44 protein-coding genes, 1 tRNA gene and 2 pseudogenes (1 of these 47 only partly in view) are annotated in these 57671 nt (G+C 37.3%); 10 read left to right on the forward strand and 37 right to left on the reverse strand.

All coding sequences use genetic code 11. The features are described from left to right. Nucleotides 1-226: 226 nt before the first annotated feature. A pseudogene (locus ALLST_RS11820) lies at nucleotides 227-1260 on the forward strand (IS110 family RNA-guided transposase); the annotation flags it as partial. A gap of 924 nt (nucleotides 1261-2184) precedes the next feature. Beyond that, a pseudogene (locus ALLST_RS10810) lies at nucleotides 2185-3410 on the forward strand (IS110 family RNA-guided transposase). Between the two features lie 224 nt (nucleotides 3411-3634). On the opposite strand, the gene ALLST_RS11060 reads toward ALLST_RS10810, so the two are convergent. Continuing rightward, nucleotides 3635-5155: a GH25 family lysozyme gene (locus tag ALLST_RS11060; protein WP_019893089.1), complete on the reverse strand. Its 1521-nt coding sequence runs from the start codon at nucleotides 5153-5155 to the stop codon at nucleotides 3635-3637. Between the two features lie 480 nt (nucleotides 5156-5635). Here ALLST_RS11060 and ALLST_RS0105500 point away from each other — a divergent pair, with 480 nt between their 5' ends. Next, a complete protein-coding gene (locus tag ALLST_RS0105500; protein WP_019893091.1) occupies nucleotides 5636-6847 on the forward strand; it encodes an HAD hydrolase family protein in 1212 nt (403 codons plus the stop codon). Further along, nucleotides 6810-7712 carry a hypothetical protein gene (locus ALLST_RS0105505; RefSeq protein WP_019893092.1) on the forward strand — a complete coding sequence of 301 codons (903 nt, stop codon included), beginning with the start codon at nucleotides 6810-6812 and terminating at the stop codon, nucleotides 7710-7712. The genes ALLST_RS0105500 and ALLST_RS0105505 overlap by 38 nt, the downstream gene beginning before the upstream one ends. An 85-nt stretch (nucleotides 7713-7797) precedes the next feature. On the opposite strand, the gene ltrA is transcribed toward ALLST_RS0105505, so the two are convergent. From ltrA to ALLST_RS0105555, 9 genes are all read right to left on the reverse strand, one after another. After that, nucleotides 7798-9102, reverse strand: a complete 1305-nt coding sequence (gene ltrA, locus ALLST_RS0105510; protein WP_019893093.1) for a group II intron reverse transcriptase/maturase — start codon at nucleotides 9100-9102, stop codon at nucleotides 7798-7800. A 681-nt stretch (nucleotides 9103-9783) separates the two neighbouring features. After that, the gene (locus tag ALLST_RS0105520) at nucleotides 9784-10206 is read right to left on the reverse strand and encodes a DUF2871 domain-containing protein (RefSeq protein ID WP_019893095.1); all 423 of its coding nucleotides are present in this window, start codon (nucleotides 10204-10206) and stop codon (nucleotides 9784-9786) included. Between the two features lie 552 nt (nucleotides 10207-10758). Then, nucleotides 10759-12213: a M81 family metallopeptidase gene (locus ALLST_RS0105525; RefSeq protein ID WP_019893096.1), complete on the reverse strand. Its 1455-nt coding sequence runs from the start codon at nucleotides 12211-12213 to the stop codon at nucleotides 10759-10761. A 127-nt stretch (nucleotides 12214-12340) separates the two neighbouring features. Then, complete coding sequence (locus ALLST_RS0105530; RefSeq protein WP_019893097.1) at nucleotides 12341-12658, reverse strand: PTS sugar transporter subunit IIB; 318 nt, start codon at nucleotides 12656-12658, stop codon at nucleotides 12341-12343. Between the two features lie 156 nt (nucleotides 12659-12814). Continuing rightward, entirely contained in the window at nucleotides 12815-13450 is a 636-nt protein-coding gene (locus ALLST_RS0105535; protein WP_019893098.1) for a DNA-3-methyladenine glycosylase family protein, read from the reverse strand. Nucleotides 13451-13584: 134 nt separating this feature from the next. Beyond that, nucleotides 13585-14181: a ribosome biogenesis GTP-binding protein YihA/YsxC gene (gene yihA / locus ALLST_RS0105540; protein ID WP_019893100.1), complete on the reverse strand. Its 597-nt coding sequence runs from the start codon at nucleotides 14179-14181 to the stop codon at nucleotides 13585-13587. Then, nucleotides 14178-16589: an endopeptidase La gene (gene lon / locus ALLST_RS0105545; protein WP_019893101.1), complete on the reverse strand. Its 2412-nt coding sequence runs from the start codon at nucleotides 16587-16589 to the stop codon at nucleotides 14178-14180. Before lon ends, yihA begins: the two co-directional genes overlap by 4 nt. A 129-nt stretch (nucleotides 16590-16718) precedes the next feature. Further along, nucleotides 16719-17960: a trigger factor gene (locus tag ALLST_RS0105550; RefSeq protein ID WP_019893102.1), complete on the reverse strand. Its 1242-nt coding sequence runs from the start codon at nucleotides 17958-17960 to the stop codon at nucleotides 16719-16721. A gap of 2 nt (nucleotides 17961-17962) precedes the next feature. Further along, nucleotides 17963-18685, reverse strand: coding sequence for a hypothetical protein (locus ALLST_RS0105555; RefSeq protein WP_019893103.1), 723 nt, complete (start codon nucleotides 18683-18685; stop codon nucleotides 17963-17965). Nucleotides 18686-18929: 244 nt separating this feature from the next. On the opposite strand from ALLST_RS0105555, the gene tig reads away from it, so the two are divergent. Beyond that, complete coding sequence (gene tig, locus ALLST_RS10225) at nucleotides 18930-20150, forward strand: trigger factor (protein WP_019893104.1); 1221 nt, start codon at nucleotides 18930-18932, stop codon at nucleotides 20148-20150. Between the two features lie 197 nt (nucleotides 20151-20347). Here the strand turns inward: tig and ALLST_RS0105565 are convergent, their stop codons facing one another. Then, nucleotides 20348-21136 carry an InlB B-repeat-containing protein gene (locus ALLST_RS0105565; RefSeq protein ID WP_019893105.1) on the reverse strand — a complete coding sequence of 263 codons (789 nt, stop codon included), beginning with the start codon at nucleotides 21134-21136 and terminating at the stop codon, nucleotides 20348-20350. Nucleotides 21137-21230: 94 nt separating this feature from the next. On the opposite strand from ALLST_RS0105565, the gene ALLST_RS0105570 reads away from it, so the two are divergent. Beyond that, nucleotides 21231-21307, forward strand: a tRNA-Arg gene (locus ALLST_RS0105570). Between the two features lie 42 nt (nucleotides 21308-21349). On the opposite strand, the gene ALLST_RS0105575 is transcribed toward ALLST_RS0105570, so the two are convergent. From ALLST_RS0105575 to ALLST_RS0105620, 9 genes are all read right to left on the reverse strand, one after another. Continuing rightward, the gene (locus ALLST_RS0105575; RefSeq protein ID WP_019893106.1) at nucleotides 21350-21772 is read right to left on the reverse strand and encodes a GNAT family N-acetyltransferase; all 423 of its coding nucleotides are present in this window, start codon (nucleotides 21770-21772) and stop codon (nucleotides 21350-21352) included. A gap of 134 nt (nucleotides 21773-21906) precedes the next feature. Further along, a complete protein-coding gene (locus tag ALLST_RS10230) occupies nucleotides 21907-22428 on the reverse strand; it encodes a metallophosphoesterase family protein (RefSeq protein ID WP_019893107.1) in 522 nt (173 codons plus the stop codon). Continuing rightward, complete coding sequence (locus tag ALLST_RS0105590; protein ID WP_019893109.1) at nucleotides 22418-23437, reverse strand: M15 family metallopeptidase; 1020 nt, start codon at nucleotides 23435-23437, stop codon at nucleotides 22418-22420. The genes ALLST_RS10230 and ALLST_RS0105590 overlap by 11 nt, the downstream gene beginning before the upstream one ends. A 296-nt stretch (nucleotides 23438-23733) precedes the next feature. Beyond that, on the reverse strand, nucleotides 23734-24399 hold the full coding sequence (locus ALLST_RS0105595) for a hypothetical protein (RefSeq protein ID WP_019893111.1): 666 nt from the start codon (nucleotides 24397-24399) through the stop codon (nucleotides 23734-23736). Between the two features lie 241 nt (nucleotides 24400-24640). After that, nucleotides 24641-25204 (reverse strand): TetR/AcrR family transcriptional regulator, encoded by a 564-nt coding sequence (locus tag ALLST_RS10235; protein WP_019893112.1) that lies wholly within the window; start codon nucleotides 25202-25204, stop codon nucleotides 24641-24643. A 129-nt stretch (nucleotides 25205-25333) separates the two neighbouring features. Further along, nucleotides 25334-25564: a hypothetical protein gene (locus ALLST_RS0105605; RefSeq protein ID WP_019893114.1), complete on the reverse strand. Its 231-nt coding sequence runs from the start codon at nucleotides 25562-25564 to the stop codon at nucleotides 25334-25336. A 28-nt stretch (nucleotides 25565-25592) separates the two neighbouring features. After that, nucleotides 25593-27425, reverse strand: a complete 1833-nt coding sequence (gene uvrC / locus ALLST_RS0105610; protein ID WP_019893115.1) for an excinuclease ABC subunit UvrC — start codon at nucleotides 27423-27425, stop codon at nucleotides 25593-25595. A gap of 127 nt (nucleotides 27426-27552) precedes the next feature. Then, nucleotides 27553-29868 carry an endonuclease MutS2 gene (locus ALLST_RS0105615; protein ID WP_019893117.1) on the reverse strand — a complete coding sequence of 772 codons (2316 nt, stop codon included), beginning with the start codon at nucleotides 29866-29868 and terminating at the stop codon, nucleotides 27553-27555. 246 nt (nucleotides 29869-30114) lie between these two features. After that, a complete protein-coding gene (locus tag ALLST_RS0105620; RefSeq protein ID WP_156816570.1) occupies nucleotides 30115-30603 on the reverse strand; it encodes a hypothetical protein in 489 nt (162 codons plus the stop codon). Between the two features lie 405 nt (nucleotides 30604-31008). Between ALLST_RS0105620 and rnhC the strand changes: the two genes are divergently transcribed. After that, nucleotides 31009-31971 (forward strand): ribonuclease HIII, encoded by a 963-nt coding sequence (gene rnhC / locus ALLST_RS0105625; protein ID WP_019893119.1) that lies wholly within the window; start codon nucleotides 31009-31011, stop codon nucleotides 31969-31971. Between the two features lie 86 nt (nucleotides 31972-32057). On the opposite strand, the gene ALLST_RS0105630 is transcribed toward rnhC, so the two are convergent. The 13 genes from ALLST_RS0105630 to parE all read right to left on the reverse strand — a co-directional run bounded on the left by ALLST_RS0105630 (nucleotide 32058) and on the right by parE (nucleotide 47851). Continuing rightward, nucleotides 32058-32579: a deoxycytidylate deaminase gene (locus ALLST_RS0105630; RefSeq protein WP_019893120.1), complete on the reverse strand. Its 522-nt coding sequence runs from the start codon at nucleotides 32577-32579 to the stop codon at nucleotides 32058-32060. A 4-nt stretch (nucleotides 32580-32583) separates the two neighbouring features. Further along, on the reverse strand, nucleotides 32584-33561 hold the full coding sequence (locus ALLST_RS0105635; protein WP_019893121.1) for an RluA family pseudouridine synthase: 978 nt from the start codon (nucleotides 33559-33561) through the stop codon (nucleotides 32584-32586). A gap of 2 nt (nucleotides 33562-33563) precedes the next feature. After that, entirely contained in the window at nucleotides 33564-34082 is a 519-nt protein-coding gene (gene lspA / locus ALLST_RS0105640) for a signal peptidase II (protein ID WP_019893122.1), read from the reverse strand. 251 nt (nucleotides 34083-34333) lie between these two features. After that, nucleotides 34334-34702 (reverse strand): DUF1667 domain-containing protein, encoded by a 369-nt coding sequence (locus ALLST_RS0105645; RefSeq protein WP_019893123.1) that lies wholly within the window; start codon nucleotides 34700-34702, stop codon nucleotides 34334-34336. Further along, the gene (locus tag ALLST_RS0105650) at nucleotides 34703-35962 is read right to left on the reverse strand and encodes an NAD(P)/FAD-dependent oxidoreductase (RefSeq protein ID WP_019893125.1); all 1260 of its coding nucleotides are present in this window, start codon (nucleotides 35960-35962) and stop codon (nucleotides 34703-34705) included. It lies immediately after the preceding gene. Next, nucleotides 35949-37388 (reverse strand): NAD(P)/FAD-dependent oxidoreductase, encoded by a 1440-nt coding sequence (locus ALLST_RS0105655; RefSeq protein WP_019893126.1) that lies wholly within the window; start codon nucleotides 37386-37388, stop codon nucleotides 35949-35951. Before ALLST_RS0105655 ends, ALLST_RS0105650 begins: the two co-directional genes overlap by 14 nt. A 22-nt stretch (nucleotides 37389-37410) precedes the next feature. After that, nucleotides 37411-38910, reverse strand: a complete 1500-nt coding sequence (gene glpK, locus ALLST_RS0105660; protein WP_019893127.1) for a glycerol kinase GlpK — start codon at nucleotides 38908-38910, stop codon at nucleotides 37411-37413. A 256-nt stretch (nucleotides 38911-39166) separates the two neighbouring features. Further along, nucleotides 39167-40222, reverse strand: coding sequence for a PTS sugar transporter subunit IIC (locus ALLST_RS0105665; protein ID WP_019893128.1), 1056 nt, complete (start codon nucleotides 40220-40222; stop codon nucleotides 39167-39169). Nucleotides 40223-40540: 318 nt separating this feature from the next. Then, nucleotides 40541-41683, reverse strand: a complete 1143-nt coding sequence (fucO, locus tag ALLST_RS0105670) for a lactaldehyde reductase (protein ID WP_019893129.1) — start codon at nucleotides 41681-41683, stop codon at nucleotides 40541-40543. A gap of 351 nt (nucleotides 41684-42034) precedes the next feature. Next, nucleotides 42035-42826, reverse strand: a complete 792-nt coding sequence (locus tag ALLST_RS10240; RefSeq protein WP_019893130.1) for a biosynthetic peptidoglycan transglycosylase — start codon at nucleotides 42824-42826, stop codon at nucleotides 42035-42037. Nucleotides 42827-43073: 247 nt separating this feature from the next. Continuing rightward, nucleotides 43074-43301, reverse strand: coding sequence for a YneF family protein (locus ALLST_RS0105685; protein WP_019893132.1), 228 nt, complete (start codon nucleotides 43299-43301; stop codon nucleotides 43074-43076). Nucleotides 43302-43413: 112 nt separating this feature from the next. Next, nucleotides 43414-45930, reverse strand: a complete 2517-nt coding sequence (gene parC, locus ALLST_RS0105690) for a DNA topoisomerase IV subunit A (protein WP_019893133.1) — start codon at nucleotides 45928-45930, stop codon at nucleotides 43414-43416. Further along, a complete protein-coding gene (gene parE, locus ALLST_RS0105695) occupies nucleotides 45923-47851 on the reverse strand; it encodes a DNA topoisomerase IV subunit B (protein ID WP_019893135.1) in 1929 nt (642 codons plus the stop codon). The genes parC and parE overlap by 8 nt, the downstream gene beginning before the upstream one ends. A gap of 519 nt (nucleotides 47852-48370) precedes the next feature. Between parE and ALLST_RS0105700 the strand changes: the two genes are divergently transcribed. Continuing rightward, entirely contained in the window at nucleotides 48371-48922 is a 552-nt protein-coding gene (locus tag ALLST_RS0105700; protein WP_026472804.1) for an NADPH-dependent FMN reductase, read from the forward strand. A gap of 87 nt (nucleotides 48923-49009) precedes the next feature. Beyond that, on the forward strand, nucleotides 49010-49477 hold the full coding sequence (locus tag ALLST_RS0105705) for a competence protein ComK (protein ID WP_169336054.1): 468 nt from the start codon (nucleotides 49010-49012) through the stop codon (nucleotides 49475-49477). Here the strand turns inward: ALLST_RS0105705 and ALLST_RS0105710 are convergent. The 3 genes from ALLST_RS0105710 to ALLST_RS11290 form a co-directional block, all read right to left on the reverse strand. Beyond that, nucleotides 49453-49860: a RidA family protein gene (locus ALLST_RS0105710; protein WP_019893139.1), complete on the reverse strand. Its 408-nt coding sequence runs from the start codon at nucleotides 49858-49860 to the stop codon at nucleotides 49453-49455. The genes ALLST_RS0105705 and ALLST_RS0105710 overlap by 25 nt on opposite strands. Before the next feature lies 1 nt (nucleotide 49861). Continuing rightward, a complete protein-coding gene (locus tag ALLST_RS11065; RefSeq protein ID WP_019893141.1) occupies nucleotides 49862-52675 on the reverse strand; it encodes a DNA translocase FtsK in 2814 nt (937 codons plus the stop codon). 464 nt (nucleotides 52676-53139) lie between these two features. Continuing rightward, nucleotides 53140-54396: a CAP domain-containing protein gene (locus tag ALLST_RS11290; RefSeq protein WP_019893142.1), complete on the reverse strand. Its 1257-nt coding sequence runs from the start codon at nucleotides 54394-54396 to the stop codon at nucleotides 53140-53142. Nucleotides 54397-55197: 801 nt separating this feature from the next. On the opposite strand from ALLST_RS11290, the gene ALLST_RS0105725 reads away from it, so the two are divergent. Beyond that, a complete protein-coding gene (locus tag ALLST_RS0105725; protein WP_019892604.1) occupies nucleotides 55198-56577 on the forward strand; it encodes an ISL3 family transposase in 1380 nt (459 codons plus the stop codon). 182 nt (nucleotides 56578-56759) lie between these two features. On the opposite strand, the gene ALLST_RS0105730 is transcribed toward ALLST_RS0105725, so the two are convergent. Then, nucleotides 56760-57671: the 3' portion of a ribonuclease J gene (locus ALLST_RS0105730; RefSeq protein ID WP_019893143.1), read on the reverse strand. The gene runs 774 nt beyond the window's last position; only the last 912 of its 1686 coding nucleotides appear in the window; its start codon lies off the right edge, out of view; it ends in the stop codon at nucleotides 56760-56762.

The following is a 57671-nucleotide window of genomic DNA, read 5'->3' on the forward strand; positions in this document are numbered from 1 at the left end:
ACCGAGTGAATTTGATCACTCGGTCTTTTTTCTCTTGCTATACTGAAATTAGCGGAAGAGATCGTTGCTTTTTTGAGATTTGATCTCGCAAAAAAATTGATAGAAGATCTTCTGTATGCACCACTGACTGTTTCGAAATAGAACGAATAATTCGCCCTGCTCGAGAACGTAGAAAAAAATATTAATTCGCAGAAGATCGGCCGCTTTTCTATTTTTGGAGGTAATTATGGAAAGACTATATGCGGTTTGTTGTGGTATCGATGTTCACAAAAAGATTTTGGTGCTTGTTTGAGAACGAAACAATCTACTGAAATTCGTTCTTTTGGTGCATCAACTCAAGATCTTCTTGATCTTGTGGATTGGTTAACAGCCAATCAATGCGAAGCTGTAGCGATGGAAAGTACAGCTTCATATTGGAAGCCTGTTTTTTTAATATTCTTGAAGGCTATGATTTAAACCCAATGGTTGTCAATGCTCAACACATGAAACAAGTTCCTGGACGAAAAACAGATGTAAAAGATGCTGAATGGATTTCTGATCTGTTAATGAATGGACTTCTTAAACCGAGTTTTATTCCAAATAGACGTCAAAGAGAACTTCGCGAACTATGTAGATACAGAAAATCATTGATCGTTGATTTAGGTGCTGAAAAGAATCGACTTCAGAAAATGTTAGAAGGAGCGAATATCAAACTATCTGGGACAATATCCGATATTAATGGTAAGAGTGGAAAAGCTCTTCTTGACTATATTTGTTCTGGCGAAATTTTTGACGACGAAGCTTATGAACGACTTCTTGCAGAAAAGTTGATTTCCAAACGATTAAAAGCACCTAAAAAACAATTGATCAAAGATATGCAAGGTTGTATCAGCCCAATTCAGGCACAAGAATGATCAAAGTGATTCGAACTCATATTTAGAGAACTTGTAACAAGCGCACAGAAAAAGAACGTAATCGACATTTCAAATCATCTAAACGAAGAAGAAGAAAACGCAGTTGATTAATCAAAGACATCCCTGTGTTTTCAGATACGAGTGCACAAACGATCGTTTCATCATTGGACAGATAAGTCGCGCTTTCCAAACAAGCGGAGCTTTGTGTTCATGGGGTGGACTATTGTCCTGGAATATCATGAAAACGCGCGAAAAAAAAGAAATGGAAGAACAAACAAGGGAAATAAACTCTTAGGAAGGCCTTTTAGTGGTTTGTGTCCTCAGTGAAATGTTGATAAAAGATTCTTACTTTGGAGAAATGTTACGGAATGCCTTGCATTAGAGAAAAAGAACTGAATGTTGCAGTTGCACAGCGAATATTTAATCATTTAGCAAAGACATGAAATAGTGAGAGATTTGAGATTTACGCATATTTAAAAGAAAAATACAACAAAAACTGTTAGTATCAACTTTAAAGAGCTTGAAAATTTGAACCAATTGAACAACATTCCTCGCAAGGCTTTCAAATTTTATCTATTTTATTTTTTCAACATCGGGAAGTTTTTGTGCGCTTTTTTCTAAAACGTTCGATTTGGTTACAGAAAAAAAAGAGATAAAACTGCTTTTCACTGGTGAATAACATTGGATTGGTGACACCATTTTACACATTTCCATTCAATAAAAAAGCTTTCCGTTTTTCTGCGCCTTTATTTGTAGAAATTTGGAAAGCTTATCTGCGAAAATGTTATGAGTTCTTGCGCAATGGAGACAGTTCTTCAAGAACAAAACATAATTCTAAGGTGAAATAGAACCTTCACCGATTTCTCATACAGAAATAGGGCATTTGAGCGATTATATGCTGCATATCGATCAGTTTGGAATCTTTATCACAGCTATCAAAGATCAAGTGATTGTTCTTTTATCTTCTTAATAAATTCAAAGTCTATCGTTGTCCTACATGTAAAGTTCAAATCATATTTGAAAATGAGTTACACACCAAAAAAAATAACCAATAGGGGCTCACCCTCTGATGTCCGAGTTAATTCTAGCAGTCGGCATTTTTTCCTCGCCTATACTGAAATTAGGCAAGATCGTTCTTTTTGAGATTTGATCTCAAAAAAATTGATAGAAGATCCTACTGATCCGCAAGACTATTGTGCCCAGACGCGCAATAATTGGCCCTGTTCTCGAGAACGTAAGAAAAAAATATATAATTCGCAGAAGCGGCGCTTTTCTATTTTTGGAGGTAATTATGGAAAGACTATATGCGGTTTGTTGTGGTATCGATGTTCACAAAAAGATGCTTGTTTGAGAACCAAACAGCTCGAAATTCTTTTGGTGCATCAACTCAAGATCTTCTTGATCTTGTGGATTGGTTAACAGCCAATCAATGCGAAGCTGTAGCGATGGAAAGTACAGCTTCATATTGGAAGCCTGTTTTTATATTCTTGAAGGCTATGATTTAAACCCAATGGTTGATTATACTAATCAAACACTCCTGAGAAAAACAGATGTAAAAGATGCTGGGTGTTTCTGATCTGTTAATGAATGGACTTCTTAAACCGAGTTTTTATTCCAAATAGACGTCAAAGAGAACTTCGCGAACTATGTAGATACAGAAAATCATTGATCGTTGATTTAGGTGCTGAAAAGAATCGACTTCAGAAAATGTTAGAAGGAGCGAATATCAAACTATCTGGGACAATATCCGATATTAATGGTAAGAGTGGAAAAGCTCTTCTTGACTATATTGTTTCTGGCGAAATTTTTGACGACGAAGCTTATGAACGACTTCTTGCAGAAAAGTTGATTTCCAAACGATTAAAAGCACCTAAAAAACAATTGATCAAAGATATGCAAGGTTGTATCAGCCCAATTCAGGCAAAGATGATCAAAGTGATTCGAACTCATATTTCAGAACTTGAAGCGCACATCAAAGAACTGAATGACGACATTTCAAATCATCTAAACGAAGAAGAAGAAAACGCAGTTGAATTAATCAAAGACATCCCTGGTATTTCAGATACGAGTGCACAAACGATCGTTTCAATCATTGGAACAGATATGTCGCGCTTTCCAACAAGCGGAGCTTTGTGTTCATGGGGTGGACTATGTCCTGGAAATCATGAAAGCGCTGGGAAACGAAAGAATGGAAGAACAAACAAGGGAAATAAACTCTTAAGAAGTACTTTAGTTGTCTGTGCTCACTCAGCTGTGTTGAAAAAAGATTCTTACTTTGGAGAAATGTATAAACGGATTGCCTCACATAGAGGAAGGAAAAGAGCTATTGTTGCAGTTGCACACGCAATATTACAAATCATTTGGCAACTACTCAAAAAGAATGAGAGATATGAAGATTTAGGCTCAGATTACTTTGAAAAGAAAAATCACAAAAATAAGTTAGTATCAACTTTAAAGAGGCTTGAAAATTTTGGAATAACTCTCATGCCAGAACAACTGGCACAAGTAGCCTTCTAGAATTTTACTATTTTATTTTTTCAAAAACGTCAGGGATTTTGTGCGCTTTTTTCTAAAACGTTCGATTTGGTTACAGAAAAAAAAGAGATAAAACTGCTTTTCACTGGTGAATAACATTGGATTGGTGACACCATTTTACACATTTCCATTCAATAAAAAAGCTTTCCGTTTTTCTGCGCCTTTATTTGTAGAAATTTGGAAAGCTTTATTTCTAATTCTTTACTTTATTTATTTTCATATTTCTTATTTTCAATATCGGCTTTTACGACATTTCCGATCACTTCAGCGGCATCGACAAGAAATTGTTGTGCTTCACTGACGAGAGAAGATTCGTTTGCTCTTGCATCATATGCATACCAGGCAATTCCCTCTTCAATCCAGCCCATATTCACTAATGCTTTTACCTCATCGCGTTGGAGCGTGTAGTGGTGCGTTCCTGTTTGCGCATTTGGATTATATAAGCGATAGACTGGATATTGGCTTTTATTAGAAGCACTTTTCCAACCAATCCCTTCATAAACCCAACCTAATCGAACTAAAGTATCTCGTTCAACTGTATCGGATGTGTAATGGTGATCTCCACTATTCGGGTTAAATAAACGATAAACGTTTCTCCCTTCTTTTGGGGCTTGCCATCCTTTTCCTTCTTCGATCCAGCCATTCACAACACAATTGTCGCGTTCTTGGGAACTAGAAGTATAGAAGTGTTCTCCAGAATGTGGATTATATAAACGATACATATCCATCATTTCCCGATAAGGATCGATTTGTGCTAAAGCTTGCCAGTCATTGGCATTGCCATAGAATTTGTTTAAATCTAGATTGCCATTATAGCCTTCTAATTGTCCTCGGCTTGTATATTGGTGCATATAGTAATTCTCGAATGCACCTGTTCCATAACAGTCTGTATTGGTATCTTCTGTTTTCCGATATCCTTCTTGTGGTTTATTTTCTAAATACTGAGCAACCCACAAGTGATATCCTTTTTCGGCAACTTTACTCCAATCCAAAGTGCGAGCATAGTGAATACTTGTATACACAAGTGGTTTTACACCGGATAGCGTGTAATACGTTTCTAAAAAGCGTAATGCCCATCCTGTTCCACCTTTAGAAGAATCTTCGCCATCATAATGAAGTAATTGTGATTCTTCAAAGTCTAGAATAGGAACTCCTTTTTCAATATAATCTTTTGTTTGTTCATAAAAGAAGGTTGCTTCTGCTTCTGGAGAAGGGTTATCTTTCATGTCATTACCAAAGTGATAAAATCCCAACAAGCGTCCTTGACTGAGCGTTTTATTGGCAAATTGTCTAAACATTGGGTCTATATAGCTAGCTCCACCTGTTGCTTTAACAATCACAAAGTCGGCATCTATACGGTCAAGATCAATTGAACTTTGCCAGTTGGAAATATCAATTCCATCTAATGTTGTGGTTGATGGACGGGGATTGTGGTTTGTTCCTAATTCAAAATTTTCGTTAATATACAAACTGTCCTCAAATGTTTCTACTCCTTGTTCATAACCAAAATTGTTTACATCATGATTTGACATAGAAGAAGGTTGCGGATTCGTTTGATCTGTTTCAAAATTTCCAAATTGTTCATCCGCGAGTTCTGACGTTGTTTGACCTTCAACAACTTCATCAAAATCGTCCGCCAATACAGATAAACCCATATTTGAGACCATTAAACTCGTACTTAAGGTAAGCCCGAAGATTCGCGCGATTACTCGTTTTTTGTTTTTCATCTCGTCATTCCCTTCTCAATATAGATACATTCACAAGCAGTAAGAATAGATTCTCACCACAAGTGATTGGGGGTTTTTCTTTACTCAATATTGTCCTGGCGATCATCATGTGTTTGGTGATCGCATCGTTTCCCTACGGACAATACGATGTATTTTAGCATAATCAAAAAGATTGGAATACAAATTTTAAAAATCTAACAAAACTATTCAGATTAGAATCAACATTTTTAGATTAAAATAGAAAAGGTTAAAACCATCCTTTTCTTTGCCTTTTTATCAAAGAAGATCGATCTCAATTTAAACGACCTCTATCGAATTTCATCCATACCTTTGCAATTTTGAAATTCATGGACAAGAATCATATTTTTTTGACAAGATCGATCGTCAATTCCCCGTTTTGTCAATTGACTTGATAAGATGAACACATTGAGAAAATAAACGATCAATTAGAATCGTCGATATAGATTGAAAGGATTATTCATGAAAGAAATCAACACACTTGTCCTCTCTTTAGAATATGCATTAACGAATCAATCTTTAGATATTCCTACTGCAACACTTTCCATTTTGCAGGACTTGAAAAAACAAGGCTTAGTCTTAGGTCTTACTTCCGCAAAACCAGTCTCTTTTTTACAACGTTATCTTCGGATCAAACGCTTAGACAACCTCTTTTCCTTTTTGATTGGATCAAATGGGGCCGAGTATTACAACATGAAAACTCATCAGAAATTCGTGGATCAAAATTTAACGATGAATGATTTAGTTTCGGTGTATAACTTATGTCGAAAGCTCCAACTCACATGGGGTGTCATTGATCAAAACGAACTTTATCTTTCTAAATTTGATCCATTTGGTTTTCTTTACGCCCTCCGCCACCGTCTTAAAGCCCACTATAAAGGTTTTAATGACCTACCGAAAAACGCTAAGATTTCCCAAATCCTGATTTTCGGCAATCATGGATTATTGACCCGCTTTGAAAGTAACTTTATTCAAGCCCAAAAAGAGCATGGCATAGCTTATCCTTCTTATGATTTAAATCAATTTATCCAACAGAACACCAATGAAGATAGTTTATGTTTAGAAGAGTCTGAAATGGATGATTTCGAAGATGATAGTATTGATCTAGATGATCACTCATTTCACGTTTTCAATACCTTTTTTGAATCCCCTTCGATAAATGATGAGCAACTCATGCCTTTAGAAATGGAAGATCAAGAACATCGTGAAGAACCGGCTATCAATGAAAATGCCAGCCAACAATCGATCATTCGACAATTTATCCAGTCACATGGAAATTCTTCGACATCGCGCAATGAACTGCAAGCTTTGTTACATCGCAATTATGCCTATAAATGTGAACAACTTCCTTTGCGCATCATTCACAATTCAGATCATATTTTATCGATTTTGCCGCCTTCTTCTAGCGTTTATCTGCGTCTACAAACGGCACTAGAACAATTTAAACTCGATAGTGATAAAGTTCTATATTATGGAGCAACCGATAAAGATAGTTTAGCAATGCTGTATACTTATGGTATCGCAATTAAAGGAACGCCTCGTTATGTGAGTGATTGTTGTCATATGATCACTAAATATAATGGAGCTCAAAATGGAATTGGATATAACTTAAACGCATTAAGAGTGGAGAATAATTTTGAATTTTGTAAGCCGAAGCGAAAAAAAGCGCAATGAAGACGCGCTGATCATCGCTCATACACCTAAACAACCCATTTCAAAACAAATCGTAAACGCCCAAGACGTATTCACGATTCGAGTGGACGAGCATCCTAATCTTTGGATCGTCGCTGATGGTGCAAGTGGTCTTACGCAAGCAGATCATATGCACGTTGCAAGTGATGCTGCATGGTTTTCTCATTTTTTATGTCATTATTTAGCTGATCATAACGACCAGACCAAAACATTATCAACATTACTTTCGGAAGCGTGCCTTTGCGCAAAATCACAATTTGAAGATTGCCCAGAACTTGAACAACCTTCTTGTGCAATAGCAATCCTTCGAAAAAACGAATCACATCAATGCTTTGATTATTTATTACTCGGCGATTGTGTTCTCTTTATTCAAATCAAAGATGCACAAACATCAATGCCTTCTTATTTAAAAATCACAGATGATCGTATCGCTGATTTCGATCAGCTTGCAATTGATGAAATGATGCGCCTAGCCAAGCAAAAAAATGAATCTCCGGTTATCCAACGACCTTTTGTACAATCGATTTTGATTCAAAATCGTAGTCAGAAAAACAAACCGAATGGATATGCGATAGCTGATCTTTCCAACGATTGGCTCCATCAAGAAATTACGGGCTCGATCATGATGGATCAACTCCAACATGCCGCTTTATATTCTGATGGATTTGATCAACTCCAAAGTTTTCTTGCCTTAGACAATCAGCAATTTGGTGAATATCTATTTAGCCATCATGCTCAAGATCTTGTTGATCAGCTTTTTCAATTTCAAGAAGAAGATTCTCATTGTTCTCGTTTACCACGCTTAAAAAAGCGAGATGATACTTCTCTCATTTTAACAATAGAGTAGAGGGAGACTATCTGTGAGTCTCGCCCCTCTCATTGCACCGTACGTACGGTTCTCGTATACGGCGCTACAGCTTTACAGTTTTATTTCATGCGTTATAAAATGATAAATAGAGATTAAGGGGATCGATCAATCCTGGTCGATCTCCTTTTCTCATTGCCAAAATATTTGGTGAGATCAGAAAGTTCACTGTTCGCATTCCTGCTGTCCTATATAGGCCTAGCCTGGAGTTGGCTGTTTGTCTGATCAATTCAGATTCTAAAGGCCATTTAGATATGCGATTCAATTTCATCAGGTTATCGAAAATTGTTCGTGGTCTTTTCCACTGTTTCAATATGACAACTCGGATTTTATGCCTGAGCCACTCACCGAACTTAGTCAGGAACTTTTTCATCGAACCAATGCTAAAATAGTTAATCCAACCTCTGACGATTTGGTTTACTTTTGTAAATACGTCTTTTAATGGTGATGCGACCGCTCTTTTTCTACAAAGAACTTCTTTGATTTTGTCATAGAGTCTTTGTTTACGGTCATTTGTCGGTTTTGCCTTCCATCCATCTTTACCCTTCCAAAAGGTAAAACCTAGAAAGGTACTTTCTGGTGGTCGACATACATGGGTTTTAGTTGCACTGACAGTGAGAAATAGTTTCCTTTCTAACCAACTGGAAACTGATTTCATGATTCTATTCGCAGCTATTTCACTTTTGACGAAGATTACGACGTCATCGGCATATCTGCAGAATCTAAGTCCTCTACTCTCTAATTCTTTGTCGAATAGATCTAGATAGATGTTGGCTAGTACTGGCGAAATGCACCCACCTTGCGGTGTGCCGAGATCACTTTTTACGATCTTGCCCTCCTCAAGCACGCCTGCTTTGAGGAAGGATCGGATCAGATGGAGAACTTCTTTTTCATTGATGAGATTTCGGATCAGTGAAATGAGTTTATCGTGATTCACTTTGTCAAAGAATTTCTCGATATCTAAATCGATGACCCAGTCGTAACCTTCGTTCAGGTAATTCAATGCCTGCATGATGGCATCATGTGCACTTCTGCCTTTACGAAAACCAAAACTACTATCACTAAACGACGGGTCAAAGATGAGATCGAGCACCTGAGCAACTGCCTGTTGAATGGCTCTGTCCATGACAGTTGGAATACCTAACGGGCGTTTCTTTCCATTAGGTTTAGGGATATAGACCCGTCTGACCGGTTGGGGCTTATATTTCATATTCAGTATAGCCTCAGTAATTTCTTCCTGATGCTTATCCCAGTAGGATTCAAGATCACCCACTGTGACTCCATCTATTCCTGCTGACCCTTTATTCCGTTGGACAGCTCGGATAGCTTGATTCATGTTTTCTGATTGAAGTATTGATTCAATTAAACGCATGATGCGTCTCCTTTCTTTTCACAAACAAATTCAGATCATCCTCGTCCAGAGTGTCCCAGAAGATTACGTTTCTTCTGTATTGGATTTTTCCAGATTTACAGATTACTGGTTTGTTATTTCAAAGCGGAACGCTCTGTAAAACCATTAGGGCCTTCAGTCGATGACTTACTATGCCCTCAGCTGACTTCTCGCGACAAACCTTATTTCGACCGAACCCGTTCTCTTTGGGCCACCGATTGCTGATTTTAAAGCTTCTCGGAATATCGTCCGCGAGATCTCTCGGGGTAAGACACACATCTTTCACTGCACAACCTCCTGATTTACCGTCTTGGCGTTACGTTTGTCTTTTGGGCTTTGGTTTGTATTGCAACCTTACCCGCCATTTGGCCTTGTATCAGGTTTCTGTTCGTAGGCTCGACAGCTTTGCTACACCGCTTCCTTCACCCCAGCCTCACGGCTTTCGGCTTGCGGTTCGCTACACTTGGCGACAAATACCTGTGATCGGACTTTCACCGACAAGATGTGCGCCATGCCCGACACACAATTAAAAAAAACAGATACGACTTTAGTATCTGTTTTTTTCTCATATCGATTTGAAAATGACTATTGTAAAAAGATTTTTGGGCTTGCAACATCTGTCGTTTAAATCTGTGTCTTGCCGCATAATCTTCTGTTTAGACTCTAGATTTCGTTATTTTCTGCCGATTTAAAGAGGGCTTGGAATAAGAAAACAATCCCAATTGTTAAAATGATGTGACCCAATCCTGCAAATCCCGAGATCATGCTGCTGACAGTACTGCTAATTGGAAGAGCAAATAGTTGAGTAACGCCTCGAACAGTCATAAATCCCAAAGTTAAGATTAGACCAATATTGTAAGTCCATTCGAATTTTTTAAAAGATTTTTGTTCTTCAATATGGAAGTTCTTCATAAATAATGGAAGCAGAACAAATACTGCTGTTCCGAGTACTAAAGCATGTGTATGTACTAACCACATGACAGTTTGTCCTGTAAAGTTCGTAAATTTTGTCACTTCTCGGGCAAATACTCCGGCAATGAGTCCGAAGACAAGATAAGCCACTGCAATTTTATATGATTTTTTCATAATATCTTCCCCTTTGTCTAAAATGAAACATTACACTTTCAAGTTTTGAAGTATAGCAGATGATTTTCTAAATCCTCAAAAAGCATTTTGCCTTTTTTGAAAGTGTCTTTAGAACTCACTTGTATAAGTAGGGATCTGTGTTACAAAATTATGAACCCTTTTCTGTTTGAAATTGTTCATTTTGTTTATAGGATCTTTCCACATAGGTGAAATACACAAGCTTTTTCCAGAACGGTCTGTCATCTGTTTTGAATCGTTCTAACTTCATGGTTCAAAGTTGATCGAATACTCAGTTTTTTTGCCTCAAAAATCTATCATTTCATCTTTTGCGGCAATCGGCTCGTTTACTGGATCTCCATTGTAGTATATGGCATATCATTTTGCTTGAGGAATGCACTTAAAGTTTCTTTATTTTTAAGATTTTTCCCTTCAAAATATGCAGTTCAATCGATTTTCTCAACTATAAAGTTGAATTCCTTTTAACTCAGTGATCAATTCATCTTAATTAGATTAAAAAAAGCTGTAACTGAATTAGCTACAGCTCTTATAAAACTAGTGAATATAATATAATTCATCAAATTCATCAATTGGCCACATTGGACGCGCAATCTTTTTGAAAGGAATCCGTTCGCTTCTCTGAATCGTTGGTCCATCGGATAAAGCCATAATATGATGATTTGTTTCTGGGATCAGATAAGTATCCAAATATCCCATTTTTACAATTACGATGTCATAGTCATGGAATGGCGTTTTAGCCCCATCAAATTGTTCCATATGGCCATATTGAACATTATGATTCATGACAATAATATCAATATTTGTTTCGTCCACATTCAAGACGTAAGCTTCACCTAAATTTTGGTGATTGCCATAAACTTGTTCTCCAATTGTTTTTAAAGAACAATGAATTGTGACAGGAGCACTTCCCTCATCTTCATGAATGCCTAAATCAATACTGAAATGGTCACCGATTTGATATTGTTTCAGTTGTTCAAATGCTTGCGCATCATTGATTCCCGCAAACAATACTTTCTTATCTGTTTTATGTTTTAAAAATTCACGAAGAACGATCGTATTTTGACCATATCCGCCAGCACCACAGTTATCTCCTGAATCTGTAATTACGACTGTTTTTTCTGGATAAGCAATCGCTTGTTCGATAGATTCTTTCACTTCATCGAAATGACCAGAGAATTTAAATTCATGGCGATGATCCCAAACATATTGACTAATTTGATTGGCAACGTGTTCACAATGAATATGATCTTTTTCTGTATTTGGAATGACAGTAATTGCAGCCCCTAATTTATCATCATCATGGCGAATAAATCCAACATGGAAACTTGTTGAGAATACGCGAGGATCTTGTTCTGCTTCGTCTAATAAACGGTTAATACTACAAACAGGTTCTTTAGCCGATACACTTCTCTCTCCACCTACCATAATTGGGAGTTTTTTAACGATTGGATGCATTACGCGCTTATTTTTCATTAAATCGACTAATAAAGTCGCAACTTTACGTTGTGTGTCCACCGTATCAGAGTGTGGCGATTCACGATAACATCTTACAATATTCAGTTGTCCAGCCAATTCATTCGTTAAGTTTCCATGAGGGTCGAGTACCATCGCGATTGGCATATATTTTCCAGTGATCGCCCGAATTTCTTTCATTAAATCGTGTTCACCAGATACACAATCTAATCCTTTTACCCCACTTGCACCATGGAATTGTAAATACACGCCGTCAATTTCGTGTACATGTTGTCTTAAAGCGTCTAAGATATGATGTTTAATATAGTTAAATGTTTCCAAACCAATCATCCCGTTAGGATGAACAACAGCACTGATGCTTGGAATAATTTCAATTCCTTCATTTTCAAAGATATCTCTTACATGCATTCCATCAATGCTTTCTTGTTCGAATGTAATATGAAAATCATCACGAGTCACAATGTGATGGATATGTTCATTACATTCAGCACTAAATTTTGCAACAAAAACTTTCATATGATGTCTCCTTTTACGTTATTGTAAAACGCTTACTCATAATCTTCTTCTAAACAATTTCCTAACGCCTAGGAATTTTAAAGCATATATTCCATGTGCAACTTGAATTGAAATATCTATTTTTATTTTATTCCGCCTTCTTAGCCTGCTTAATCAATCGAACAGCTTGTTTTAAAACGGCCATCCCATTCATTAAGCCATAAGCTTCGCTATCGATCACCTCAATTGGTTTATCAGGAAATTGTGTTTTTAATTTAGGTACCGATAAACGGACTTGTGGACCGACTAAGATACAATCGGCATCTTTTGCTTTTGATTCGGCAAGCATTAAGGAATATGCATTGATATTGCATTCTAAATTCGCTTTTTTAGCTGCTTCACGGACTTTCGTTACTAATAAACTCGAGCTCATTCCCGCTCCACAAAAGATTACTATATTTTTCATTTCAATCCTCCTTGAGTTCATTTTAGAAAAACTAAATACATTTGTCAGTAACGCCAAGATCGACAAATCGAAAGTTATTCTAAATTACGACAAATATACTAATATAGATAAAACAAACGAAAACAGATGATATTTGTATTTAATTTGGAATGTTTATTATTCTTTGAAAAACTCATCATTCATGTCTGAGATTTGTCCATTGGCAATGGCCCATAAATAAAAACTAGCAATACTGCAATAAGGAGAAAAAAGTCTTTTATATTTTTCAAAGAGTTGCCGATCAATTTTTTGATGATGGTAAATCATACATAAACCTTTTCGAATGCCATAATCTTGATTGCTCAAAACATTTTTTCGTTGCATACAAAAAATAAGAATCATTTGAGCAGTCCAAACACCTACTCCTTTTAAACTCGTCAATTGTAGAATCACTTGTTCATCATCCATATCCCATAATGCTTCTAAATCAAATTGTTGATCATTTACTTTTTTCGCAAACTCTAAAATAGAATCTGCTTTCTTTTGTGAAATTCCAAAGGATCGTAAATCATCAACTGTACAAGCACTGATCGTCTTCGCATCGATTGTTTGGCACGCATCTTGTAATTTTTGCCAAATCGTTGCTTGCGCTTTAGTTGATATTTGTTGCGCAATAATTTGACGGACTAGTGTTGAAAATATATCATCATCTACTTCTCGTTCGATCCAGCCAATTTGATCAATGACTTTGCCAAGTTGTTGATCTTGATTCTTTAAATACTCGATTTCTTTTAGACCATATTGAAATATCATTTTCTAACGCTTCTTTCATTTACCTGCATTTAACGTATCATCAAACGTCTATTCGATCTAGATCCTAGAATTTGTACAAGTTCTTTAGGCGAAAAAAAACACTCTTCAAATCCCGAAGAGTGTTTCATTTTATTTTATTGTTCGACTTCAACACCGATTGTTTTTCGGATGGCTAAATCAATTTCATCTAATCCTGTTTTTTCAACAGAAGAGATCGGATAAATGTTTTTTAGCGGAATCTGTAGCGCTTTTGACAACATTTTGAGATGTGCTAAACGTTTTGTTTTTGGCACTTTATCAATTTTTGTTGCACCTATAAGGACTGTTCGATTTGTTTCTTTAAAATACTCGATCATATCTAAATCATCACGAGTTGGTGCATGTCTTGCATCGATTAAAGAAACCACCGCTTGCAGATTTTCACGATCTGCGAAATATTCATCCATCATCGTTCCCAGTTTTTGGAGCTGATTTTTAGAAAGCTTGGCATAGCCATAGCCAGGAACGTCCACTAATGTCCATTCGCCATCAATGTCAAAGAAATTCAACAGTTGGGTTTTACCTGGTGTATTCCCAACAAAGGCTAACTTCTTGCGATTACAAAGGGCATTAATAAATGAACTTTTACCGACATTGGATCGTCCAACCACAACAACTTCTGGTTTATCTAATTCTGGCCAAGACTCTTTGGAGCTAGCTGAAGAGATAAATGAGGCTTGATGCGTACTCATTCTTTCTCTTCCTCTTTTTTCTTGGTCGTGCGTTTACGAGTTGTTTTTTTATTTTCTTCTTTTAACAACTCAGCTAATGGTGGTTCTTGAATGGGTTGTAATGGTTTGGTCAAGGCATGTTCAAGTACTTCATCAACTGTAGCAACAGGAATGAAGTTTACGACATCTTTGACTTCTTGAGGGATTTCATCTAAGTCTTTGACATTTCCTTTTGGAATTAAAATTGTTGTAATTCCAGAACGATATGCGGCAAGAGATTTTTCTTTTAATCCCCCGATCGGTAAAACATTGCCTCGTAAAGTAACTTCACCAGTCATCGCTAAGTTTGATTTCACCGGGATTTGTGTCAACAATGAAGCAAATGCAGTTGTCATCGTAATTCCGGCTGATGGTCCATCTTTTGGCACCGCACCTTCTGGTACATGTAAATGGATATCCGTTTGAGCGAATACTTTTTTGGAAATGCCATAACGATTGGCATTGGCATGGATGTAGTCTAAGGCAATTGATGCTGATTCTTTCATGACATCGCCAAGTTGACCCGTTAAAATCAGAGCGCCTTTTCCATCAAACTGATTGGCTTCAATTTGCAGAATATCACCGCCAAATGATGTATAGGCTAATCCAGTTACTGTTCCCACTTGATCTACTGTTTCTTTTTTACCGTAATCAACTTTTTCGTTTCCTAACCACTCTTTAATCAAGTCTTTATCCACAACGATTTTTTCTTTTTTATCTTTGAGGACAGCTAAAACCGTTTTCCGCGCTAAAGAAGCGATTGTTCGTTCAAGTTGACGGACACCTGCTTCGCGTGTGTAGTAGCGAATCAAGTATAAGATCATGTCTTCATCAATGATCAATTGATCAGGCGTTAGACCATTTTCTTTTAATTGTTTTGGAATTAAGTGGTCTTGCGCAATATGGATTTTTTCGACATCCGTATAAGAAGACAGTTCAATAATTTCTAAACGGTCCTTCAATGCGGCTGGAATGTTTTCCAAATAGTTTGCGGTCGCAATAAAGAGTACTTTAGATAAATCATAAGGCTCTTCAATGTAGTGATCGGAGAACAAGGAGTTTTGTTCAGGGTCTAAGACCTCTAACATTGCACTTGCTGGATCACCTTTATAATCGGAAGCCATTTTATCAATTTCATCAATCAAGAACACCGGGTTTGTGACTTGCGCTTTTTTCAAGCCTTGAATTAATCGACCTGGTAATGCCCCTAAATAAGTTCGGCGATGACCACGAATTTCCGCTTCATCACGGACACCACCTAAAGACATTTTCACAAAGTGGCGATCTAAAGCACGTGCAATTGATTTTGCTAAAGAAGTTTTTCCGACACCTGGAGGACCTGCTAAACAAATGATTGGCGCTTTTAACGAATTCGTATTTTGTTTAACCGCTAAGTATTCCAAAATACGTTCTTTCACTTTTTCTAAGCCAAAATGATCTTCTTCGAGGATCTCTTTTACTTTTTCTAAGTCTTCGTTATCTTGAGTTGTTTGCCACCAAGGTAAATCCATTAACCAATCGATATACGTTTTGATCGTTCCTGTTTCCCCAGAAGCCATTGGTAAGTTTTCATAACGAGTAAGTTCTTCTAAAACTTTTTTCTTAATGTATTCTGGGTAAGGGTTGTTAGCAAGACGTTCACGAATTTGATCGCCTTCTTTACCTGGTGTAGAGCCATCCGATAATTGTTCTTGCATGGCGTTGATTTTTTCACGCAAGTAGAAATCTTTTTGATTTTGATCAATACGCTCTTTAACGGTTTCGTTAATCCGTTTTTCAACTTCATTAATCTGTTTTTCACGTTCAATATCTTCAAGAAGCATGACTAAACGGTCATTGATTCCTACTGTTTCCAAGTATTCTTGTTTTCGTTCGATCGTTAATGGGAAAAGTTGAACGGCTTTATCTGTCAAAGCATCTGGTGTAATTCCTTTAGAAATTTCCAGCATTAAATCTTTGGACATAAATTTTTCGCCAGGGCGCATTTTTTCAAGTGCAGCACTTGCCATTCTCATTAATACTTCTTCATCAACTTGGTCCTGTTGAACACTTGGCATCAATTCGATATCAACAAGTTCGGACAGTTCTCCAAATTCGAAACCGATTTTACGAGCACGTTCAATTCCTTTGAATTTAATTCTTAAAAATTTATCAAAACGGCGAACGTGGCGAATTTCGCAAAGCATACCGATTTCATGAACATCATCTGGTCCTGGATTTTCAATTTCCGGATTGGATTGAGAAAACAGACAGATGCGATCATTGTAGTTATCTTGTGCGTTTTCGATAGATTGTAAGCTGTTGGTACGGCCAACATCAATCACAAGTTCCTGACCCGGGAAAACTACAACTCCGCGGGTACATATAATGGGATACGTATTTGAGTTCATCACTTATTTTCTCCCGTTCTATTGATTGGAAAAAAGACGCTGGTTAGGCGTCTTTTCAATTTCCACTAATCTATTGTATTATTTTTTCTTTCAAAACGTGTAAATTACGCCTCGATCGAAGCAGACAAATTAGTTTTGTGCGTCAACGATTACGTCAACAACTTTGTCGTGTAAAGCAGATTTTTTGATGAAAGTTACTGTTCTTTCATCTACTTCGCTACCTTCTGGTAACATTGCTTTATATTCATCTACAGCTTTTTGTGCTTCTTCTTCTGTTAATTCGATGTTTTGGTTTTTACGGAATTGTTCAACGAATAAATCGAAGAATGCTTCTTGAGTTGCAGCTTCTTGTGCCTGTGCTTTGTAGTCATCGCTAGACATTAAGTTATGAACGAGTTCGTCTGCATTTTTACCGGAAAGACCAAATTGCATACGGATTGTTTCTCTTAAGTTACGTTCCATAGCACGTTCTACTAATGCTGCTGGTACTTCGTATGGGTTTTCTGTATGTAATGCATTGATTAATTCATTGAAGAATTTGTTGTTGTTTTCGTTGTCTAAGTTTCTTTGTAAGTATTCACGTACTTTATTTTTGAAATCTTCGCCGTTTTCGCATCCTTCAAAATATTTTTGAGTTTTTGCGAATTCATCAAGGTTGAGTTCTGGTAAAGACGCAACTTCGATAATTTCAGCTTTTTCTTGTTTGTCGGAAACTGGGTTTTTGAATTCTACAGTTTCACCAACTTTTTTATCAGCAGTTGCTTCGCGAACTGCAACTTCGTAAGCAGATTCACCATTTAATTTGAATTGAGTAACTTTAGTAGAATCTTGAACGGCATTTCCGTCTTCATCTAATTCAGTTGTACGTAAAGTAACAGTGTGAGCACCGTTTACTTCAGCACCTTCTTCATCATTGAATTCGTAGTTGTCTTCTACGTCATATAAGTTGTTGATGAATTTATCAACAGCTTCTTCTTCTACTGTAGATTCTTCTTTTGTTGCAAGTTTATCCCATTTTTTGATTTCGATTGCTTCTGGTAATGTGATATCTGCACAAACTGTGAATTCACCGTTATCTGCCAATGCAAGTTTAATATCTTTAACATCGATTACTGTTTCATCGTTTTCGTTGATGTAATCATCGATTGCATCATAAACTTTGAAAGTTTCAGATAACATATATTCCATATGTTCTTTAGTGATCATTTTTTTGATTACACTAGCAGGTGTTTTCCCTTTACGGAAACCAGGCATATTAGCGCCTTTTGCAAAGTTGTTTACTACTTTTTTCTTTGCTTTAGAAGTTTCTGGTTCATCGTAAACCAGAGTTAATTTGATCAGATTTCCGTCTCGTTCGAAACTTTTGTTCATCGTTATTCTCCTCGTCTTTCTATTCTTAACGGATATGATTTCAAGTCATCTAATTGATGATTTTTTGCGAACGCATCCCATCCTGCTTCATCTTTCATGGAAAGATAAACAAGACGAACGATAGCAGCGGCCAGGCTCTTTGGATCAACATGCTCAAAATCAAAAGGCAATGTTTCCAAAATTTCCTGGTCCAACAATTGATTTGCAAAATCCTCAGTCAGGATCAGACCATTAGAAAGCCAATCCTGAAACAACTGTCGAGTTTTCGAAATTGTTGGATCATCAAAATCATTCGTTAATAAAGATGGGTTAAATTCAATCGTCAAGCCATCTTTGATCATCGTATAGTCATCATCCACCCTTTGGCGAATCAATTCTAAAATCAATTCTCCTTTAAACTCATCTAATAAACTTAGATCATTCAAAAGATCTTGAACATGATCATGATGATTGCGTAAATTTAATCCTTTCAACACACTAACTGCTTTTTCTTTGCTAGCGATGTTGCCTGAAATTAAAGTATCTAGTTTTGCCCCATAGTCAACGCTAACGACTTCGATTTCACCTTTACATTGAATGAGTAAATCTTGCAGTTGCGTTTCAACTTCCATCGGAACGTATGGAATTGCGAGCTCCTGCTCAATCAGATCCGCCGCAAGTGCAGTTTTTCCTGCGACTAACAATGCGTGAATGTTGTCAAAAAGGCTTTGATAAAAGGAATTCATTAGATCCTCCGAGCATTCGATATTATACTCAAAGTCAATATCGAAAACAACATGCCGACAAACATCGACCTTATCTATTGTACCAAAGATCGCTTTGAAGATCGTAATTTTACTCTTATGAATGGCGATTTCGTCATTTTTTTGCCTTGCTTAATACTCAAACAATTGTAATGATAATAAGTGCGTTATTTTTCAGTTTTAATATAAACTAGGATAAAATAACACAGTAAAGGAAGATGATAAAATGAATTACAATTTTGAACAACTCGATAACAATACAGTCGTGATTTCATTTACTCTTGCTAAAGAAGAGATTGAAAAAAATTTAGAAGCTGCTGCTAAAACAACAGGTAGCGACGATGCAGCTGCAAACCGCAACTTTGTGATCAACCAAGAAACATTCACAACAGTAAACAAAGTAATCGCTGAACACTCTTTAAAACTTGGTACTAACCCAATCACTACAACAAACGAAAAAGAAGATGGTTCTGTTGAAGTTAACGTTAAATTGATTTTAGTTCCTGCAGTTGAACTGCCAAGTTACACAGGGCTTGGTGTTGAAAAAGCAGAAGTTAAACTTACTGATGAAGAAGTTGAACAACAAGTCACAAGCCATATCCAATCCACTCGTTTATGGAACGACGTTCCAGCTGATCAAGCCGCAAAACTTGGTGATCAAGTCATCATCGACTTTGTCGGTACAAAAGATGGTGTCGCATTCGATGGCGGTACTGCTGAAAAATTCCCATTAGTATTAGGTAGTGGTCAATTCATTCCTGGCTTTGAAGACCAATTAGTTGGTGTTAAAGTCGGTGAAGTTCGTGACGTTAACGTTACATTCCCAGAAAACTATGGTGAACCAACACTTGCTGGTGCTCCTGCTGTCTTCAAATGTACAGTTCATGCTATTCAAGAAATGGTTAAACCTGAACCAACAGATGAATTCGTTGCAAAAATGAACATCGAAGGTGTTAATACAATTGAAGAATTACGTAATCGCACTCGTGCTGACTTACTTGCTACACGTCAACAAGAAGTTGAAGATCGCTTCGCATTCGATATTCTGACTTTGATTGCTAAAGATGCAAAAATGGATATCCCACAAGAAATGATCGATTCTCAAATCGAACAAGCAATGCAACAATACGAAAGCCAAGTACAACAATTTGGTATGACTTTAGAAGACTTCTTAAAAGCATCTAAACAATCTCTTGATGACTTCAAAGCAAACGTTGCACCACAAGCAGCTGAACAATTACGTTCCGCGTTAGTTCTTGATGCAATTGCTTTAAAAGAAAAAATCATCGCTTTAGAAGAAGATGTTGAAAAAGAATATGAACTTCTTTCTTCTGTATATAACTTCCCTGCTCAACAGCTTAAAATGATGATTCCTGCTGATGCCGTAAGTGCTCAAATCGTTCAACGTAAAACTTTAGATTTCTTAAAAGAAAACAATAAGAAATAAGCAACCCAATCGATTTAAGCAATGATTGAGTGGATCAAATCCATTCATTCAATACATCAAATCAATAGGCACTACCATGTAAATCAAACATCGGTAGTGCCTTTTTTATTTTCTTTTTTTGCATATCCTTCAAGATCAGTTTTAAAAAAACAAATCAATCAATTGAGTGATTTGTTTTTCCATTTATACCTTTTTATTTATGACTTTAAAATCTTGAACGTTTCGCTATTTTGTTTGCGCCATGATGCTTTAAATGAACAATTGTTGATCGTTCCATGACGAACACTTAAATGTAAGTGTCCTTTTAGATCTTTCCAACCTTCAAAGTCGTAACCTTCTTTACTCGCTTTAGGCAACAAAAATGTAGCTGATCGGCTCGTAAATGATTCAATCGGCAGTTCATCAAATTGTCCACCATCTAAATCATAGAACACTTTATAACGTACAAACTCCCATTTGGCATAGAGCATTGTTTCCTGTTCAAATCGATGGTCTTCTTCACAAAAGACTTTTCCGGCTTCGTCTAAATGCCACCCTAAAAAACGACATCCCATTTTGATCGGAGTTGGCCATTTTTCAAGTAAACCATTCGCATTTGCTTTGGCATCGCCAATCCGTCCGCCACCTAGAGTATTAAAGTGAATTAAAACCGGATCACGGAATACGCCAACTAAATGAATTGCTTTGCGTTGTGTTCCATCTAGATAGTCAACACGCTTACCATTTAAATACCAACCGACGAACTGACGATCTTTACACGTTGCTGGATACAGTTTTACAAGTTGGGTATTCGCATCTAGTTCATGGGGATTATAAGGGGAGTTCACACCTTCATCTAATTGGTAATAAACAGGATATTTATCTATCGTCCATTTTGGATAAAGGTGAATTTCATTAGGCAAGATGCCACCCGGATTCACCTTTTGCGTTAAATCCGAATTCACATACCAGCCTTCAAATGTATATCCATCATGATTATTTGGCATACAAAACTCCTTTCTTTCTTATCTAAGATTTTTTTCAAAAAAATTTAATTTAAAACTTGAATTCATTTGCGATAAATGATATATTCTTATCGCTGTCCTGGTAGCTCAGTTGGATAGAGCATGCGCCTTCTAAGCGCACGGTCGGGTGTTCGAATCATCTCCAGGACGCCATTTTTTTACTTAAATTGCGGATCACAAGATCCGCTTTTTTTATTATTCGATTACTTTACTCATAAACATTTCCATCGGCTGTTGAAAGCCAGGAACATAGAGAATCAAACTTCCACAATCTTGATAACCGATTTTTCGATAAAAATGTTGAGCTTGTTCATCGACTTGTGTGGAGATCAAAAGCAATCCATATCCTTGTTTTTTCATATCTTCTTGCCAATGTTCCATCAATTTCTTTCCATAGCCCTTTTTTTGTTCTTTAGGATCGATATATAACAACGTACAAAACGGAATTTGATCCCAAAACAAGTTATAACGTAACAGTCCAATGGGTCTATTTTCTTCTAGCAATACATATCCTTGTTTCATTTGGACTTTATGTTCAAATTCTTGTTTTGGAAGATGGCGATCAAAACGAAACCAAAACGCTTCATCTTCGGTTTGAACATAGCGAATGTTAGTCAAAATATTCACCTCATTTATAGTCAAATCACGTCGCAGTAAAAAAACGTAACTTCAATTGGTAAGAGTATTTTCATTTTACAGTAAAAAAAGCGGAAACCAACATCAATCTTGTCAGTTTCCGGCATTGCATGCATTTAAAACCAATATCGATTTTTCTTCTTTTGTTGTGGTGATTCGAAAGGCCATTGTTCTTGATGAATGAGTTCCACTTGAACATGGTTGGCATCTTCAATCACCATTCGCGCATAACATGGTGAATTTCCATCTCGTGGAAATGTCATACTTCCCGGATTAATTAACCAAATTCCATGGATTTTTTCCGCCATTGCCATATGCGTATGACCAAAAAGAACGATTTGGCAATCATTCTCTAATGCTAATTTAACCAGTGCTTTTTCCCGATTATAGTAAGGCATCCGCTGTGAATGAAAAATATACGTTCTCATTCCCTCGATGGTCAAAATTTTATAGTCGTCCAAGTTGAAATCAAAGTCATTGTTTCCACGAACAAAGATCCAACGATTAAAATAAGAAGCATCGTCTTCTAAATCTCCACAATGGATGAACAGATCCGCATGTGGATATGCTTGTTCTAGTTGACTTAAGTATTCCGAACGGCCATGCGTATCACTAGCGATGATGATTTCAGTTGCCATGTTCTTCTCCTTGTTCTTGATATTCTTCTAAACAAAGATTGTTGTCTTTTAAATTTTGTGCGAGATCTTGTGTTACATAACGGATCACAAATGGTTGATACAAAACATGGGTTTGTTCTTCTTTACCTTGTGGATAACGCAAAATAAATCCGTACTCTGCAGCATGGAGTTCAAGCCAGTCACGCACTGCGCGCTGTTGATCTGTAAGGGTGCCAATCGCATGCAGAAAATCGTATTGCTCATCCTCCATTGCCGATAACGTCTGATTCCACAAATCATATCCATCTAAATATAACGTCAATCCAAGTTGTTCTTCTCTAGAGCCATATGGGGCGAGTGGCATACTCTTATATTCCGTCATATGCCTTTGATTTTCATAAGCAACAAAGCCAGAAATTGCTTGTAAATCTATACCTTCTTGGGCTGCTGCTTCTTTCATCGCATTCCATTGTTGAGCTGCTTCTTCGCGCAAAGACAATAAGTCTTGAACTTGCACTAAATCACTTGGACGCCATGTACCAAGCGTCGTATTTGGATCTAAATAAAAGTCGTAAGCTTTTGGGTTTTTGGATAATGGAGTTTCGTTTTTTGAATCGAAATACGCCACGACATCAGGATACGACATCCAAGATAAAATCTCTTGAATATTATTGACATTCAAACGATTGCGATAGCGATTCACAAACTGAACAACAAAATCAGGATCTGCTGTTTGTGTTTTTGCGACTAGGTCATAGTAAATCGTATTGTTAATATCAAACCCTGGCATATCCATAAACGGCAAAATTTGTTCCGGACGAATTTGTGAGTTAATCAAGATATCAATATCCTGATGGGTAAAACGTTCAGCCATCACCTCACGTTGTTCTCTTGTACCATAAGGATAACGACTTAACGGATCGGAGCGATAGACGAGAGTCGCAAAAATAGCACCAATGAACAACATATTCACGATAATCACCAACCATCGTGCTTTTCGTACTGGTCTAGAAACTTCTTCTTTGGCCATAGCTCCTCCTTTCCATATATTTTTTGCGTTGATCTTTGAAGATCAAAAGTAAATTCAGTGTTTACATCTTATGTATTGTATCGATTCTACACACTTCTTGCATTAAAAATCATATTTTTTAATTATTATTTGTGATCCAAGTTGATCTCCTATTTCTAACCAAGAGAAACCACCTTCAATTTTGAAGTGTTTTTCGATCAAAAAACACCTTTTCCTATTTCTAATTTAACACGAACAAATTCCCTAAAAGACAAAAAAAGTAGCCGATTCATTTAACCAACTACTCTTCGTTTCATTTATTTTCCTTCAACTTTCATTGCATGGTAGCCAATCCATACAGTCCAAACATAAGCTAATGTTTTCGGGATCATCAACATGCCAATAATCGGTACAATATCTGCGAATAATACGACAGGTAAATAGAATCCAAAACTGATGACAATCGTCAGCCACATATTTTTGAATAATACGTCGTTGTGTTCTCTTGAACTTTTATAGAACAAGTAGATCACGATCAGTCCTAAAATTGTGAAAGGAATATTTCTATAGATGCCCCAGGATAATGGAGATTGAGCACTTGTCCAAGCGTTTTGTGGGAATAAGCATAAAAGAATTCTTGCTGCGGATGTTAAATATACAGCGATTGTGTAACCTTTTTTTCCTTTAACATTATAGCGAATTCGCCAAACGTAATATAAAAGAATATAGAAAACAGTCATTGTAATAGATGTGATGAATTTCCCCATTCCTAAAGCGAATGTAAAATTTTCTAATCCTGTTGTACATAAAGCGATTGCTCTAGGCACTAAATGGAACGCATCTCCTAATCCTAATACAACTGCCATGAACCCAAATAAACGATATTGTTTATTTCCACGGCTATTTTTGATCATGATGATCCCTAATGTCACAACGCCAACAAGATAGCAGACGTCAAATACAGTTTCAATAACAGCTTGCATATATATCCTCCTTTATAGGCTGATGAATAAGAGCACCTCTCTTATTCACGCAAAGATTTGCACCGAACTAACAATTGATTCATTCGGTGATCAAGATTGTACTCACGCTTTTTAACAAGATGAAAATCGTATGTCGTATGGATCTAAACAACATCATTCGATCACTGATTTGTCTCGTTCAAAAGCGGATGCTTTTAATGTGAACATTGTTCATGTTGGTTCAATTTAAATCCCACTTTAATTAGTGGGATGAATAAAGATAATTCGATATAAAGTGAAGAAGTTTTGAAGAATCTTCTTTTTTTAATAATGAGGAGATTAAAAGTCCAAAAATATAATCGACATACGTTTCTTCAGGAAATTCTGGACTGAACATATTTCGATTCACTTGTTGATCCCGTTTTAATACAAACAAAAGATCAGATTTGAGAATCGAAAAATAATTGTTCATCGTGTTCACTCCTTCTTTTTTTCCTGCAGCTGCAAAGTTTAAGTTATGTAGAGAAAAAAATCCGGAATATTTGTGATTCCCTTCTTCGATATTTTGATACATGCACTCAACCACATCAACGAAACGATCAAAATCATTGAGATTAGAGAGGGGTTGAAAAATCTCTTCCCAAATGCTTTCTACTGTAGCGATCAATAAATCATTTTTCGAAGAAAAATAGTTATACAAAGTACCAATGGAAATTCCACATTCCTTTGTGATTGCTCTGACATTAAAAGAAGAAAAACCATTTTCAAGAATATGTTTTTTACTTATATTCAAAATCTCGTCATTAGTGATTGCTGGCTTGTTCAAAATGAAACCTCCAAACATGAACATCGTTCACGTTGGAGATATTATCTCAAAAACAACATTTTGCCAACCCCTTTTTTCTATTTTTTTATTCATATTTTTATAAGCTAAACGGCAATGTAAATTTTGTGCTTATCTAAAGCGCGAAGGATGATATAAAGGCAATCTAACTCGTTTAACTTCCTTTGTTGATTGGTCTTGCCTTGCAAGAGGTTTATGTGCTCGCGGTTGTTTAGAGGTATTGTTTGTCATTACTTGTTTTGTTGGTTTACTTAACTGTTGGTGTTGTTTTTGTTCGCGAATCGAAACAAAATTCACTTTATTGGTTACTTGACTCGTTTTTTGTTTAGTTATTTGTTTCATCTCTCTTGTCCATTTTTTGTTCTTACTTTTAATTTGTATCCTCTAGTTGTTCATCAAGATCAACTTCTTGTTCAAATTCCGTTTCATCCATCAAAGCATCGAGATCTTCTTCATGAAGGCGCCGATACAATATTTGTGCAATTTTTTCCGGAATAATTTGTTCAAAGTCTTCTAGACTAGCGGCTTTCATCTTTTTCATCGATGGATAAGCCAACTGAATTTGTTTTTTACGTGCCGGACCAATTCCGGGAATATCATCCAAAATCGATTTCGTCATGCCTTTTGTGCGCAGTTGTTTATGATACGTAATCGCAAAACGGTGTACTTCATCTTGTAAACGCGTCAGCATAAAGAAAAGAGGATGAGTTTTATCCAGTTCGATTTCTTCTAACGATTCGTTCAGCAATGCTTTTGTGGTATGTTTTTCATCTTTAACTAACCCCGCGATCGTTAGTTCAATGCCCAGTTCATCGCGAATTGCCATTGCAGCATGAATTTGTCCTGCTCCACCATCCACGATTAACAAATCAGGCATCGGCTTATTTTCTTTTTTCAAGCGCGCATAACGGCGTTCAATGACTTCTTTCATCGAATCGGTATCCGAACGATATTCCCCAAGCTGATACTTGCGATAATTCGATTTATCCGGTTTTCCATCTTTAAATGCGACTAAACCCGATACGTTATACGCACCAGAAATGTGGGAGTTATCGAACATTTCGATCGTATGAATCGGTTTCTGGAAAATAGAAGCCAATTTGAGATTAGCGGTTTCCCGTTCACGATCTTTACGATAAACATATTGGAATTTTTGTTCATGTGCTTCTTTGGCATTGGCATGGACCATATCGGTGAGTTTCTTTCGCGATCCTCGTTGTGGGATGATTACTTTGGTCTGCAGCGATTCTTCTAAAATCTCAACATTCGTTCCTTGCGGTACATAGATTTGTTTTGGCACTTTATTGGTCGAATAGTATTGCATAATGTAAGCCAAAAAAGCTTCTTGGCTTTCTTCATAAACCGGCGAAATTGACATATTTCGTTCCAACAATTTTCCTTCACGGACGAAAAAGCCTTGAATCGATAAATACCCTTTATCCTCATACCATCCAAATACGTCAAATGAATCACGAACACTAAAGTCGATCACTTGTTTTTCTTGAATGTAGTCGATAGAGCGAATTTGTTCTAAAAGTTCCTGCGCACGTTCAAACTGCAGATTGGCAGAAGCTTCCTGCATTTTTTTCGTAAGTTCCCCTTTAATTTCATCCGTATAACCTTTTAAAAAGCGAATAATCTTTTCGCGATTTTTCAATGCTTCGTGTTGATCTACTTCTTGGAAACAAAAACCTAAACATTGGTGCATGTGATAATAAAGACAGGCACTTTTAGGAAGTGTTCGGCATTTACGAATCGGAAAAAGTTGGTTGATCAATTTGACCATATCATAAGCATAAGTTGAAACAGGATAAGGACCAAAAACATCACTATTTCGCTTCGTTAGTTTTCTAGTGATGCGCACAGTAAAATCCGCTCCTTTTGTGACCTCAATATAGGGGTACATCTTGTCATCCATAAACATGATGTTGAATGGTGGACGGTATTTTTTAATTAAATTAATCTCGAGTAAGAGAGCTTCTTTTTCCGTTCCTGTTTGGATAAATTCAAAATCACGAATACGACTGACTAGCTTGGTCGTTTTATTGTTGTGGACACCATGAAAATAGGAACGCACGCGATTTTTTAATACCTTAGCCTTCCCCACATATAAGATGTCTTGATTTTCATCTTTCATGATGTAGCAGCCCGGTGTATCGGGCAACAATTCTAATTTTTGAGCAATATGATCTGTTAATGGCATGTTATTCTCCATCTAATCTTCATTTTTAATTATAAATGATCGGACAATTCGAATTTGATTCGTTGCATCTTGAACAAAATGAAATGCAGGAATTCACAATGAGTCCCTGCATTTTATTTAGTAATCGTTATTTTAATTCTACTAGTGTTGCACCTAGCCCACCTTCACCTGGTCCAGCAGAAGTGATTTGTTTAACTTGCGGATGTTTACGTAAGTTTGCCCAAACCGCATTTCGTAACGCACCAGTTCCCATACCATGGATAATACGCACGTTTTTGACACGATGATATACAGCTTGATCTAAATAGTGATCGAGGGCATTCATTCCTTCTTCTACACGCATCCCAATTAAGTTCAATTCCATTGGAAAAGCTTTAAATTGGCGATCGATGTGTTGTTTACGAATCCGTTTTGGTGGTTTTGGTTTTTCCATCGGTAAGAGTTGATCGACACTGACTACAACTCTACGGCCATTCACTAACACATTCGCTTTGCCTCGTCTAATCGATTGGATTTCACCATGGTTATTCAACGATGGAATCCGCACATAATCGCCTTCTTTAAAGGTAATTTCCACTTTATTTGGCTGTTCTTGTTTTCCTTGTTCAATCGGTTGATTCAGGGCATCAAGTTTTCCTAATTGTTCGATTTGTTCATGATTTTGTGAGTTCGTTTGATCCCGTAAAACTTTAATAATTTGACGAGCTTCCTCTTTCTTTTCATACAACATATCGTCCAATTCTTTGGCATATTCACGATCTAGGCGCTCTTTCATCTCTTGCCATTTCTCTTGATCGTGTTTTGCTTGGCGTTGTAAATCATGCGCATTTGCAATTAAGGTGTCAAAACGATCTTTTTGTTTTTGAAGTTGCGCTTGGCGTTGTTCTAACACTTCTAATTGGCGTGTTGTTTCTGATTCATTTTCTTCTTTAATTTCATTGGCTCGCTGTAAAACTTCTTGCGGCATTCCTAATTGGCGAGCAATCGGGAATGCACAACTCGAACCACTGACTCCTTCTAAATAGCGATAAGTCGGTTTAAGTGTTTCGGGATCAAATTCAACACTACCGACTTGAATATGCGGATGTGTTGAACCAAATGTTTTAACTTGGGAATAGTGCGTAGACGTTAAAATCGTCGCCCCTTTGTCCATTAACGTTTCTAATACTGCTTGCGCTAAGGAGGCGCCTTCTTGGGGGTCTGTACCACTACCGATTTCATCGAGTAAAACAAATGTATTCGCATCGCAATGAGTTACGATATGCGCAAGTTTTGTTGCATGGGCCGAGAACGTCGATAAATTGTTTTCAATTGATTGTTCATCGCCAATATCAAAATAAAATTGAGAATAAAGAGGCAACAATGCTTCATGCGCACTAACGGGATAACCGCAATGTGCTAACAATAAAAATAAACCAATCGTTTTGAGCGTAACCGTTTTTCCACCCATGTTCGAACCTGTAATCATTAAACACTTTGTCTGATTCGACATCGAATAACGATTGGCGATTGCCTTTTTAGGATCGAGTAAAGGGTGAACGGCATGTTCAATGCGAAGTTGATGGTTTTTCGTATGTAAAGTTGGAATGCAACCATCATGGACATTCATCCAATGCCCTTTAGCAATCGCCATATCGATGATTTCCATACTTTCATCATTCGACAATAACGCTTGGCCATTTTTTGAAACGATGCTTGTCAACTCCTGACAAATTCGTTTCTTTTCGTTTTCGATTTCCATTAATGTATCGGCAACACGGTTGTTGAGTTCGACAAGCGCATCAGGTTCTAAATAACAAGCCGCTTGACTTTGCGACATGCCATGCACCATACCACCAAATTTATACTTATCTGTAGCTTTAACGAGAACGCAAACTCTCGATCCACTTGAAACGGTGACTGTGTCAACTAAAGAACTTTCATGCGTCCGAATAAATCGTCTTGCTCCATTGGCAAGGTCGGCACGAGCTTGAATTAAAGCATTGTTTAAATGACGAAGCTTAGCCGTTGCATCCATGCGCACTTGGCCGGATAAATCAATTGAGGCATCGATTTGTTGAGAAAGTGATTTACATGGCGTCAAAGTCGAGGCAATTTCATGAAGAAGTGGGGATTGTTGGGCATCAAAGGCTTGGCTTGTCGCTTGGCAAGCAGATAAAAAGAAAGAAATATCCAATAGCTCAGAGGGTAACAATGTGATTTTCTTTTGCGCAGTTAAGACATGTTTAGTAATATCCCGTAAGCCACCTAAAGATAGCATGCCTCCTTTTTGGAGATACACAAAAGCTTCTGCTGCAAGAGAAAGATCATGGCGCATGAGATAAACATCTTCTAAGATCGTTGCTTCTCTAATTTTTTGTGCTGTTTTGGAACTTGCCGCAAAAGAGGCAAATTGTTCAAGGACTACTGGAAAATCGAGTGCTTCAAATTCGTGTTCAACCATAATATCTCCCTTCCTGCATCTCATAGAGATGGCAATACAATATCCAAAAAATTGATCAATTCATTCTAACGAACTGATTAGATTTCAATAAGCTCCATGCATTTTACTACATTTTTACCAATTTTTAGAAATCTAGTTTGAATTGCTCACGATTTAAGAAACAAAAATGGTCTTCATAAGAAAGTTACAAGCATCAAAACGAGAATTTGATGTGCTTTTTCTTTGAAGACCATATGTGTTCTTTCATTATTCAAATTTCAAATCCTGAAGAAGTTGATATTCAGAATCGAACTGATAAAAGTAAATTTGCTGACCGCGTGTTTGTAAATCTGTTTCGTGAATTCGAATCCAGGATTGAGCATTTTTCAATAAATTAAAGCTAAAACTATTCACTTCATTACTATCAAAAAATACTACCGCCCAAGTTATATCGGAATATGTTACACAAAACGACCCATAAAAATCTTTGGCCACCACTTCGTTTGTAAAACAATCTCCAAATCGATGATCCGTCATGATTGCTTTTAATTCTTCGCCATCTCGCAATAGAGTGATTCGAATCTTTGGATCCGTATAAGTTGCAATAATACTGTTTGGATCATAATTGTGCTCTTTGATATACTGTTCTTCAAATTCCAACAAAACCTCTTCGGTTCCTTTTTGGGGTTGAGCACAAGAAGTCACCATCACAGTACAAAAGATCAGCAACAGTGTTCTTATAATTTTTTTAATCATTGTCCTTTACCAAACCAATGCTAGCTTTTCAATTACTTAACTCATGATTTAATTCTATCTGTTCAGAGTTCAAAATCAGTCATAGGCATCACATCCTCTAAAAATAACATGGATCAATAGATCTAGGTTCAATAGCGAAATGTCTAATTTGAACAATAGAATGAATCGGCTCACTAGATTTCAAAAAGAGTTCAAAAATAAAATTATGATGATTTAATCTTCTCGATTGAATATCCCAACTGTGCTATCTATTATTCAACATTGCGTTATCTAAATATATTATATTTTGTTTTTTATGTGCATACAACCGTTCATCTCTCTTTTACATTTTCAAATTTATCCTCTTCCTTTTAGCGATCGCAAATCCGTTTTTTAAAATGATTTTAAATTTGTTAGAATAAGCGCATGCCAACAAAATCAGTAAAACTTAGCGCCAATCAAATCGAAGCGCTCTATAAAAGACTTCAACCTCATGCCAAAAAAGAAAGTCAACCGCAATATACGCTCTGGCAAATTCGGACTGATTCCATCAATGTATGTGCTTATCAGTCAGGAAAAGTTGTCATTTCGGGACAAGATATCGACTGGTTAGTAGAAGATTTAGAAGCTCTAGCCACTCAATCTGCTTTATTCCAGCCGACAAAACAACCCACTAAAAAAATGACTTCAATCTCTTTCCAAGACAATCAAGTTGCAAGCCTTGCTCATACTTTCCCCCAAGCTGGATCCGATGAAGTCGGAAATGGGGATTATCTCGGTCCATTTGTGGTTGCTAGCGTCATCATTGAAAATGAAGAGATGGCCAAGAAATTGATCGAAATGAAAGTCACTGACTCTAAAGCGATGACGGACAAAATGATTTTAAAAGTCGCACCTGAACTGATGGATCTTATTCCCTATTCTGTTCAAGTATTAACTCCAATTCATTACAACAAGATTTATGATCCAAAGTATCATCATCTCAATTACATCAAAGCAATGATGCATAACCAAGCCTATCTCAATCTTGAACAAAAAGGCTATGCCCTTCCGCAATTGAAAATCGTTGACCAGTTTTGCAGTCCAAAACGATACTTCGAATTGTTGTATGACATTTCACAAATTGTTCGACCGATTCATTTCGAAACCAAAGCGGAATCAAAATATATCTCAGTAGCATGTGCCTCAGTCATTGCTCGCTATCACTTTTTACAATATTGGGACAAGATGGAAGAAAAATATGAAATAAAATTTTCAAAAGGCGGCGGTGCACAAGCAACAAAATGTGCTCAAGAATTTGTAGACCATTATGGCTACAACCGGCTATACGAAATCGCAAAACTTCATTTCGTCAACACACAACGCCTCAAACACGATCAAGATGAATAAAAAGCTGCCATGACCTCTACCCGTATGAGTTTTCACTCATCAATGCAAGGTCATGACAGCCTTTTTATTTTGAAATTTATCAACGACTATTCGTGGGCGCAATATACTGCTTCAGGTTGATCATCTTGATCTGGATGAATGGTAATATTGATTTCCATTTGGCCAGGAAGCTGAATGTATTCAACTCCTGCATCATCAAACATACGTTTGCTCGCAAGGTTATCTTTTGCTCCACAATATTTATCCGATTCATAAAACACTTTGCGAATTCCCGATTGAATGATCGCTTTGGCACATTCATTACAAGGGAATAAAGAAACGTATAGCGTGCATCCATTTAAATTTTGAATCGAGTTTAAAATCGCATTCAATTCAGCATGGACAACAAAAGGATATTTCGTATCTAAAAAATCACCTTGGCGTTCCCATGAATACTCATCATCACTGCACCCTTTCGGAAAGCCATTATAACCAAGACCAACTACACGTTTTTGATCGTTAACAATGCATGCGCCGACTTGGGTATTTGGATCTTTGGAACGAAAAGCCGCTAAGTGAGCCATAGCCATAAAATATTGATCCCAACTCAATACTTCTGTTCGTTTCATATTTTTATTCCTCTTCTTGTTTTAATTCATCTAAAACTTCTTGGAATTTTGGTTCAAGTTTTGCATTAAAAACCATATGCTCATGTGTTGTTGGATGTTCAAATTCAAGTTGATAAGCATGGAGAAGTTGGCCATTAGCTGGAATCGTTTTGCGTGGTCCATACTTTTCATCTCCAGCAACCGGATGGCCGATATAAGCCATATGCACACGAATTTGATGCGTGCGTCCTGTTTCTAGACGACATTCCACATAAGCATAGTCTTTAAAGTTTTGTAAAACTGTAAAGTGGGTTACGGCATCACGTGAGTTTTTCGCCGTTACCGCCATTTTTTGGCGATTTTTTTCATCTCGTCCAATTGGCGCATTCACAGTTCCAATTTTATGAGAGAACGGATGATGAACAATCGCAAGATATGTTCTTTTGCAAGTTTTATCGGCTAATTGTTTAGCTAATGATTCATGAGCTTGATCATTTTTCGCAACAACGAGTAAACCAGACGTATCTTTATCGATACGATGGACAATTCCTGGTCGTTTTACGCCATTAATACCAGATAAATCATCGCAATGTTCTAATAAGCCGTTCACTAAAGTTTGTGAATAATGTCCTGGTGCTGGATGAACAACCATTCCTTTTGGCTTATTAATGACAATGACATCATGGTCTTCATATACGATATCCAAATCCATTTTTTCTGGCAGAACTTCCATTTTATCTAGTGGTGGAACATCTACATCAATTTGATCATGAACCTGGATTTTATAAGAAGCCTTCATGATTTTCCCATTAACTGTTACGCGTTTTTGATCGAGAAAATCCGCAGCTCGAGTTCTTGAAATATCGAGCTTTTGGCATAAATATTTATCCAAGCGAATCGGACATTCTTCTTCGCTTGCTTCAAAAGTTACTTTGCCACCTTCTGTAATCAAAGTATCTTCTTGTTCTTCAATTTCGTTTTCGATTGTTTCGATTTGATCCATTTCTATTGTTTCTCCTTTCGTGCCATTCGCCATGCTTTAAAATCGTCCGCAAACATCACCACAAATAACAACACGCATCCGAGTGTGATGCAGACATCGGCAATATTGAATACCGCAAAAGGATACCCAAAAATATAAAACTGGAAGAAGTCGCGTACATAACCGAGCATTACGCGATCGATTAAATTTCCAATTGCCCCAGCGATAATGAGCGATAAAGCAATATCAATTCGTGAGTCATCATTTTTTAAAAACCAGATGGACAATGCGATTAGAGCAATCGTCGTTAAAATAATGAAATACCACATGCCTGCGCCCGACATACTTGAAAATGCCGCACCGAAATTTTGTAGGTAAGTTAATTCAAAAAATCCCGGAATCACTACATGCACGCCATTTAAAGGAATAGAGCGCACAACGGCCCATTTTGTCCATTGATCTAAACCAACCAAAATCACAAGCATAATGATTGCTACAAGAATTGCATTTTTCTTTTTTTGAAGTCTGTCTATTAAATTCACAGAAGTCCTCTTTCTAGATCTTTGATCTTGATATCGCAAACTTAAACAGAAGACGATCGTCCATTCAAGTTTATTGTTCTTTTTCGATCCTTTTTCCTTTAGGAAAACAGATTTTAAAAAGCCTAAGTCTCACCATTTTAACAACTTTTACCAATAAATAAAAATGAAGTCAACGTATTTTGTTTTGTATCGCTCACTGATCGATTTACAAAACTCTTGTTTTAGAACAGTTTGTCATCGATCTTTCTTGATTATATTCTTTGAACTTCTTTTGTGGCGATAATCGATGCAGATGTATTCGCTACATTTTCGATCAATACATCACCAATATGAATCGGTGCTTCAAAACGCACGGATTTTAGCGCTTGGATCACATCAAACATTTTTTCTTTTGGAATTGGTTGGCTCGTTTTACATGAAACCATCAATAGATCTCCATGTAAAACGGGAACAACGCTTGTCACAATCCGTAAAGGATGCACGGCTTCACTTTGTCCATATGCATCCCCTTTGGGGCACGTATTGCCTTGCACTTCAACCACTTGTCCTTGATCATCAATCGTGACACTTAAAGGACACCCCATCGGGCAATTAATGCAAGTAAAATGACGAATTTCCATTTAAGCCACCTCTGTTTCGATACGAATCGATTGTGTTGCATCACTTAACCATTCACGTTTTAAAACAATACTTTCCATCTCACCTGGCGTGCGTATCATTTTCTTTTGATGAATAATTCGTTTGTCATCAATATAAACATTCACATAGCCATTTTTTAATACATTTCCCAAACGGAAACGAATCACTTGTTTGTCATCCATTCGTGAGGGATCAATGGAAAATGGAACGGTATAGCGAATGAGTCCGCTAGTTTCAATTGGTATTTCATGTTGGGTTTCTGGTAAATGATTCAAAATGTATTGTGCGGCATTTTGGCCTGCTTTTGTTGCTTCTTGGCTGACAAAATCGACTAAATCATGAACGTGTAAAACATTTCCACACGCAAATACACCTTCTTTATTAGTTTCTAATAATTCATTAACGATTGGTCCATTGGTAATTTTGGACAATTGAATGCCCGCTTTTGCGGATAATTCATTTTCCGGGATCAATCCACAACTCAATAATAAAGTATCGCAAGGATATTCTTGTTCCGTTCCGGCAATTGGCAGATTGTTTGCGTTAACTTGGGCGATCGTAACCGATTCAATTCGATCTTTACCATGAACATCTACAACCGTATGGCTGAGTTGTAAAGGAATATTAAAGTCATCTAAACACTGCACAATATTTCGTTTGAGTCCACCCGAGTAAGGCAAGCGTTCTGCAACGGTATGCACATGTGCGCCTTCAAATGTCATTCGTCGCGCCATAATTAAACCAATATCGCCCGATCCTAAAATCACAACTTCTTTTCCCGGCATATATCCATCGATATTGACGAGTTTTTGGGCTGTACCCGCTGAATAAATTCCTGCTGGTCGATATCCCGGAATAGAAAGCGAGCCAAAGGGGCGTTCTCGACAACCCATCGCTAAAATGATCGCTTGGGCATGGACTTGGCAAACCCCTTGTGTCGCATTGACATAACGAATTGTTTTATCTTCTGAAATATCCAACACCATGGAATCTAGCTGATATGGAATCTCTAAGTCCTTGACTTGTTGAATATAGCGCCATGCATATTCAGGTCCAGTCAATTCTTCACCAAAGGTATGTAAACCAAAACCATTATGAATACACTGGTTTAAAATCCCACCTAAACAATGATCTCTCTCTAAAATCAGTAAATCATCAATTCCTGCTTGTTTTGCGCCAATTGCTGCTGCAAGACCGGCCGGTCCACCACCGATGATGACAAGTTGTTTATTGTTTTCCATCGTGAATTCCCTCTTTTACTTTAGATGTGATCAATTTGGAATGAGAATTGGTCAATTGAATGTCTTCGAGTGATATCCCCAATTGTTCTTGCATAATTTCCATCGAACGTGGCAAGCAAAAACCAGCTTGGCAACGTCCCATTCCCGCGCGAACTCGCCGTTTAATGCCATCCAGTGAGCGTGCAGGCAAAGAACGAGTGAGAGCGTCTTGGATCGATCCTGCCGTGATCGTTTCACAACGACAAACGATGATTCCGTAAGCAGGATCTTGTTGAATAAGGTCATTCCATTCTTCATCACTTAGCTGTTTGACATCGATAAAACCTTTGCGTGTTGCAATATAGTGCGGATTGTCTTTGGCGTCCAATTGCTCAGAAATTTGTTGGGCAATCCATTTTCCGATTGCCGGTGCACTCGATAATCCTGGTGATTCAATGCCAGCAGCATCATAGAAATGATCCGCCGTTTGCCCCACAACAAAATCAAAACCATTTGGTGTAGCTCTTAAGCCAGAAAAAGTTCTAATCACTTGGTTAAATGGCAAATGTTTGATCGTGATCTGCGCTTTCGAGCGGATTTCTTCTTGACCAAGAGCCGTTGTGTTCACATTTTCTTTCGTTTCAACCGCTTGGGCATTCGGTCCAACTAAAATATTGCCATGAACTGTTGGTGTAATCAGAACGCCTTTTCCTTTTTCTGTCGGCAATTGAAAAAGCGTATGTGAACATAAATTGCCAACGCTGCGATCGAAAAGTAAATATTCCCCACGTCTAGGCGTAATATTCATTTTTTGATCAACAAATTGGTTATGAATTTCATCCGCATACAAGCCGGCAGCATTTACGAGAACTTTAGCATGATAGCGATCGTTCACTTTCCATCCATCTTGAACACGTTGAATGGTTTCAACTGCTTCATTGAATATAAATTGCACGCCATTATCTGCGGCATTTTCGGCAAGAGCTATCGTCATGCCAAATGGACAAACAATTCCGGAAGTTGGAGCATATAAAGCACAAACGACATCTTCACTTACATTTGGTTCTCGTTTTAAGATTTCGTCTTTTTCAATGATTTTTAAATCTTTAACGCCGTTGGCAATTCCTCTTTGATATAAATCTTCGACATGATCGCGTAACTTTTCGTCAAAGCATAAAACGAGGGCACCATTTTGTTTATATTCAAAATTTAAAAGCTTAGCGAGTTTTGGAATCAAATTTGCCCCTTCAACATTAAATTTAGCTTTTAATGTATTGGGTATTGCATCAAATCCCGCATGCACAATTCCCGAATTAGCTTTTGATGTTCCAGTGCAAACATCTTCTTCTTTTTCAATTACAGCTACTTTTAAATCTGTTTTGGCTAAGTAGTAAGCAATTGCGCTTCCTACTACACCGGCTCCGATGATTAAAACATCAACATCCATAGTTTCACCTCTTCTTTTTGCTTTAAAGAATTTCTGGTTTAAATTCAACACAAGCTTGGACAGCATGTTTCCAGTTATCATAACGACGCATCATTTCTTGTCGATCGCGCTGTGGTTCAAACTGGCGTTCCACTTCAATTTTTAAATCGTCTTTATTCCAGAACCCAATCGCAAGACCCGCTAAAAAGGCCGCGCCTAAAGCGGTCAGTTCGTTGACTTTAAAACGTTCAACCGGAATTTGGCATAAATCGGCTTGGAATTGTAATAAAAAGTTATTCGCTGCTGCTCCACCATCTACTTTGAGTTTGGTAATTGCCGTATGCGAATCTGCTTCCATTGCATCAAGTACTTCTTTAGATTGATAGGCCATTGATTCAATCGCGGCGCGAACTAAATGATTACGGTTCGTTCCTAAAGACAACCCCACAATGCTCGCTTTTGCTTTATCGTCCCAATAAGGAGCACCAAGCCCGACAAATGCCGGAATCACATAAACACCAGCAGTTGTTCCTGCCTCTATTGCCATTTGTTCTGTCGTAGAGACATCTTTAAATAAATGCAATTCATCACGCATCCATTTCATAATCGAACCGGAGACGAAAATCGATCCTTCTAGGGCATAAGTCACTTCATCGCCAATTTGCCATGCGATCGTGGATAACAAACCACTTTGTGAGCGAACAATTGTTGAACCGGTATTCATTAATAAAAATCCACCGGTACCATATGTATTTTTAGCCATTCCTTTTTCGAGGCAAAGCTGGCCAAATAATGCTGCTTGTTGGTCACCAACCATCGAGCAAATCGGAACTTCTCGTCCAAAGAACGCAAAAGGCGATGTCGTGCCGTAGTTTTGACTGGTTGGAACGATTTTAGGCAAAATTGAACGAGGAATATTGAACAATTCTAATAATTCATCATCCCATTGCACGCTTTCGATATTACAAAGCATTGTTCGGCTTGCATTGGTCGCATCCGTAATATGTTGTTTGCCGCCGGTAAGTTTCCAAACAAGCCAAGAGTCCATCGTTCCAAATAACAAGTCTCCTTGTTCGGCCTTTTCTCTTGCTCCGGGAATATTGTCTAGCATCCAGACAATTTTCGATGCGGAAAAATATGGATCAATTCTTAGTCCAGTTTTTTGACGAATGATCTCTTCTAAACCTTCTTCTTTCCACTGATCGCAAATTTCACTTGTTTGGCGGGATTGCCAAACAATCGCTTTATAAATCGGAAGACCTGTATTTTTATCCCAAAGAACACTCGTTTCACGCTGATTCGAAATCCCAATTGCGTCAATTTGTTCTGGTTCAATACCGGATTGATTGACCACTTTCGTTAATACAGCCAATGTATCTAACCAAATATCATGAGCATCTTGTTCGACCCATCCAGGCGCCGGATAGTCTACGCCACCTTCTTGTTGGGCAACCGAAACGATTTTGCAATTATGATCAAATAAGATCGCACGAGTTGATGTCGTTCCATGATCAATGGCAAGAATAAATTTTTTGTTTTTCATACTTGTTCCTTTTCTTCGTTCAAGATGTGCATGGGTAAAAAAGAAAGGGATGCAAAGTCTTGATTATTGTTCTGTTGCTTATTTCTTTTTCATCCCGTGTTCACCGATGTCTTATAGTAAATATCTTTTAGTTTTATTCTAAGCTAGAAATAGCGCTTACAATTAATCCGTTGACCAAAATTTTGTATAAAAAAATCTACATCCGATCGTTATAGAACGATTTGATGTAGATTTTAGATTCTTTTTTCCGTTTTGCTTATAGATCGAGTTTTAAATCTTCATTTTTATATAAATTAGCTTTTAAGCACAAAATATGAATCACATAAGTTATAACAGCCGGTAAAACAAAAGAGATCAAAATTAAACCAAGCCAATGGATCCAACCCACTTGTGCAAGTGATCCAAATTGAGACATCCAGCCAGTGATCACACCAATTTGACCAACTAAACCACATGTTCCCATACCACTTGAAATAGCAGCACCATTCATTTCTAAATGGAATAAACAAGTCGCAATTGGGCCAATAATCGCTGATGCAATAATAGTTGGTAACCAAATCATTGGTTTTTTAACAATATTACCCATTTGTAACATCGATGTTCCAATTCCTTGGGCAACAAGTCCTGACCATTTGTTCACTGCAAAAGACATCACCGCAAAGCCAATCATTTGTGTGCAACATCCAGCTAAAGCAGCACCACCTGCTAAGCCAGTTAAGGATAGAGCAGCACAAATCGCAGCTGAAGAAATTGGTAAAGTTAAGAAAATTCCCATTAATACCGATACAATCACACCCATTAAGAATGGTTGTAATTCTGTAGCCCACATAATGGTATTTCCCATCCAAATTGCGCCTACACCAATCGCTGGCGCAAATGCGATACTTAATAAGGCACCCGCACAAATTGTTACAAATGGAGTCACTAAAATATCAATTTTTGTTTCTTTGGATACAAGTTTCCCACACTCACAAGCAGCTACAGCAATGAAATAAACTGCTAAAGGTCCACCAGCACCACCTAGTGTATCAGCGGCATATCCAACTGCTAAAAGTGAGAACAAAACGAGATTCGGGGCATTAAGTGACATTCCAATTGCCGCAGCCATTGCCGGTCCTTTGACTGCAGAGGCAAATGTTCCAACCTGTGTTAAAACTTCTAAATTCAATAAAGTGCCTAATGTATTCAAAATTGTTCCCATCAATAATGATGCAAACAATCCTTGAGCCATTGCTGAAAGGGCATCAATTCCGTAACGCTTAGCGGAAATTTGAACATCCTTTCGTGCAAAAAAGGCAGCAACATTTTCCATTTCCTTTTTTCCTCCATTTTTGTTTAGTATAGGGTGTTTACATCACAAAAGAACTTTTCCTGCCAAAACCATAAGATCTGTTATGAAAAGATTTTCTTTTACGAATTACGAAATCGGTTTCTTTCATCATAATATTTTAAATTGATTTTATATCGTGTGATTTCATCACCTTAAAAACAAGTTTTCTTCCTTATTTTGCCAATAAATTTAAAATCCAATTTTTGAAAAATCACATTTGATTTCTTCTTTTATAAAAAAGAAAAAAGCCCGTAAGCTTTTACACTTACGAGCCTTGAACTTTTTGAAATCAATATATATCTACATCAGTTTGCGGAAGAGTTCTTTCATATCTTCAACAGATGTTTCTTTAGGGTTACCTGGACGGCAAGCATCTGCATATGCAGATTCTGCTAAGAAATCGAGATCTTCTTCTTTAAGTGCATCTAATTTTTCTGGAATTCCAACGTCTTTAGACAGTTTACGAACTGCTTCGATTGCTGCTTTACGATATTCTTCTTGAGACATACCTGTTGTGTCAACGTCCATTGCTTCAGCGATGTATTTATATTTATCGCCTGTAGCTTCTTGGTTGTATTCCATAACGATTGGTAAGAACATTGCACAAGCAACACCGTGTGGTGTGTTATAAACAGCACCTAATGTGTGAGCCATAGAGTGAGCAATACCTAAACCAACGTTAGAAAATGCCATACCTGTAACGAACTGACCTAAAGCCATGCCTTCACGACCATCTGGATCATTTTCAACTGCTTTTCTTAAGTTTTTAGAAATTAACTTAATTGCTTCAAGGTTCAAGCAATCAGCAAGTTCCCAAGCAGCTGCCGTTGTATAACCTTCAATAGCATGCGTTAAAGCATCCATACCTGTTGCAGCTGTTAAGCCTTTTGGCATACTGGACATCATATCTGGGTCAACGACAGCAACATTAGGAATATCATTAACGTCTACACAAACGAATTTACGTTTCTTTTCTTCATCTGTAATCACGTAGTTGATCGTTGCTTCCGCAGCAGTTCCTGCAGTAGTAGGAACTGCAATAGTGAATACAGTCGGGTTTTTAGTTGGTGCAACACCTTCTAAAGAACGAACGTCTTCAAATTCAGGGTTGTTAATGATAATACCGATTGCTTTACCAGTGTCCATACTTGATCCACCACCGATTGTGATCATGTAATCAGCTCCGGATTTTTTGTATGCTTCAACACCGTTTTTTACGTTTGCGATTGTTGGGTTTGGTTTGATATCAGAATAAACTTCATAATCTAAACCAGCGGCGTCTAATAAATCTGTGACTTTTTTAGATACGCCAAATTTTACAAGATCTGGGTCTGTCGCAATGAACGCTTTTTTGAAACCTTTTGCTTGGATGATCCCCGGAATTTCAGAAATAGCACCTTTACCGTGGTAAGAGATGGCATTTAATACAAAACGATTAACCATTTTACTCATTCCTCCTTCATATTTTGAAATGTTTCAATGGTGGCGATCTCATTTTACGAAACCGCTTTACAATAAAAGTATCCCATTTTCATTTCGAGATCACAACAATTTTTCGACCAATACAATCCAAAAAATCTTTGGGTAAAATGCCTTGGCCAAACTTTTAATTGAAGCTAATGGTCATACTTTTTTAATTACAAATTTAGTTTATATTCAAAATCAAACTATCGATTCTCATATGCCCACAAAGAAAAAACACCCATTTGCAGTCCATGATCTATACATTAAGATCGACCTTCAAAGGGTGTTTTTCGTTTATTCTTTTCAATCACATTATGGATCAGACAAACTTTATATTGCTAGTTCTAGTGGAGTTGTCCATAAATCAAAGTCTAAAGATTTTTCTTGTTTAGCAAATAGTTCTAGTTTAGCGGTTGGATCGTAAATCGATTGTTCATAGACAAGATCCGCATCTTGTTGAGTCAACAAGTCATTCCGTACCATTGCTTGTAATACGAGCTGTTGTTTAGCTTTTGCTTGATCATAATGATCGGAGAGTTGGAAATAGCCCGGCGATTGTGGAATACCGGCAAGAATTGTCGCTTGTGGCAAAGTCAGTTCTAAAGGATGAACGCCAAAATAACCGACCGAGGCTTCATAAATGCCATGATGGTTGTCACCATAATTGATAATGTTGACATAGATAGAAAGAATTTCATCTTTGGAATACATCTGTTCCAAACGATGGGCTAAAACAATTTCAGCCGCTTTCCAGACCGCCGTCCCATCATATTGGCCATAAAGATTTTTCACGACTTGCATCGAAATCGTCGATCCGCCTGATTTCGGGATAAATGGAACAAATTGACTTACAAATGCTCGTGCGAGCGCTCGAAAGTCGACTGCGCCATGATTGTAGTAACGAGCATCTTCAATTGCTAGTGTTGCCTGATACAAAGCAGGTTGAACTTGATCGTAAGGAACGTAGTTCTCTCTTGATTTCACTTCTTCGACAAGCGTGCTTAACGGTTGATGTCTTTCATATTGATTGGCATTCGAGACTCCATCATACACAAACCAACCACCCACACTGATGAATGCAACGAGAATCAAAACAAACAGTCCTTTTAAAATTTTTTTCATATTTTGATCACCTTGTGTTTTTAATTTCTAATTGATAATTCAAGCTTATCATGATCCTCGTTAAAAGCCTCGTGATCTGTCTTTCTTCTTTCTTACCAAAGTAAAAGATATCACAAATGCTTTTTTCACTCCTTTTCTCACCCTGCATGGTATCTTTTTTCTTCATGTTAATTTCCTTACCATGCCAAATAAAAAAAGGTCTTCATAGATATTACGATCGATCGCAACCTCTAATGAAGACCTGTTTTTATTTTTTGTTTTTCTGACTGTTTACTGTTTTCATGATCTGACGAATTTGAGCTTCAGATGGTTTACGACCCATCTGTAAGAACATCGCTCGAATCATCTTTTCATTGATTGGTGGATTTTCACGCAAATCTTTTTCAAATTTTCTCTTCGTCAGAAAAAATGTAATTGCTGCACCAACTAAAGCGCCGGCTACTGCATACAGGATTGAAGACCATAATTGTCCCATTACTAAACGCTCCATTCTTTACTTAGGTATTCTACACTGATTACTTTATTCTCTCAATGAAATTCGCACTCAATCTTATGATTCATGTGCACAATTTCTATGATTCAGACACTTATTCGAACAAACTGAGCTGCTTCCCTAATGAATCTTTTGAATTTTGTTCTTCGATTTGGCGAGCTTGCTCATCTCTTGTACCATTATGTAGGCGAATATCTACTTGTTCAAATGGTGTTGCCGGTTCAATAACATGGCTTGACCAAGTAGATGCCGGATCCATTTTTTTCAAGGCAGAAATATCGACCGCAGCAATTTCACTATCGACAAACGGCAGTGTTGCTTTGTTCGATCCTGTTGTACAAGACAAGATCGCTGTCGGTTTAGATTTAACCGGTTTGAATAAGCGCGCCCCTTTTGCTCCTCGTTTTAAATAATCAATTGCCGAAATGGCAAGTTTTTTGAGCTGACCTGATTCGTTTTCTAAAACGAGATATTCTTCATCACAACCGAATAAGGCAATGACTTCATCATCCCCTTGAATCTTCATGCCTTTAACGCCTTTTCCTTTTCCTTTGGACACCGGAATTTCAATGGCATGCATTTTAAATCCAAAACCATTTTTCGAAATAATGAGCAAATCATCTTCGACATGGTAAGAAGGTAAAACAAAAGCTAATGCATCATCATCGACTAAAGACATCAACTGAATCAAACGTGAAGTAATCTTAATTTGTAACTCTTCACGGTGAATTCTGCGCATCAAACCTTTTTTGGTCATAAAGATCAAATCGAGGTCTTTCGTTTGTTCTTTTTCGAGGAAGACTTGGACGATTTGTTCGCCTGTTTCTGTTTTGACTAAACTTGAGAAATGGTTTCCAAGTTCTTTCCATTTCTTCTCTTCGATTTGATAGACAGGAATCAAACCAAAACGACCTTGATTGGTAAAGATTAATACATTGTCTAACGTAGAAGCTGGTGAATTCAAAACAAATTCATCGCCTTCTTTTAGTCCAGATTTTCCGTTTTGACTCGACGCAAAAGAACGCATCGATACCCGTTTAATATATCCATGATGTGAAACTGTAACAACAACTTGTTCATCTACAATCATATCTCGATCGTTAACGACAATATCTTCAACTTCTTCTTGAATTGTCGTACGTCTTGGCATAACGAACATCTCATTGAGCTCTTTGAGCTCTTTTTTCATGAGTTTTTTTCGTTTTGTTGGCTGATTGATAATTCCTTCTAAATATTCAATCTCTTTTCTTAATGTCGTTTCTTCATTTTCTAACGCGATGATATCTGTATTCGATAAACGATATAACTGCATCGTTACAATCGCTTCGGCTTGCGCTTCACTAAATCCATATTTTTCAATGATTTTTGCTTTCGAATCGGCTTTCCCGTTCGATTTACGGATCGTAGCAACGATTTCATCTAAAATCGACACTGCTTGTTGCAAACCTTCCACGATATGTAATCGATCTTTTTTACGTTTCAAATCGTATTGGGATCGATTGACAATGACTTCGTCACGATGGGCGATAAACGCATCTAACATTTGTAAAATGGAAAGCTGACGTGGTGTCCGATTTACAATCGCAATTACGTTGTAGTGATAATACGATTGCAGATCAGTATTGCGATAGAGATAGTTGAGAATTGCTTGGGCATTTGCTTCTTTTTTTAAATCACAAACAATGCGCATCCCTTTACGGTCAGATTCATCGCGAACATCTAATAAGCCGCTCACCTTACCATTCAGACGGATATCATCCATTTTGCGCACTAATGCCCCTTTGACAACTTCATAAGGGATTTCATGAATAACGATTTGATTAATTGTTTTTCCTTCAACAATTTCCGCTTTGGATCGAATTGTAATTCGTCCTTTTCCGGTTGTTAAAGCTTCGCGAATTCCTTCTGTTCCAACAATGATGCCTCCAGTTGGAAAATCCGGACCCTTGACGATCTCTAAAATCTCATCAATTGAACAATCTGGATGATCGATACGATACATCGTTGCATCCATCACTTCATTAAAGTTATGTGGCGGAATATTGGTCGCATAACCTGCCGCAATTCCGGTAATGCCATTAATTAATAAGTTTGGATAACGTGTTGGTAAAACAGTTGGTTCTAACTTTTCATCTGAGAAGTTGGGTGACCATTCAACTGTTTCTTTATCGATATCTTCTAATAAATAGCTCGCAATTTTAGATAGTCTAGCTTCGGTATAACGCATCGCTGCTGCCGGGTCATCGTCAATTGAACCATTATTTCCCTGCATATCGATGAGCGGTAAATTAGACTTCCAGTCTTGCGAAAGACGCACAATTGCATCATAAACTGATGTATCGCCATGTGGATGGTAGTTCCCGATGACATTCCCGACCGTTCTTGCTGATTTACGATACGGTTTGTTGTATGTATTGCCATCTTCTTGCATCGCCCACATGATGCGTCGCTGAACGGGTTTCAGTCCATCACGAGCATCAGGAAGCGCCCGTTCTTGAATAATATATTTTGAATAGCGCGAAAATCGATCCGCAACGATCTCTTCTAAATTCGAATCGATAATCTTTGGTTCAATAACGGCTTTCGCTTCTTCTTTCTTTCTTCTAGCCATGGCTTTCTTCCTTTATAAAATCATCTTCTAAAGTAAAGACGACATTTTCTTCAATCCAATTTCGACGCAATTCCGCTTTTTCACCCATTAATTCGGTGATTCTCTTTTCCGCTAAACGACCATCATCCAAAGTCACTCGTAAAAGTGTTCTCGTTTCAGGATTCATCGTCGTTTCCCAAAGTTGGTTTGCGTTCATTTCCCCTAACCCTTTATAACGGCTAATCGTATATCCTGATTTAAGCTGTGCTTTGAGTTGGGTTAATTCATCATTGCTGTAGACATAGTATTCTTGATTGCCTTTTTCGATTCTGAATAAAGGCGGCATTGCGATATATAACATCCCCGCATCAATTAATGGTCGCATGAAGCGATAGAAAAAGGTCAATAATAAGTTTTGGATGTGTGCACCATCATCATCGGCGTCGGTCATGATAATGACTTTATGATAGTTAGAATCCTTGGGATCCATGCTTTGGCCAATTCCACAATCCAATGTATGAATAATCGTATTTAACTCTTCGTTTTTCTCCACTTGTTCTAGGGTGCAATGTTCAGTGTTGAGCACTTTTCCTCTTAAAGGCAAGATTGCTTGATATTTGGAATCACGCCCTTGTTTGGCCGATCCACCGGCAGAATCCCCTTCGACTAAATACAATTCTTTTTTGGTTGCATCTTTGGATTGCGCATGCACAAGTTTTCCGGAAATAATTCGTTCAGACTTATTTTTTCCTTTTCCTTTACGTGCTTTTTCGCGCGCTTCTCGAGCTGCTTGGCGGGCTTGTCCAGCCTTAATCATTTTGCGGATCAAGTTTTCCGATAAATCTTTATTTTCTTCTAAGAAGTAGCGGACGTGTTCGCATACAATTGCATCGACCGCATTTTTTGCTTGCGGAGTTCCGAGTTTTTCTTTCGTTTGTCCTTCAAACTGAAGTAAATTTTCTGGGACTGTGACATGCAGAACCATCGTTAATCCTTCACGAATATCGGCCCCATCCATTGATTTATCTTTTTCTTTAAGAAAGTTATTTTTACGCGCATATTCATTCATCATTTTGGTGATTGCTTGTTTAGCTCCGGTTTCATGGCTTCCACCATCCCGTGTTCGCACCATATTTGCAAACGACAAAATATTTTCTTGATAGGTATCACAATACTGGAAGGCAACCTGGATTTTCATCCCTTGATTTTCACCTTCAAATGAAACGACAGGCGTTAAGGCATCGTGATCGGTATTTAATTCTTCGACAAAGGCTTTGAGTCCATCTTCATACATGAATTCATCGCGTTTAGGATTTTGACGCTTATCCTCTACGCAAATTTTCAAACCTTTTAATAAAAAGGCATCTTCTTGGACACGCTCTTTAATTGTCGAATATGAAAAAGTTGTATCTTTAAAAATTTCTGGATCAGGCCAGAATGTAACACTAGATCCTGTTTGGTTCGTTTTCCCGAGTGTTTTCATTTTGCCTGTATGGCGTCCACCTTGAGAAAATTCTAGTTCATGAATGACTTTGCCATCCCAAACTTTAACAACAAGGCGTTTCGATAGCGCATTGACTACACTCGCACCAACACCATGTAATCCTCCTGATGCTTTATACGTTGAATCTGTAAATTTACCTCCGGCATGAAGGACGGTAAAAATAACTTCTAATGCAGATTTCCCTGATTTATGCATGCCCGTTGGCATTCCTCGTCCATAATCTCGTATAGTACAAGAGCCATCTGCATTCAAAGTGATATCGATTTGATTTCCATAACCATTCAATGCTTCATCGATCGCGTTATCCATGATTTCCCAAACGAGATGATGAAGGCCGCGTCGGTCAGTTGAACCGATGTACATTCCTGGTCTTTTGCGAACCGCATCTAACCCTTCCAAAATGACAATTGAATTCTCATCATAATTCGTAGTCGGCATGTTTTCGTCCTTTCTGATATCCTGCAGCTTGCATGTTCAAACATCACTTGCTGCATGGATCATTTTTGTCGTATCGAAAGTGTACCACTAAATGCGCAAAAATAACTAACTTTCTTGAGCATTTATAAGGTGCATCATTATTACTTAACCTTTTTCGATTGTCGCAATTTTTATTTTTTCTTTTTTATTGGATAACTATCGAAAATCAACACTTTAAATTATCTGTTTCAGATTTTATTTTAATCTATTTAAATAATCTCAACATTTTTACAGTTAAATTTTTTCCATATTATACGAGCAAAAATCGAAACATAATGTATCACATGTGCATCAAAGTTGCATAATTTAGTGTGTTTTTATCTTTCATTTATCCGCTCTGTTTGCTTTTTTACTCTTCTGATTCAAAAAATTGTCTATTTTTTTGTGTTTTAAAATTTCCAAAATAAAGATTTTGGCGGATAATAAAAGAAAGAAATACTGATCCATCAAACGAAAGAAAACATGAACTGAGGTGATGATATGAAAGTTTTACTCGTTAGTGGCTCGCTAAGAAAACAATCCATGAACACACAAATGATGAAATTAGCGCAATCATTTTTAGAAATGCATGATCATGTCGAAATTCAAATTCTTGATTGGTCCAACGTTCCCATGTTTAATCAAGATTTAGAATTTCCAATTTTAGAGTCCGTCCAAAATTGTCGAAATGCATTTCAGTGGGCGGATGGTGTTTGGTTTTTCTGTCCTGAATACAATGGCATGATTCCCGGCCCTTTAAAAAATATGTTGGATTGGATGAGTCGTCCTTTAAATCCTAGCGCTGGGCGGACAAGTGCTTTGTCTAATCTTCATGCTGCAATATGTGGTGTTGCTGGTCGTTCTGGTGCAATCAATTCCTGCCAACAGCTTGAAACACTTCTAACACGATTAGGTGTAATTGTTCTAGATGAACATGTTCAAAAAAGTTTTACCGGCGAACAACTTGCTTCAAGCGAATTTGAAGTAGATGAACAACTCAAAAGCGATCTAGATACACTTGCATCGCACTTTATTTCTTTTATCCAACAATAATCTGAGTCATCTTTGCAGATGAATGAATGTTCATCTGCATTTTCTTTTCCCATTCTTTCTTCACTTTCTTTTGTTAAATTTCATTTGATGACAAAACTATTCTTCAATTCCTCTCTCATTTCTCATTTACAAAACTGTGATGTGATTTACTATGACTTTTTACAATCACAAGTCATCTTAGAAAACAAAGATCACAACTGTGCAATCCCTTTATTGAGTTTAAACCTGTTTTTAAATCGCTGTGCTCAATACTTTGGTCACTCTATAAGCGGACAAAAAGAAGCCTATAAAACAATCATGCACGCAAAAAAATCGATCCCTATCTTATTAAGTCAAACTCCTCTTTTATTCTTTTTACCACTCAAACAAAACGGTTTAACGATCTATATCAACTATTCTCGCTTAACCTATCTTCCTCAACAAAAAGACCGTTCTACTTTGTCATTTGTCGATGACTTTCAACTAGAAGGCCTTCTAACAAATCAAGTAGAACGGAATTATTTAAATGCGAAATGGTATTTACATAAAATTTATTCGTCGCAATCTTCACAATAAGCTTTGTTCATACTGCGCTCATGGCGAAGTGTATTCACACCACATCCATCCACGCAAATCATCGCTTGATCAGGTAAATGAGGACTTTCGACAATTGTCATTGTCGGATACGGTTGATCCACAAAATTGGCAAATACAGAAAGAAATTCATCTTTCATTTCAATATCTGTCAAATAAACCGTGAACTTCAAAATATGATCAAAGCGTAAATCGAATTGCGCTAAAGCATTGCTCAAGCGATAACAAACATCAATACATTGTTCATGAAACGTTTCTCCTTGTCCAAGTTGTCCAGATAAATAAAAGAAATCACCGAGTTGGACAATACTTGAAACGCAATCATATCCTTCTTGACGTTCCCCTGTTTTTAAAAATAGGTTCATATTAAAAATCCTCCGCATAAGCATCAGGAGCTTCTACTAAAATCTCGCGTGGTCTTGTTCCATTCGCTGGACCAATAATCCCATTTGCCTCAAGTTGATCCAAAATTCTTGCTGCTCGACCATAACCCAAACGGAAACGACGTTGAATTAAAGATGTACTTGCTTTGCGCGATACGATCACGAAGTTTTTGACTTCTGGATAAAGTGGATCGAGTTCTTCTTGAAAATCACTCACTTCTTGTCCTTGTGAACTGATTTCTTTCAGCATAACAAAGGCATCTTCATATTGTGGTGAAGCTTGTTGTTTGACATAGTTACAGATCGCTTCGACTTCATGGTCTTGAATAAAGACACCTTGAATTCGAACTGGATCACTATTGTCCATAAACAACATATCGCCATAACCTAATAATTTTTCAGCCCCGATTTGGTCGAGAATTGTACGTGAGTCTGGTCGTGAAGAAACCATGAACGCAATACGGCTTGGAATATTGGCTTTAATTACACCTGTAATGACATTGACAGATGGTCGTTGCGTCGCAACGATCAAATGAATTCCCGCTGCTCGAGCAAGTTGCGTAATTCGTTGAATACTTTGCTCAACCTCTTTACTTGCCGCTAGCATCAAGTCTGCTAACTCATCGATAATGACGACAATTCGTGGCAGTTTTTCTTTATTCAATTCGGGATGATTAGCCACAAACTTGTTATAAGACGTAATATTACGCACAGATACTTCTTCAAACATCGAATAGCGTTGATCCATCATTTCAACAATGACTTTTAATGCGCCATTCGCCAAATTAGCATCTGTGATGACTGGCGATAATAAGTGTGGCACACCATTATAAGGTGTGAATTCGACTTTTTTAGGGTCTACCAATAACAACTTCACTTCATCTGGTCTTGTTCTTAATAAGATCGAACAGATGATCGAGTTAACACAAACAGATTTCCCCGAACCAGTCGCTCCTGCAATTAATAAGTGTGGCATAGTATCCAATCGGCCATAAACATTATTGCCCATTAAATCTTTACCGAGGGTAAAAACCAACGGTTTATCGGCTAAAGATTGCGGAACAGAGCGAATCAGTTCTTTCATCATAACCGTTGTCTTCTCAGCATTTGGTACTTCAATACCAACCGCACTTTTACCAGGAATCGGTGCTTCAACACGAATATCTTTTGCGGCTAGCGCTAATTTGATGTCACTTTGTAAATTCACAAACGTATTCACACGTACACCTTGTCCTGGGATGACTTCAAATTCCGTAACTGAAGGACCAATATGAATTTCGCCAAGTGTTGCATCAACATTGAATTCTTTAAGAATTTCAATTAAACGTGCCCCTTGCACTTTCGCATTTTTGACATTCACACTCGAATTGCCATTTTGAACAGGATCTTCTAATAAGCGTAATGGTGGCAATTTATACGTTTTAGCATTGTAAGAGCGATAATTCGCCTCTTCTTCTTTTTTCGCATATGTTGGTCGCTTGTTCTCTTTGGAAGCGTGGGCTAAAGAAGTTGAAACATTTTCTTCTAAATTCGCATTACCAACAACGGAAGAAGATTGATTTGAATTCATATTCTGCCCATAAATCGAAACATCTTTTAATTTTTCTTCTACTTCTTCTTCAACTTGATTTTCATCATTTGCCGCTGAATTCATCACTGGAACTAGCTCAACAACTGTTTGTTGCGGCTCTTGTACCTCTTTCTGTTCTTGAACTGGAATAGTTGGTTCATTTGTTGGTAAAGAATTTGCTCTCTCATTTTTTGTTGGCTGATCTAAACCAAGCATGGCAGCAATATCCACTGCTTTAGGCGTTGGTTCTTGAATAGGAGCTTGAGAAGGTTGATATGCACTTGGCAAGTCGAGATCGATGTCGAAATCATCTTGTTCATGATGATTTCGTTTTAATTTTGAAGTGGACTTATGTTCTTCAATTGGCAATTCAAGCTGTTCCATAAAATCAGGATCCCGATACTCATCTAAAATCGGATCATCTGCCAAAATCCCATTTTGGAAAATTTGTGGTGAATTTGATTGTTGTAATTCACTTTCCTCTTGCTCTTCCACTTCATTTTCTGGCTGAAATAACCAATTGAGCATGGAAGATTTTGGCGCTTGATCAAGTTCATGTTGCGCCTCTTGGTCAAGTTGTGCCTGAACTTTTTGTTGGCGGCGCTTTTCCACATGTTCTTGATGACTTAATTGCAGATCTTCTTTGCGTTTTTCTAGATGCATTACATTCCAAAACATCAAAGCAAACGAAATGATCGCCAATCCTGTCGCAACGACAATTGCCCCCATTTTGGAAAACATACTCGTCAATAATCCCGCAACAAAAGCGCCAATAAACCCATAAGCACACGTAAAGCCAGCTTGACCAAATTGACTTAAACTAGTTTTCAGTACATTCATTGCGATCCATGGATCATTCGCTTTCGTCTTCATTAACGCAAAAGTTAGCATCCAACATAATGCAAAGATGCCAAATCCCCAATATGTCCGTTGTGGAAGATCAATTTTGCCATTATTCCAAATGTATTCAAAACCATAAACGATGCTCACCGGAATGAGTAAATAAAGGAAATTTCCCATTACAACGCGCAAAGCATGGTTTAAATAGCGACCTAAAATTCCCAAAGAAAACAACACGATGATTCCCAAAACCCAAGAAAGTACGATCAAAGATCCCACTAACATCCGGTTCGTTTGTTTTTTGGATCTAGCCTTAGATTTAGTTGTTGTTTTTTTCTTATTAGACGTCGTGCGTTTTTTCGTCGTTCTTTTTTTTGATGCAGCCATAAAACCCTTCTTTCATCTCTTATTATATAAGGAACATTCTGATAAAATTCAAACCATTTCCCGAATGTCCTTTTTGTTTACACCATTCAATTTGTAAAAAACATTGAACGTTTATTATAACCGATTAGACGCTATCAATCGAGATCTGCTTAATTGAACAAACTATCTACAACGTTCAAAATGATCTTCTTTATAATAGAACAACCCAAATTATCCAGATAAACAAAAGAAGATTATAAAAACAGAAAAAACAAAACAAATGAGCATACAAAATAGAAATGATTTAGAAATCGAACGCTCTATATTTTCAATAAAGTAAAGTCACTAGAAAGAAAACAAACAAAAAATGGCGAAGAATCTCGAATTGATTCTTCGCTATAAAATGGATGAGGTTTCTATTCTCCTCAAGTAAAGTTAACGATTGGTTTAGCTAACCTTCAACAAATTTTAGAGTGCCATATTGGTTACAAAGATGCGTACCAAGCAATTCCTTCATCTTTCCAACCATTTTTGATTAAGAAACGATGTTCATTCATATCTGTCGTATAGTTATGACTTCCGGATTTCGCATTTCGATTATATTGGCGATAAAGTGGTCGAGCACGAAAATCATCAGAATACCAACCAATTCCTTCATCTTTCCAGCCAGCAGAGATCAGGGCATCTCGTTCTTGTTGATCCATTGTGTAATGGTGATCCCCTGCGTTTTTGTTATATAGACGATATACCGGAGTATTGGATTGAATTGGCGCAATCCAACCGATTCCTTCATCTTTCCATCCCGCATACAACAACGTTAACGTTTCGAAAAAATCTGCAGTATAGAAATGTTCTCCAGAATTAGGATTGTACAGTCTACGCATCGGGATCAGGTCAGAAGGCAAATCCGTAATATCGCCAATTCCACCTTGAGTTGGAGGCGTATACCCTTTTTCTTCACAAAATTTATTGACCATGTCCTTGAAGTCACTAACCTCCAAAGTTGATTTCGAATTAACTGTTCGTCCGAAATAAAAGACCTGCCCTGCACAAATTCCACTATACGAAGAATCTCCATTCAATTCAAAAGCAGCGCCTGTTCTTCCATAAGACGGATCAATGATATTTAAATAATGTCCGACTTGTTTACGCTTGGCAGGATCATTCTCAATCTGTTTTTCTGTTAGGCCTTGTTTAATATACCCGTCGTAAACTGCTTTTTCTTTGGTGTACCATCCATCAAATGGATTCATACTTCCCCAGCTAAGATTCTCCCCTACGGAATATGCTTTAGAATGTCCCATTCCTGTATCAGACCAGTTTAACTGTTTTTGAGCCATAACCATTAAATCCAAGGTTACTTCCAGTTCGTCTACTCCATGATTTTTCCGCAGACGATTACATTCTTCAAGAACATCTATGGATTTAATGACATTTTTCATCGCAGTTGCATCTTCTGGATCTGACAAATCGGTATAATCTTTTAATGTGTTATCCCGTAAAATATTTAAGGCTCTATTCGCTTGAGACTTTATATCGCTGTTATAACTTGAATCATTAAGAATCCACTTCAAAAAATCTTCCATATTCAAAAGCTGTGCTTTCGATTCATTTTGAAACTCTACTTCTTTTTCTACTACAGGCGCTTCAACAAATTCTTGTGCCATTACTCCTTGTGGAATCGCAAGAGTAAATGCTAAGGCACTGGCGCTTAGGCGCTGAATAATACGTCTTCTATTCATTTTTTTCTCCCTATTTTTTCATTAAAATCGATTTCTGACATGGTTAGTTTCTAAACGTTCTACCCCACAAAAAATAGAAACTAACAAATGACGTAGCTCTTGTTTCAGAGCTAGCTAGAAATGTAAGAACATCTTTTATTTGGCACTCTAAAATTTTCTTACGTGATAGCCATTGATCCGAAACTTCCTGTTTTTTTCACAAAAACTTCTAATCATACGTCATACGATGAATACATCACTTTCACAAATTTCGATATGTTTAACTTCGGAGTTTGCTATATCAAAGATGATCAGCATAATTAATGACTTTATCTAGAAATAACAACTAAATCATTATCAAACCGATCAATTTGATCTTCTTTAATAATTATACTTAATAAGCGGTTTCAAATAAAATAATATTTTTGTAAATTTTGATTGTTTCGTCGTGTACTTTTTGATGATTCTATTCACTCATTTAACTTGTTGCTTTGACGCCCTTTTTATCGGGGACCTATCTATGCAATGGATGTAACCAATCAAAATACACATTATTCTTTCGATCCTATTTCAGTTCATTGAGAAGAATTAGAAAATAAGTGAACTGCACGTTTAAGACCAATAAATACGATTATGAAATCAGTATGAAGCAAGTAACGCGGCCTAAAAAGCTGACATCAACAGGAACAACTTAATTATGGTTCTAAGTAAAACTGTGTGGGATTTGTCTTTTGGATTAAAAGTTTAAATCTCTTTTTTCGCAAAAGAAAAGAGATCTCTTTAAAATTGTAATAACCACAAAACAACTTAAGGAGATCTCATATGCATACTAACTGTTCTGTGACGATCAGTCAAACTATTCCTGGGGCTATTGTTTATCCTGAATCACTGACTGGATTCATCAATCAAACAACTGATCTAATCGTCAGCGATTCCGGACAACTTTTTTATCATATTTATGGTGAACAATTCATTACTCCAGAAGATTCTGTTTGCCCTTGTTGTAAAACGACGATGCATGTTCATGGTCAAATCACTCGAGTACTCAAGCATGAATCCAAGGGAAATTCAACTTGCAGAATTTTTGTGAAGGTTACTCGATTCAAATGTCCAAAATGCCATAAAACCCATGTGCAGCAGATCCCTTATGAATGCCCCAATCATAGAATGACCACTGATCTTTATAAACAGATCACCTATCATCTTGAACGACACGATTTATCGCTTAAAAAGATCGCACAGATCTGTGGAGTGGATCCACATACTGTAAAAGCGATTGATAAAGATCGTCTTTCAAAGCTCTACACGACAGAAGATGGATCTCATCGCAAACTCAAGAAACCTATGGAGTATTCTCGTTATCTAGGCATTGATGAATTTAAACTTCATAACCATCATCAATATGCCACTCATATTATCGATCTGGATACAGGACACATTCTATGGATCGCTTTTGGAAAGAAAAAACAGATTGTATACGATTTTATCAACCATGTAGGATACAACTGGATGCGTCACGTTAAAGCAGTGAGCTGTGATATGAATGCCTATTTCTACTCGGCATTTCATGAAAAGTGTCCTTGGATCCAGGTTGTGTATGATCGTTTTCATTTGATCAAAAACTTTAATGACAAGGTCATTTCTATGGTTAGAAAAGACGAGCAGCGCCGCTTAATAGAAGAAGGTAATCTTTGTAAGGCTCGTTCATTAAAACAAACCCGATATATTCTTCTATCCTCTCCAGAAACACTTGAAAGGAAGGATGCGTTAGCGAGTCAAGGAACTCTTCTTGATTCTGGTCATGTCCTATTTCGAAAAGAACCAAAAATTCGCAAAGGCGGGTTAATGAAGAAATATAAACAACTATTGAAAGAGAACGAACTGTTTTTCGCCATAGATCTCATTAAAGAAGAACTAAAAGAGGCATATGCGACAAGTGACGAAAATACAATGGCAAATCATCTTACGCATATTGTAGAAATCTGTAATGCGACAAAGAATGAACATTTTAAATGGTTCTCTAACTTAATCCTCAAACACTGGAATGGATTGATTAGTCATGCGATTCTACGCTTGTCTAATGGCAAAATAGAAGGGATCAATAATAGAATCAAAACGGTTCGAAGAATGTCTTATGGTTTTCGAGATGACGAATATTTCTTCTTGAAATTAATCGACATGAGTCGTTATCGATCAGCTTGATTCATAGATGATCCCACACGATTTTCCATAGAGCCTTAATTATTGTTCATAACTGTTTTCAGCTATAATTCGTCCCCTTTTTACAAAAAAGCCCCTTTGAATCAAACTTGGTTTATAAACACAAGTATCTATTCAAAGGGGAAATTTATTGTTTAAATCGAAATAATGAGATGTGACCCAATTTATTTTTGAGCTAATTCTAGAATGACTGGTAAAACCATTGGTCGTTTTGCGGTTTGTTTAAAGACATAGCGGGAAACACGTTCACGAATTTGGTTTCGGCATTCCATATTTTCATAACGGTTTGCGTCGACCATTTCTTTAATGGTTTCTTCCATAATCCGTGTTACTTCTCTTGTTAAATATTCAGCATCACGAACATAAACAAGTCCACGGGTTTGGATATCCGGTCCGTTTACAATTTCTTTTGTTTTAAAGTCTAAACCAATAGCTAAAACCATAACACCATCAGTTGATAAGATTTCACGATCTTTTAAAACAACACCTGCAACATCCCAATCCGCATTTCCATCAATTAATGAATCGTGCAATTCTAAGACTTCGCGTCCTGGTTGCAATTCGCCATTTTTGAAGGTGATGATTTCACCATTATCGATAATAATGATGTGATCAGATGGAATATGCATCTCTTCGGCAGTCATCGCATTGGCATAGAGCATACGATACGCTCCTTTAATCGGAATGTAATATTTTGGCTCTGTCATATAGATGACCATTTTTAAATCTTCTTTGGAAGGATGCATGCCTTTGACATCACGGTCAATTTTGATGATTGTACCTTCTTTTTTATAAATATCGTTTTCCATGTTTTTGAAGTCGTTTTCGACACCTGGTACTAAAGGTGTTGCGACAACAAATACATCACTTTCACGAATTTCGATATTATCAACTTCAGAGTTAGCAATATTGGACATCAACTGGAATAATTGACGACCTTGCCCTGAAATAATAACTACAACGTCATCAAGCTGATCGATCTGATCTTCTGTGACGATTAACTCAGCCGGAATTGGATCCATGACACTTTGTAAAAGTGTGACTAAATGTTGAATCTCTTTCGTATAGAAACAAAT

The sequence above is a fragment of the Allobaculum stercoricanis DSM 13633 genome (genome assembly GCF_000384195.1).
Taxonomy (GTDB): domain Bacteria; phylum Bacillota_I; class Bacilli_A; order Erysipelotrichales; family Erysipelotrichaceae; genus Allobaculum; species Allobaculum stercoricanis.

Excerpts from the sequence above, each read along its gene's own strand:
- ALLST_RS0105705 (WP_169336054.1), top strand. The coding sequence starts at position 49,010 with ATGACAAAACTATTCTTCAATTCCTCTCTCATTTCTCATTTACAAAAC.
- rnhC (WP_019893119.1), top strand. The coding sequence starts at position 31,009 with ATGCCAACAAAATCAGTAAAACTTAGCGCCAATCAAATCGAAGCGCTC.
- ALLST_RS0105500 (WP_019893091.1), top strand. The coding sequence starts at position 5,636 with ATGAAAGAAATCAACACACTTGTCCTCTCTTTAGAATATGCATTAACG.
- ALLST_RS0105530 (WP_019893097.1), bottom strand. The coding sequence starts at position 12,658 with ATGAAAAATATAGTAATCTTTTGTGGAGCGGGAATGAGCTCGAGTTTA.
- lon (WP_019893101.1), bottom strand. The coding sequence starts at position 16,589 with ATGAACTCAAATACGTATCCCATTATATGTACCCGCGGAGTTGTAGTT.
- ALLST_RS0105605 (WP_019893114.1), bottom strand. The coding sequence starts at position 25,564 with ATGAAACAAATAACTAAACAAAAAACGAGTCAAGTAACCAATAAAGTG.
- parE (WP_019893135.1), bottom strand. The coding sequence starts at position 47,851 with ATGCCGACTACGAATTATGATGAGAATTCAATTGTCATTTTGGAAGGG.
- ALLST_RS0105550 (WP_019893102.1), bottom strand. The coding sequence starts at position 17,960 with ATGAACAAAAGTTTCGAACGAGACGGAAATCTGATCAAATTAACTCTG.
- ALLST_RS0105525 (WP_019893096.1), bottom strand. The coding sequence starts at position 12,213 with ATGAAAGTTTTTGTTGCAAAATTTAGTGCTGAATGTAATGAACATATC.
- ALLST_RS11060 (WP_019893089.1), bottom strand. The coding sequence starts at position 5,155 with ATGAAAAACAAAAAACGAGTAATCGCGCGAATCTTCGGGCTTACCTTA.
- yihA (WP_019893100.1), bottom strand. The coding sequence starts at position 14,181 with ATGAGTACGCATCAAGCCTCATTTATCTCTTCAGCTAGCTCCAAAGAG.
- ALLST_RS0105665 (WP_019893128.1), bottom strand. The coding sequence starts at position 40,222 with ATGGAAAATGTTGCTGCCTTTTTTGCACGAAAGGATGTTCAAATTTCC.
- ALLST_RS0105620 (WP_156816570.1), bottom strand. The coding sequence starts at position 30,603 with ATGATTAAAAAAATTATAAGAACACTGTTGCTGATCTTTTGTACTGTG.
- ALLST_RS0105685 (WP_019893132.1), bottom strand. The coding sequence starts at position 43,301 with ATGGGACAATTATGGTCTTCAATCCTGTATGCAGTAGCCGGCGCTTTA.
- ALLST_RS0105650 (WP_019893125.1), bottom strand. The coding sequence starts at position 35,962 with ATGGAAAACAATAAACAACTTGTCATCATCGGTGGTGGACCGGCCGGT.
- parC (WP_019893133.1), bottom strand. The coding sequence starts at position 45,930 with ATGGCTAGAAGAAAGAAAGAAGAAGCGAAAGCCGTTATTGAACCAAAG.
- ALLST_RS10230 (WP_019893107.1), bottom strand. The coding sequence starts at position 22,428 with ATGGCAACTGAAATCATCATCGCTAGTGATACGCATGGCCGTTCGGAA.
- ALLST_RS0105710 (WP_019893139.1), bottom strand. The coding sequence starts at position 49,860 with ATGAACCTATTTTTAAAAACAGGGGAACGTCAAGAAGGATATGATTGC.
- ALLST_RS0105655 (WP_019893126.1), bottom strand. The coding sequence starts at position 37,388 with ATGGATGTTGATGTTTTAATCATCGGAGCCGGTGTAGTAGGAAGCGCA.
- ALLST_RS0105615 (WP_019893117.1), bottom strand. The coding sequence starts at position 29,868 with ATGGTTGAACACGAATTTGAAGCACTCGATTTTCCAGTAGTCCTTGAA.
- ALLST_RS0105645 (WP_019893123.1), bottom strand. The coding sequence starts at position 34,702 with ATGGAAATTCGTCATTTTACTTGCATTAATTGCCCGATGGGGTGTCCT.
- fucO (WP_019893129.1), bottom strand. The coding sequence starts at position 41,683 with ATGGTTAATCGTTTTGTATTAAATGCCATCTCTTACCACGGTAAAGGT.
- ALLST_RS10240 (WP_019893130.1), bottom strand. The coding sequence starts at position 42,826 with ATGAAAAAAATTTTAAAAGGACTGTTTGTTTTGATTCTCGTTGCATTC.
- ltrA (WP_019893093.1), bottom strand. The coding sequence starts at position 9,102 with ATGCGTTTAATTGAATCAATACTTCAATCAGAAAACATGAATCAAGCT.
- ALLST_RS0105555 (WP_019893103.1), bottom strand. The coding sequence starts at position 18,685 with ATGAATTCCTTTTATCAAAGCCTTTTTGACAACATTCACGCATTGTTA.
- ALLST_RS11290 (WP_019893142.1), bottom strand. The coding sequence starts at position 54,396 with ATGAATAGAAGACGTATTATTCAGCGCCTAAGCGCCAGTGCCTTAGCA.
- ALLST_RS0105700 (WP_026472804.1), top strand. The coding sequence starts at position 48,371 with ATGAAAGTTTTACTCGTTAGTGGCTCGCTAAGAAAACAATCCATGAAC.
- ALLST_RS0105565 (WP_019893105.1), bottom strand. The coding sequence starts at position 21,136 with ATGCCAAATAATCATGATGGATATACATTTGAAGGCTGGTATGTGAAT.
- uvrC (WP_019893115.1), bottom strand. The coding sequence starts at position 27,425 with ATGCCATTAACAGATCATATTGCTCAAAAATTAGAATTGTTGCCCGAT.
- ALLST_RS0105520 (WP_019893095.1), bottom strand. The coding sequence starts at position 10,206 with ATGAAAAAATCATATAAAATTGCAGTGGCTTATCTTGTCTTCGGACTC.
- glpK (WP_019893127.1), bottom strand. The coding sequence starts at position 38,910 with ATGAAAAACAAAAAATTTATTCTTGCCATTGATCATGGAACGACATCA.
- ALLST_RS0105630 (WP_019893120.1), bottom strand. The coding sequence starts at position 32,579 with ATGAAACGAACAGAAGTATTGAGTTGGGATCAATATTTTATGGCTATG.
- ALLST_RS0105725 (WP_019892604.1), top strand. The coding sequence starts at position 55,198 with ATGCATACTAACTGTTCTGTGACGATCAGTCAAACTATTCCTGGGGCT.
- tig (WP_019893104.1), top strand. The coding sequence starts at position 18,930 with ATGAATTACAATTTTGAACAACTCGATAACAATACAGTCGTGATTTCA.
- ALLST_RS0105535 (WP_019893098.1), bottom strand. The coding sequence starts at position 13,450 with ATGATATTTCAATATGGTCTAAAAGAAATCGAGTATTTAAAGAATCAA.
- ALLST_RS11065 (WP_019893141.1), bottom strand. The coding sequence starts at position 52,675 with ATGGCTGCATCAAAAAAAAGAACGACGAAAAAACGCACGACGTCTAAT.
- ALLST_RS0105590 (WP_019893109.1), bottom strand. The coding sequence starts at position 23,437 with ATGGCCAAAGAAGAAGTTTCTAGACCAGTACGAAAAGCACGATGGTTG.
- ALLST_RS0105595 (WP_019893111.1), bottom strand. The coding sequence starts at position 24,399 with ATGCAAGCTGTTATTGAAACTGTATTTGACGTCTGCTATCTTGTTGGC.
- ALLST_RS0105635 (WP_019893121.1), bottom strand. The coding sequence starts at position 33,561 with ATGGATCAAATCGAAACAATCGAAAACGAAATTGAAGAACAAGAAGAT.